At 64.4% G+C, this 57,671-nt stretch carries 45 protein-coding genes (2 of these 45 cut by a window edge); 28 read left to right on the top strand and 17 right to left on the bottom strand.

The window, feature by feature from the left end; genetic code table 11:
• The 3 genes in view from FG91_RS15135 to FG91_RS15125 are tightly spaced (at most 37 nt apart) and all read right to left on the bottom strand, a layout consistent with a single transcriptional unit that may run on beyond the window.
• On the bottom strand, positions 1-465 hold the beginning of the coding sequence (locus tag FG91_RS15135) for a glycosyltransferase family 4 protein (RefSeq protein ID WP_052187682.1). The gene continues 726 nt to the left of window position 1, outside the view; the window shows 465 of its 1,191 coding nt (coding positions 1-465); the start codon lies at positions 463-465; its stop codon lies beyond the left edge, outside the window.
• A gap of 37 nt (positions 466-502) precedes the next feature.
• Positions 503-1,516, bottom strand: a complete 1,014-nt coding sequence (locus FG91_RS15130) for an NAD-dependent epimerase/dehydratase family protein (RefSeq protein ID WP_037516405.1) — start codon at positions 1,514-1,516, stop codon at positions 503-505.
• The gene (locus tag FG91_RS15125) at positions 1,513-2,865 is read right to left on the bottom strand and encodes a UDP-glucose dehydrogenase family protein (RefSeq protein ID WP_037516403.1); all 1,353 of its coding nucleotides are present in this window, start codon (positions 2,863-2,865) and stop codon (positions 1,513-1,515) included. Before FG91_RS15125 ends, FG91_RS15130 begins: the two co-directional genes overlap by 4 nt.
• A 311-nt stretch (positions 2,866-3,176) precedes the next feature.
• On the opposite strand from FG91_RS15125, the gene FG91_RS15120 reads away from it, so the two are divergent.
• The 5 genes from FG91_RS15120 to FG91_RS15100 all read left to right on the top strand — a co-directional run bounded on the left by FG91_RS15120 (position 3,177) and on the right by FG91_RS15100 (position 10,024).
• The gene (locus FG91_RS15120) at positions 3,177-4,448 is read left to right on the top strand and encodes an aldehyde dehydrogenase family protein (RefSeq protein WP_052187680.1); all 1,272 of its coding nucleotides are present in this window, start codon (positions 3,177-3,179) and stop codon (positions 4,446-4,448) included.
• Positions 4,449-4,516: 68 nt separating this feature from the next.
• Complete coding sequence (locus FG91_RS15115) at positions 4,517-5,455, top strand: hypothetical protein (protein ID WP_052187678.1); 939 nt, start codon at positions 4,517-4,519, stop codon at positions 5,453-5,455.
• A 158-nt stretch (positions 5,456-5,613) separates the two neighbouring features.
• Positions 5,614-6,471: a UTP--glucose-1-phosphate uridylyltransferase gene (locus tag FG91_RS15110; RefSeq protein WP_037516401.1), complete on the top strand. Its 858-nt coding sequence runs from the start codon at positions 5,614-5,616 to the stop codon at positions 6,469-6,471.
• A gap of 1 nt (position 6,472) precedes the next feature.
• On the top strand, positions 6,473-8,650 hold the full coding sequence (locus FG91_RS15105; RefSeq protein WP_037516399.1) for a GumC family protein: 2,178 nt from the start codon (positions 6,473-6,475) through the stop codon (positions 8,648-8,650).
• Between the two features lie 12 nt (positions 8,651-8,662).
• Positions 8,663-10,024: a hypothetical protein gene (locus FG91_RS15100; RefSeq protein WP_052187677.1), complete on the top strand. Its 1,362-nt coding sequence runs from the start codon at positions 8,663-8,665 to the stop codon at positions 10,022-10,024.
• A gap of 6 nt (positions 10,025-10,030) precedes the next feature.
• On the opposite strand, the gene FG91_RS15095 is transcribed toward FG91_RS15100, so the two are convergent.
• From FG91_RS15095 to FG91_RS15085, 3 genes are all read right to left on the bottom strand, one after another.
• Entirely contained in the window at positions 10,031-11,275 is a 1,245-nt protein-coding gene (locus FG91_RS15095; RefSeq protein WP_037516397.1) for an acyl-CoA dehydrogenase family protein, read from the bottom strand.
• Between the two features lie 95 nt (positions 11,276-11,370).
• Positions 11,371-12,282 carry a LysR family transcriptional regulator gene (locus FG91_RS15090; protein ID WP_037516503.1) on the bottom strand — a complete coding sequence of 304 codons (912 nt, stop codon included), beginning with the start codon at positions 12,280-12,282 and terminating at the stop codon, positions 11,371-11,373.
• Between the two features lie 92 nt (positions 12,283-12,374).
• Positions 12,375-13,553, bottom strand: coding sequence for a winged helix-turn-helix domain-containing protein (locus FG91_RS15085; protein WP_037516502.1), 1,179 nt, complete (start codon positions 13,551-13,553; stop codon positions 12,375-12,377).
• Between the two features lie 152 nt (positions 13,554-13,705).
• On the opposite strand from FG91_RS15085, the gene FG91_RS15080 reads away from it, so the two are divergent.
• From FG91_RS15080 to FG91_RS15065, 4 genes are all read left to right on the top strand, one after another.
• Positions 13,706-14,704 carry a LacI family DNA-binding transcriptional regulator gene (locus FG91_RS15080; protein WP_037516394.1) on the top strand — a complete coding sequence of 333 codons (999 nt, stop codon included), beginning with the start codon at positions 13,706-13,708 and terminating at the stop codon, positions 14,702-14,704.
• Between the two features lie 135 nt (positions 14,705-14,839).
• Positions 14,840-17,800 carry a beta-phosphoglucomutase gene (gene pgmB / locus FG91_RS15075; protein ID WP_037516392.1) on the top strand — a complete coding sequence of 987 codons (2,961 nt, stop codon included), beginning with the start codon at positions 14,840-14,842 and terminating at the stop codon, positions 17,798-17,800.
• Positions 17,794-20,157 (top strand): TonB-dependent siderophore receptor, encoded by a 2,364-nt coding sequence (locus FG91_RS15070; protein ID WP_037516390.1) that lies wholly within the window; start codon positions 17,794-17,796, stop codon positions 20,155-20,157. The genes pgmB and FG91_RS15070 overlap by 7 nt, the downstream gene beginning before the upstream one ends.
• Before the next feature lie 70 nt (positions 20,158-20,227).
• Positions 20,228-21,457 (top strand): MFS transporter, encoded by a 1,230-nt coding sequence (locus FG91_RS15065; protein WP_037516388.1) that lies wholly within the window; start codon positions 20,228-20,230, stop codon positions 21,455-21,457.
• Between the two features lie 577 nt (positions 21,458-22,034).
• Here the strand turns inward: FG91_RS15065 and FG91_RS15060 are convergent.
• The gene (locus FG91_RS15060) at positions 22,035-24,314 is read right to left on the bottom strand and encodes a TonB-dependent receptor (protein ID WP_037516386.1); all 2,280 of its coding nucleotides are present in this window, start codon (positions 24,312-24,314) and stop codon (positions 22,035-22,037) included.
• 144 nt (positions 24,315-24,458) lie between these two features.
• On the opposite strand from FG91_RS15060, the gene FG91_RS15055 reads away from it, so the two are divergent.
• From FG91_RS15055 to FG91_RS15035, 5 genes are all read left to right on the top strand, one after another.
• Positions 24,459-25,313, top strand: a complete 855-nt coding sequence (locus FG91_RS15055) for an SGNH/GDSL hydrolase family protein (protein ID WP_037516385.1) — start codon at positions 24,459-24,461, stop codon at positions 25,311-25,313.
• 113 nt (positions 25,314-25,426) lie between these two features.
• On the top strand, positions 25,427-26,059 hold the full coding sequence (locus FG91_RS15050) for a TetR/AcrR family transcriptional regulator (protein ID WP_052187675.1): 633 nt from the start codon (positions 25,427-25,429) through the stop codon (positions 26,057-26,059).
• 12 nt (positions 26,060-26,071) lie between these two features.
• Positions 26,072-28,330 (top strand): beta-glucosidase, encoded by a 2,259-nt coding sequence (locus FG91_RS15045; RefSeq protein ID WP_152568126.1) that lies wholly within the window; start codon positions 26,072-26,074, stop codon positions 28,328-28,330.
• Positions 28,331-28,332: 2 nt separating this feature from the next.
• Positions 28,333-29,886, top strand: coding sequence for a carboxylesterase/lipase family protein (locus tag FG91_RS15040; RefSeq protein ID WP_037516383.1), 1,554 nt, complete (start codon positions 28,333-28,335; stop codon positions 29,884-29,886).
• Positions 29,887-29,915: 29 nt separating this feature from the next.
• The gene (locus FG91_RS15035; RefSeq protein WP_161785666.1) at positions 29,916-32,045 is read left to right on the top strand and encodes a beta-N-acetylhexosaminidase; all 2,130 of its coding nucleotides are present in this window, start codon (positions 29,916-29,918) and stop codon (positions 32,043-32,045) included.
• Between the two features lie 46 nt (positions 32,046-32,091).
• On the opposite strand, the gene FG91_RS15030 is transcribed toward FG91_RS15035, so the two are convergent.
• Positions 32,092-33,387: a glycoside hydrolase family 1 protein gene (locus FG91_RS15030; RefSeq protein WP_052187668.1), complete on the bottom strand. Its 1,296-nt coding sequence runs from the start codon at positions 33,385-33,387 to the stop codon at positions 32,092-32,094.
• A gap of 43 nt (positions 33,388-33,430) precedes the next feature.
• Here FG91_RS15030 and FG91_RS21830 point away from each other — a divergent pair, with 43 nt between their 5' ends.
• From FG91_RS21830 to FG91_RS15015, 4 genes are all read left to right on the top strand, one after another.
• Positions 33,431-34,033, top strand: a complete 603-nt coding sequence (locus FG91_RS21830) for a hypothetical protein (protein WP_152568125.1) — start codon at positions 33,431-33,433, stop codon at positions 34,031-34,033.
• Between the two features lie 483 nt (positions 34,034-34,516).
• Entirely contained in the window at positions 34,517-34,705 is a 189-nt protein-coding gene (locus FG91_RS15025) for a hypothetical protein (protein ID WP_037516381.1), read from the top strand.
• Positions 34,702-35,586 (top strand): fatty acid desaturase, encoded by an 885-nt coding sequence (locus FG91_RS15020; RefSeq protein WP_081940621.1) that lies wholly within the window; start codon positions 34,702-34,704, stop codon positions 35,584-35,586. Before FG91_RS15025 ends, FG91_RS15020 begins: the two co-directional genes overlap by 4 nt.
• 118 nt (positions 35,587-35,704) lie before the next feature.
• Positions 35,705-36,532 carry a phytanoyl-CoA dioxygenase family protein gene (locus FG91_RS15015; protein WP_200878471.1) on the top strand — a complete coding sequence of 276 codons (828 nt, stop codon included), beginning with the start codon at positions 35,705-35,707 and terminating at the stop codon, positions 36,530-36,532.
• Positions 36,533-36,578: 46 nt separating this feature from the next.
• On the opposite strand, the gene FG91_RS15010 is transcribed toward FG91_RS15015, so the two are convergent.
• Both FG91_RS15010 and FG91_RS15005 read right to left on the bottom strand, forming a co-directional pair.
• Entirely contained in the window at positions 36,579-37,253 is a 675-nt protein-coding gene (locus FG91_RS15010; RefSeq protein WP_052187665.1) for a TetR/AcrR family transcriptional regulator, read from the bottom strand.
• Between the two features lie 49 nt (positions 37,254-37,302).
• Positions 37,303-38,676 carry an NAD(P)/FAD-dependent oxidoreductase gene (locus FG91_RS15005; protein ID WP_052187664.1) on the bottom strand — a complete coding sequence of 458 codons (1,374 nt, stop codon included), beginning with the start codon at positions 38,674-38,676 and terminating at the stop codon, positions 37,303-37,305.
• Between the two features lie 193 nt (positions 38,677-38,869).
• Between FG91_RS15005 and FG91_RS15000 the strand changes: the two genes are divergently transcribed.
• Together FG91_RS15000 and FG91_RS14995 are read left to right on the top strand one after the other, a co-directional pair.
• A complete protein-coding gene (locus tag FG91_RS15000; protein WP_037516377.1) occupies positions 38,870-39,277 on the top strand; it encodes a RidA family protein in 408 nt (135 codons plus the stop codon).
• 110 nt (positions 39,278-39,387) lie between these two features.
• Positions 39,388-40,164, top strand: coding sequence for an SDR family NAD(P)-dependent oxidoreductase (locus tag FG91_RS14995; RefSeq protein WP_037516375.1), 777 nt, complete (start codon positions 39,388-39,390; stop codon positions 40,162-40,164).
• Between the two features lie 67 nt (positions 40,165-40,231).
• Here FG91_RS14995 and FG91_RS14990 read toward each other — a convergent pair whose 3' ends face one another.
• Together FG91_RS14990 and FG91_RS14985 are read right to left on the bottom strand one after the other, a co-directional pair.
• Complete coding sequence (locus tag FG91_RS14990) at positions 40,232-40,744, bottom strand: thioesterase family protein (RefSeq protein ID WP_037516373.1); 513 nt, start codon at positions 40,742-40,744, stop codon at positions 40,232-40,234.
• Positions 40,745-40,760: 16 nt separating this feature from the next.
• Positions 40,761-41,975 (bottom strand): hypothetical protein, encoded by a 1,215-nt coding sequence (locus FG91_RS14985; RefSeq protein WP_037516371.1) that lies wholly within the window; start codon positions 41,973-41,975, stop codon positions 40,761-40,763.
• A gap of 218 nt (positions 41,976-42,193) precedes the next feature.
• Between FG91_RS14985 and FG91_RS14980 the strand changes: the two genes are divergently transcribed.
• Complete coding sequence (locus FG91_RS14980; protein ID WP_052187660.1) at positions 42,194-43,639, top strand: tetratricopeptide repeat-containing sulfotransferase family protein; 1,446 nt, start codon at positions 42,194-42,196, stop codon at positions 43,637-43,639.
• 65 nt (positions 43,640-43,704) lie between these two features.
• On the opposite strand, the gene FG91_RS14975 is transcribed toward FG91_RS14980, so the two are convergent.
• Positions 43,705-46,188: a TonB-dependent receptor gene (locus tag FG91_RS14975; protein ID WP_037516369.1), complete on the bottom strand. Its 2,484-nt coding sequence runs from the start codon at positions 46,186-46,188 to the stop codon at positions 43,705-43,707.
• Between the two features lie 198 nt (positions 46,189-46,386).
• On the bottom strand, positions 46,387-47,664 hold the full coding sequence (locus FG91_RS14970; protein WP_037516367.1) for an MFS transporter: 1,278 nt from the start codon (positions 47,662-47,664) through the stop codon (positions 46,387-46,389).
• Between the two features lie 523 nt (positions 47,665-48,187).
• Between FG91_RS14970 and FG91_RS14965 the strand changes: the two genes are divergently transcribed.
• The gene (locus FG91_RS14965) at positions 48,188-48,856 is read left to right on the top strand and encodes a TetR/AcrR family transcriptional regulator (protein WP_161785665.1); all 669 of its coding nucleotides are present in this window, start codon (positions 48,188-48,190) and stop codon (positions 48,854-48,856) included.
• Positions 48,857-48,933: 77 nt separating this feature from the next.
• Here FG91_RS14965 and FG91_RS14960 read toward each other — a convergent pair whose 3' ends face one another.
• Complete coding sequence (locus FG91_RS14960) at positions 48,934-49,350, bottom strand: RidA family protein (protein WP_037516364.1); 417 nt, start codon at positions 49,348-49,350, stop codon at positions 48,934-48,936.
• A 326-nt stretch (positions 49,351-49,676) separates the two neighbouring features.
• On the opposite strand from FG91_RS14960, the gene FG91_RS14955 reads away from it, so the two are divergent.
• The gene (locus FG91_RS14955; RefSeq protein WP_161785664.1) at positions 49,677-50,984 is read left to right on the top strand and encodes a protoporphyrinogen/coproporphyrinogen oxidase; all 1,308 of its coding nucleotides are present in this window, start codon (positions 49,677-49,679) and stop codon (positions 50,982-50,984) included.
• Positions 50,985-51,083: 99 nt separating this feature from the next.
• Here FG91_RS14955 and merB read toward each other — a convergent pair whose 3' ends face one another.
• Positions 51,084-51,749, bottom strand: a complete 666-nt coding sequence (merB, locus tag FG91_RS14950) for an organomercurial lyase (RefSeq protein WP_037516360.1) — start codon at positions 51,747-51,749, stop codon at positions 51,084-51,086.
• A complete protein-coding gene (locus FG91_RS14945) occupies positions 51,743-52,270 on the bottom strand; it encodes a MaoC/PaaZ C-terminal domain-containing protein (RefSeq protein WP_052187656.1) in 528 nt (175 codons plus the stop codon). Before FG91_RS14945 ends, merB begins: the two co-directional genes overlap by 7 nt.
• Positions 52,271-52,334: 64 nt before the next feature.
• Here FG91_RS14945 and FG91_RS14940 point away from each other — a divergent pair, with 64 nt between their 5' ends.
• The 5 genes from FG91_RS14940 to FG91_RS14925 all read left to right on the top strand — a co-directional run.
• Entirely contained in the window at positions 52,335-52,823 is a 489-nt protein-coding gene (locus tag FG91_RS14940) for a winged helix-turn-helix transcriptional regulator (protein ID WP_037516358.1), read from the top strand.
• A 324-nt stretch (positions 52,824-53,147) separates the two neighbouring features.
• Positions 53,148-53,498 carry a type IV toxin-antitoxin system AbiEi family antitoxin domain-containing protein gene (locus FG91_RS21515; protein ID WP_037516356.1) on the top strand — a complete coding sequence of 117 codons (351 nt, stop codon included), beginning with the start codon at positions 53,148-53,150 and terminating at the stop codon, positions 53,496-53,498.
• 121 nt (positions 53,499-53,619) lie between these two features.
• The gene (locus tag FG91_RS21825) at positions 53,620-53,913 is read left to right on the top strand and encodes a hypothetical protein (protein ID WP_200878470.1); all 294 of its coding nucleotides are present in this window, start codon (positions 53,620-53,622) and stop codon (positions 53,911-53,913) included.
• A 547-nt stretch (positions 53,914-54,460) separates the two neighbouring features.
• Positions 54,461-56,911: a TonB-dependent receptor gene (locus FG91_RS14930; protein WP_200878469.1), complete on the top strand. Its 2,451-nt coding sequence runs from the start codon at positions 54,461-54,463 to the stop codon at positions 56,909-56,911.
• A 26-nt stretch (positions 56,912-56,937) separates the two neighbouring features.
• Positions 56,938-57,671, top strand: the 5' portion of a protein-coding gene (locus FG91_RS14925; protein WP_235212059.1) for a YdcF family protein. Its footprint extends 505 nt past the window's final position; 734 of the gene's 1,239 nt are visible here — the first part of the coding sequence; it begins with the start codon at positions 56,938-56,940; its stop codon lies off the right edge, out of view.

Genomic DNA, 57,671 nt, shown 5'->3' with positions numbered 1-57,671 from the left:
CAGCCACTCGCCGGCGCGCAGCGCGGTGCGCGCGGCGAGGCCCCATTTGGCGCGGTGATAATCGGTGCCATGGTGCGTCACGACGACCTTCAAACCGAGCAGCCGGGCCAGCGGCGCGAGCAGGCCGGGGCCGATCGCATGGATATGGATCAGCCCGGCGCCGCGCTTGCGGGCGGAAAGGACCGCGAGCAGGGTCGACACCACTGCCTCCAGATTTTGCGAGCGCGGGCAGGGGATGCCGACGATCTCGACGCCGCGATGCTCGCCCACCGGCTCGGGCAGATAGGGCGCGCGGCCGAGCACCACCGAACGGTGATCGGGCCAGATCGCCTTGATCCGCGGGAGAAGCTCCTCGCAGTGACTTTCGATCCCGCCCATCACATGCGGGAAGCCGCGAAGGCCGGTCACGCAGATGACGGGCGCGTCCGCGGGGGCGCCGGAAGACAGACTTGTCCGTTGCAGCATTGTCAAACTCCATTAGCGCCCGGCCGGATTTTCCGGCTCAGGCCACCGCTGCCATCGGCCCTCTTCCACCATTTTCTATTTCGCCCAGATACCAGTCGACGAACCGCTCGATCCCGCGGGCAAGCGGGACCTTCGGGCTGTATCCGGTGAGCGCGTTGATCGCCGAGATGTCGGCGTAGGTCGCGGTCACGTCGCCCGGCTGCATCGGCCGCATCAGCTTGATCGCCGGCCGGCCGAGCGCGCGTTCGAGCACCGCGATCATGTCCATCAGCCCGACGGGATTGCAGTCGCCGATGTTGAGCAGCCGGTTTTCGCCGCCCGCCGGCGGGCGGTCGAGCACACCGACCACGCCGTCGACGATATCGTCGATATAGGTGAAGTCGCGCGCCATCCGGCCTTCGCCGAACACCTCGATCGGCTGGCCGAGGAGGATCTTCTGCGCGAAGCCATAATAGGCCATGTCGGGCCGGCCCCACGGGCCATAGACGGTGAAGAAGCGCAGCCCGCTGAGCGGCAGGTGATAGAGCTTGGCATAGCTTTCGCTCATCAGCTCGCAGCTGCGCTTCGTCGCCGCATAGAGCGAGACCGGCGCGGTGCAGGGCTCGTCCTCGCGAAAGCCGGTGCCGCCGAGCGGGCGGTCGCCATAGACCGAGCTCGACGAGGCATAGACGAGATGCTCGATATTGCCCGCGTGGCGCGCCGCCTCGAGCACCGCGAGATGCCCTTTGAGATTGCTATGCTCATAAGCGAAGGGGTTTTCGAGGCTGTAGCGAACACCCGCCTGCGCGGCGAGATGGACGATCCGGCGGATGCCGTTCGCTTCGACCAGCTCGCTGATCAGCCCGGGGCTCGCGATGTCGCCGTCGATCAGCCGGAAGTTGAAATTATCGACGAGCCGCGCGGTGCGCGCCTTCTTGAGCGAAACGTCGTAATAGTCGGTGAAATTGTCGAGCCCGAGCACGCGTTCGCCGCGCGCGAGGAGCCGTTCGGACACCGCATGGCCGATGAAGCCCGCGGCGCCGGTTACCAGGATGGGGCTGTCGTCGGTCACGCGGCGTGCCTTTCGTTCGCGGCCTCGGCTTCGTCCGCGGGCTGGCCCGGCCGGCCGATGCCGACATAGCGCAGCCCCGCTTCCTCGGCCCGCGCGGGCGGGTAGATGTTGCGGAGGTCAACGAGCACCGGCTCGGCCATCGCGGCCTTGAGGCGCGCCAGGTCGAGCGCGCGGAACGCGTCCCATTCGGTGACGATCACTGTCGCCGCCGCACCTTCGGCGGCGGCATAGGCGGAGGATGCATATTCGACGTCGGACAGCACGGCTTTGGCCGCGTCCATGCCCTCGGGGTCATAGGCGCGGACCTTGGCGCCCGCATCCTGCAGCGTCTGGATGATCGCGATCGACGGCGCGTCGCGCATATCGTCGGTGTTGGGTTTGAAGGTCAGGCCGAGCACCGCGACGGTGCGGCCGCGCACCTGCCCGTTCATCGCGGCGATGACCTTGCGGCCCATCGCGCGCTTGCGCTGTTCGTTCACCGCGACCGTCGCCTCGATCAGCCGCAGCGGCGCGTCGTGGTCCTGCGCGGTCTTCATCAGCGCGAGCGTGTCCTTGGGGAAGCAGGAGCCGCCATAGCCGGGACCGGCATTCAGGAACTTCGCGCCGATCCGGTTGTCGAGCCCGATGCCGCTGGCGACCTCCTGAACGTCGGCACCGACCTGCTCGCACAGGTCGGCCATCTCGTTGATGTAGGTGATCTTCATCGCGAGGAAGGCGTTGGCGGCATATTTGATCAGCTCGCTGGTGCGCCGGCTCGTGAAGACGATCGGCGCCTTGTTGAGCGACAGCGGGCGATAGACTTCTTCCATCGGCGCGCGCGCACGAGCATCCTCGATGCCGATCACGACGCGGTCGGGGCGCTTGAAGTCCTCGATCGCGGCGCCTTCGCGCAGGAATTCGGGGTTGGAGGCGACGGCGAATTCGGCGGCGGGGTTGCACTCGCGGACGATCCGCTCGACCTCGTCGCCGGTGCCGACGGGCACGGTCGATTTGGTGACGATCACGGTGAAGCCGGAGAGCGCGCCGGCGATCTCGCGCGCCGCGTCGTGGACATAGGACAGGTCGGCGTGGCCGTCGCCGCGGCGGCTGGGAGTGCCGACCGCGATGAACACGACGTCGGCGGCGCCGACGGCCTCGGACAACTCGGTGGTAAAGGCGAGATTGCCCGCCGCGACGTTGCGGGCGACCAGATCGTCGAGACCGGGCTCATAGATGGGGATGCCGCCGGCCTGCAGGCGGGCGATCTTGTTCGCGTCCTTGTCGACGCAGGTCACATGATGGCCGAAATCGGCAAAACACGCGCCCGAAACGAGCCCGACATAGCCGGACCCGATCATTACGATACGCATTACGCGTTGCTCCCTTTTTATATGAAGTCGGCTTTTTGCTGCACGTGCGAACAATCGCGTCGCAACGGTTAACGGTCAACTTGCCAGCTTTGAGCGGAGGCAATTGAAAGGCGAAATGATCGTTCCCAAAATCCCGACCCAGAACGGGACAGGGAGAAAAAATGCGATAGTTTAGAAGCGGATAATTCGAGGCTTTGCCTAAACGACGGCCAGCCGAATTGGCTGCAATGCGACGAAACGCTTCGACTTGAACTTGCCACGGGTCAGCGTCGGAGTAGAAGCTGGACGGGATAAAATGCGGGAAGGGTGAGATGCTGGAAGCGCAACGTGGGGCATTTTTCGCCGACTTGCCGGTGTCGTTGGCCCTTCGCCGCGACCGGCTGCGGCGTGCGGTGCTGATGATCGAAAAAAACGCCGACGCGCTGTGCGACGCGCTCGCCGCCGACCAGCCGAATCAGGATTCGGACTCCGCCAGGCTTATCGAAGTGGCGCCGGCGCTGGCGGCGCTGCGGACAGCGATCGACGGAGTGGGCCGCTGGATGCGCCCCAAAGGCGGGCGCAGCCTGCTCGCGCGGCTGCGCGGGGCCGGCGACTATGTGGAATATCTGCCGGTCGGGGTGATCGGCATCGCGGCGCCGGCGTCGCTGCCGCTGCTCCGGACGGCGGGCATCCTCGCGGGGGCGCTCGCCGCAGGCAACCGGGTGACGTTGAAATTCGACGCGGCCTCGGAGCAGTTGGGCCGGCTGATCGGCGAACTCGCGCCCGATTTTTTCGATCCGCTCGAACTGGCGGTCGCGTCCGATGGCGACTTTGCACAGCAGCCGTTCGACCTGCTGGTGACAAGCGAACCGCAGGAAGGCGATGGGGTTATGATTGCGCGCTCGGGCCCGTCGCCGGTCATCCTCGGACGCTCGGCCGATTTTGCCAAGGCGGCCGACAATGTGATCGCACGCAAGCGCCTCAAGGGCGGAAGCGCACCGCTCGCGCCCGACTATCTTCTCGTGCCCGAAGAGCAGGAAGAGGCGATTGCGTCCTGGCTGTGGCGCGCCGCGATGCAGCCCGGGGCGAACGAAGCGGCGCTGCCGGGCGCCGAACAGCAACGGCTGGCGCGGCTATTGGATAACGCGCGCGCGCGCGGAGGCGAGGTGATGACGGCGGAGCCGCGCGGGGCGGGAATGCCGCTCCACATCATTCGCCACGCCAGCGAAGACATGCTGGTGATGCAGGAGGAGTTTCGGGGGCTGATCCTGCCTCTGCGCAATTATGCGCGGATCGAGGATGCGATCGCCACGATCCATCGGCGACCGCCGCCGCTCGCCATCACTTATTTCGGCCGTGATGCCGCCGAACGCCGGCACGTGCTGGAACATACGCTGTCTTCGGCGATCGCGATCGACGGGCGCGTTCCGTCCGCGGCGAAGGCCGATGCGGGCATGACGCTCAACATCGATCACGGCGAAGCCGGTTTCCGGCGATTTAGCCGGACGCGGCACGTTTGTCGCCAGCCTTTGGCCGGTTTCGCGCGGGCATCCGCGCGCGACGGCGGCGACGATCTGGGTGGAGCGGCGCCCGCGCTGCACTGACCCCGGACGCGCCACGCCGCGCCGCATCGCGCTGGCCTTGATCGGTGCGCGCCGATTAGCGCGGCCGCATGGACAATCCATCCTCTCGCTTCGCCGCGAAGGCGGTTCAGATCAATGCAGGAGGCGAACCGGTCTATTTCGTGGAGTCGGGCGCCGTCTATCGCGGCGTGCGCGCCCGCGATGTCGGCAACGGCCTGTTCGTGATCCGCGAGCCGGTTCGCAATGTGCAGATCGCCAATGTCCGGGTGGAGGGCGGCTACCGGGTGATCGAGAACAAGGCGGCACCCGAACTGGCGGGGGCGGGGAGCGTCGGGCTCCGCGTGCGCGGGGCGAAGGCGAGCAATCTCGAACGCAGCTTCGCGCGCATCCGTTATGACAGCCACGACGGGGTGATCGAGGATGTCAGCGCGAGCGGCATGCGGACGACGGGCGCGACCGACCTGCCGGTCGGCATCGCCTTCGACGGCACCGCGCACGACTTCCGGGTCGAGCGCTGCTCGATGCGCGGCTTTCAATGGCAGCGCAAAGCCAGGCAATATTGGAACGGCGACGGTTTCTCGACCGAACGCGGCAATGCGCGGATTCTGTTTCGCCAATGCGCCGCGTGGGACAATAGCGACGGCGGGTTCGACCTGAAGTCGACCGAGACTTTGCTCGACGATTGCGTCAGCGGCCGCAACGCGCGCAATTTCCGCCTCTGGTCGAGCATCCGCGCGACGCGGCTCAGCAGTATCAATCCCGTCAAGATCGGCGGGATCGGCGACACCAACCATTTCACGATCATGGCGGCGAAAGGGGCAAGCGAACCGCTGGTCATCCATATCGAGCATCTGACGGTAAAGAGCGACCGGGGCTGGCCGATCTTCGACGTGCATCACGGACCGGCGAAAATCATCATCGGCTCGCACGATATCCAGGTGCCGCCGGGCACGCCGCTGGTCCGCTCGCGCGGCGGGGGCTCGGTGCCGGGCGGAGTGTCCTTTGCCGGGACACCGCCCAAGCTCTGAATGGCTTGGCGCACTTTGGACACGTTTCGACGCCGGGCTCTTGCTGCAATGCAGCGTAAAGGCGCAGGTCGCTCCTTGGCAGCACGCGGCGATCGTGTCTGCCGATCCGAATGCTGGTTAATTGGGGGGGAACCCAGCGACCAGAAAAGGGTGAAAAGATGCGAAAAATACGCAAGGCCGTGTTCCCCATCGGCGGCCTTGGAACCCGGTTCCTTCCGGCGACCAAGTCGATGCCCAAGGAAATGCTGCCCGTCGTCGACCGGCCGCTCATCCAATATGCGGTCGATGAGGCGCGCGAGGCGGGCATCGAGCAGTTCATCTTCGTCACCAGCCGCGGCAAGAGCCTGATCGAGGACCATTTCGATCATGCTTTCGAGCTTGAGGAAGCGATGGCCCGGCGCGGCAAGTCGCTTTCCGCGCTCGACGGCACCCGGCCGCCGCCGGGCGACATCAACATCGTGCGGCAGCAGGAGCCCCTCGGGCTGGGCCATGCCGTGTGGTGCGCGCGCCGCCTCGTTGGCGACGAGCCCTTTGCGGTGCTGCTGCCCGACGATCTGATGGTCGGCGAGCCCGGCTGCCTCAAGCAGATGGTCGAAGCCTATGCCGATCTCGGCGGCAATCTGATCTGCACCGAGGAAGTCGCGGCGGAGGACACGCAAAAATATGGCATCGTCACGCCCGGCTCGCGCACGGGGGCGATTACCGAAGTCAGGGGACTGGTCGAGAAGCCGGCTCCGGACGTTGCGCCGTCGCGGCTTGCCGTCATCGGCCGCTACATCCTCCAGCCCGAGGTGATGAACGTCCTCGGCAGCCAAGAGGAAGGCGCGGGCGGCGAGATCCAGCTCACCGATGCGCTGGCGCGGATGATCGGCCAGCAGCCGTTCCACGGGGTCACTTTCCAGGGCAAGCGCTATGATTGCGGCGACAAGAGCGGCTTTGTGACCGCGACGCTCGCGCTGGCGCTCGCCCGTCCCGACATCGCGCCCGCGGTGCGCGCTTTCCTGGCTGCCGCATAGTATGGACGCAGTTACACGGCATATCCCGCGCGGCCGGGAAGCGGACCCTGAGGTCGATCGCGGTGCACTGATCGACCTGCGCCGGGTCGGCGGGGTGCTGCGCCGGCGATGGATGATCCTATGTGCGGCGATGGCCGCGGCGATCGTGATCGCCGCGGCCGCCTATCTCGCCGCCGAACCGCGCTACCTTGCCACCGCGCAGGTTGCGCTCGAACGGACGGCCGAGCAGGTCATCAAGGTCGATTCGGTGATCCCGACGACCGATCCCGATTCGGCGGCGGTCGATACCGAGGTGCAGGTCTTGCGCTCGCCCGAACTCATCGGGCGGGTGGTCGATCGGCTGAAGCTCGAACGCGACCCGGCGTTCAACGAGGCCGCCGGACAGGGCCGGCCGACGGCGCAGCCCGACCTGATCGGGCGCCAGCGCGCGATCGGTACGCTGCTGAGCGGGCTGACGGTGAAGCGCGACGGGCTCTCCTATGCGATCAGCGTCTCGTTCGAAGGCGGCACGCCGGTGCAGTCGGCGCAGATCGCCAATGCGCTGGTCGACGATTATGTATCGGGGCAGGTCGGATCGAAGACCGAGGCGACGCATCGGGCGCGCGGATTTCTGGAGCAACGGCTTCAGGATCTTCGCGCGCAGGTGGTCGGCGCCGAGCGCGAAGTCGCGGACTATCGCGCCGCGCACAATCTTTTCGCGGTCTCCGAAGCGAGCAGTGTGACGCAGCAGGAGCTGTCGGGGCTGTCGACCCAGCTTGCCCAAGCCAAGGCCGAGAATGCCGCGGCGCAGGCGCGCCTTTCGGCCGCGCGCGCGCAGCTGAGCGGCGGGCGGACCGGCGAGGAGCTCGGCGATTCGCTCGATTCCCCCGTGGTCAGCCAGTTGCGCGCGCAGCGTGCCGAGGTGGCGCGCGAGGTCGGGGCGCTCGAAAAACGCTATGGCCCGCGGCATCCCGATCTCGTTCGCGCGCAGAGCCAGCTCCGCGTCGCCGATCAGCAGATCGCGGCCGAGGTGCAGCGCATCGTCTCCAACGTCGCGATCCAGGCGAGTATCGCCAACCAGCGCGCGGGTTCGCTCGCGGGGTCGGTGGCGCAGTCCGAGGGTAAGCTCGCGAGCGACAATGCGGCGTCGGTGCGGCTGAACGAGCTGGAGCGCAACGCCGAATCGGCGCGGACGCTCTATCAGGCGTTCCTCGATCGCTATCGCCAGACGGTCGCGCAATCGGGGCTGGAGCGCAGCGATGCCTATATCGTCAGCCGCGCGCGCGTTCCCAGCGCGCCGAGTTCGCCGAACATGCTGATCTATGCGGCGATGGCCGTGGTCGGCGGGCTCGGCATCGGCGTGCTGCTCGTTGTCCTGCTCCAGCTGCTCGAACGCGGCATCGAAACGAGCGATGCGATCGAGGAAACGCTGGGGCTGTCGACGCTTGCTTCGATCCCCGACGCCAACACGCTGCCCGGCTATCGCAAGCTGGGTCCGCCGGCGCCCCCGGCGGAGTTACTGCTCAAGCGGCCCCAATCGACCTATGCCGAGGCGTTCCGCACGCTCCGTACGTCGATCCAGTTTGCCGAGGCGGCGGGCCCGATCCGTGTCGTCGCGATCACCTCGGCGGTTCCGGGTGAGGGCAAGACCACGACCGCGATGGGGCTGGCCCGCGCGGTGGCGGCGGCGGGTGGCAAGGTGCTGCTGATCGACGCCGATGCACGGCGGCGCGCGTCCAGCCGGCAGTTCGCCGACGGCGTGAAGCTGGGGCTGGACGAAGTGCTGGCGGGGCAGGCGACGCTGGAACAGGCGATCGTCAAGGACAGCATGTCGGGCGCCTTTCTGCTGCCGCAGCGGCTCGATTCCAAGGGCGTCGGGTTGACCGAGAGTCCGCGGCTCGCCGAGCTGATCGAGGAAGTGCGTGGGCGGTACGACCTCGTGATCCTCGACACGCCGCCGGTGCTGCCGGTCGACGAGGCGCGCGTGATCGCGAGCATGGCCGACGGGGTGGTGTTCCTCGTGCGCTGGCGCAAGACACCGGCCAAGGCGGCGTCGGTGGCGCTGCGGCGATTGTACGATGTCCATGCCGAGATGCTGGGCGCGGTGCTTACGCTGGTCGACGTGCGCGAGCAGGAGCGGGCTGGCTATGAAGATGGCGGCACCTTCCTGAAGTCGTACCGTCCCTATTATGCCGATTGATCCTGCGGCGCCGTGACCACGCAGGCGCTACCTTACGGCCCGGCGTTCGGGCTCGGCATCCTGCTGCCGGTGACGGCGGTGCTACTCGTTTCGCTCGTCATCGCGGCGCGGCGGGCGGGCAGCGTCGCGGGCGCATTCGTCGTGGTGGCGCTGTGGATGCGCTACACGGCGGGCGCCTATCATCTCTATATGTTCCAGCCGCTCGCGGGCGGGCTTTCGGGCAATGCCCTGCTTTCGATCGGGGTGACCGCGTTCGGGCTGCTCTTTGTGGTGCGGCCGGCCAATCTGGCGCTCAAATGGCTGCTGCCCGTCTACGCGCTGGTCGGGCTCGCGCTGTTCAGCGCCGCGCTCAACGGCGATGCGGCCGGCGGGATCAACGTGGCGGTCAAATATGCCTATATGATCGTCATCATGCTCGCGGTGTTCCAGGCGCTGCGCAGCGATCCCGACGCGCGGTTCCTGAGCTGGGCGATGGTTTCGTTCCTTCCGCTGCTCGTGTTTCAGGCGCTGTCGCTGGCGCTCAACCTGCCCAAGGGATCGGAGGACGGCGACGGGCTGGTCTGGATCGGCGGCTATAATCACGAAGCGGCCTTCTCGGTCGCGATGATGACGGGGTTTCTGGTCGGCTGTTTCGCCAAATCGGCGCCGCGCGCGGTGCGCATCGCCTTCCTGCTCGCGACGTTGATCGGCATCCTGCTCGCGGGTTATCGCACGACGATCCTCGCGTTCGCGCCGCTCGCGCTCGCCGCCTTCCTAAGCGGGCTGACGCTGAGCGTGCGGCGCGACCAGCGCGCGCCGATGGCGGTGACGGCCATGGTCGCGGGCGTGCTACTCGTCTCGGTCGCCGCCTTGTCGTACAGCGCGAGTTTCGCGGACCTTTCCGCCTTCCTCGCGGACCCCGCCGGGCTGATCAAACCGCCGCGCGACTTCGACCTGCTCGAACGGCAGGTGATGTCCGGGCGGCCGCTGATCTGGAGCAGCTATATCTATGCCTGGGCCGAGGGGGCGCCGCTTCAGCATCTGTTCGGCCTCGGGCCGGAGAGCTGGGAGGGCGTGTTCAAAGTCTATCCGCACAACACACTGATCGCGACGCTCTACGAACTCGGCTGGTTCGGCGTGGCGGCGATGATCGCGCTGTGGACGGTCATGTTCGCCGCGGCGGCTTCGGCGCACGGCGAGCGCTTCAAGCTGCTCGCGGCGCATTTCGCCTTCTTCCTGCTCAATATGGCGACGATGCCGTTCTGGCAGGTCGAGGGACTGGCGCTCTATGGGCTGCTCTGCGGCTACACTATCCATGCCGCGCGGGCGGCGCCGCGTCCGCAGAAGCGTTCGCGGCGCCTGATCCCGGGCGCGAAGGTGCGGCCGTCGCTGTAAGCGCCCTCAGTGCCGCCCCAGTTCCTCGCGGCCGACCACCATATAATGGACCTCGTCGGGACCGTCGGCGAAACGCAGGTGGCGCACGTCGGCGTAAAGATCGGCGAGCGGGGTCCATTGCGAGATGCCGGTCGCGCCGTGGATCTGGATCGCCTGGTCGATGATCTGGCACGTCCGTTCGGGCACCATCGCCTTCGCCATGCTGACCCAGACGCGCGCTTCGCGGTTGCCGAGCAGGTCCATCGCCTTCGCGGCCTTGAGCACGATCAGGCGCATCGCCTCGATCTCGATCCGCGCACGCGCGATCACCTCCAGATTCTTGCCGAGCTGCGAGATCTGGCGGCCAAAAGCGGTGCGCGAATTGCCGCGCTTCACCATCAGGTCGAGCGCGCGCTCGGCCTTGCCGATCGTGCGCATGCAGTGATGGATGCGCCCCGGCCCGAGGCGCATCTGCGAAATCTCGAACCCGCGGCCCTCGCCGAGCAGAATATTGTCCTTGGGCACGCGGACATTGTCGAAGCGCATGTGCATATGCCCCTGCGGCGCATGGTCGGCGCCGAAGACGTGCATCGGGCCGAGCACCTGCACGCCGGGCGTGTCCATCGGCACGAGGATCTGCGAATGCTGCGCCTTTCGCGCCGCCTCGGGGTTGGTGTTCACCATGCAGATCAGGATCTTGCAGCGCGGATCGCCGGCGCCGCTGATGAAATATTTCTCGCCGTTGATCACCCACTCATCGCCTTCGAGACGCGCACGCGTTTCGAGGTTGCTGGCATCCGACGAGGCGACGTTGGGTTCGGTCATCACATAGGCCGAACGGATTTCGCCGTTCAGCAGCGGTTTGAGCCACATTTCCTTCTGTTCGGGCGTGCCGACCATTTCGAGCACTTCCATATTGCCCGTGTCGGGCGCCGAGCAGTTCAGCGATTCCGACGCGAGCGGCGACTTGCCGAGCTCGGCGGCGATATAGGCATAGTCGAGGTTGCTGAGCGGGGTCCCGGTGTCACCATGCGGGAGGAAGAAGTTCCACAGGCCCGCGGCCTTCGCCTTGTCCTTCGCACCTTCGAGCAGTTCGAGCTGCCCCGGCGCCCAGCTCCAGCGGTCGGCGCGGCCTTCGCCGAGCCGGAAGAACTCCTCGGTGATCGGATCGACATTCTCGGCGATGTGGCGCTTGACCGCATCGAACAGCGGCTGTGCTTCCTTCGACATTCTGAGGTCGTTGAGTTCGGCTTCGAGTTCGATCTCGGTCATGGCAATCCTCCGCTGGGTTTCGCCCGCAGTCTAGCCGCGCCATGTCATCAAGGAAAATGATAGGTGCGAATATAGTTTATTCGCAAGGCGAATGACTATGCGGTCTGCGCGAGCTCGTCAGCGATGATCGTGCGCAGCCAGCCAAGCCCCGGATCGGCCTGCGCGGCCTGGTGCCAGTAAAGATAGCTTCCGCCTTGTTCGACCGGCAGCGGCAGGTCGACGAGCTGCATTGGTCCCATCGCGGCGAGCACTTCGGCGTGCGAGCGCGGTAGCGAAAACAGCATGTCGGAGGAGGCGACGATCTGCCACGCGGTGATCGCATGCTGGCAGCGCACCGCGACGCGCCGCGCGAGGCCCATGCGGCCGAGCGCCATATCCTCGATCCCCGGGCCATAGGGCCGCGACGTCGCGATGATATGTTCGAGCGCGAGATAGGTGTCGAGATCGATCGCGCCGTCGACGCGCGGATGGCCCTTGCGCGCGACGACGACGATGGGCTCGGTCCCGAGATAATGGCGCTGGAGCCGGTCGTCGGCGGGCAGCGCGACATCGAGCGCGAGGTCGAGGTCGCCGCTCGCGAGCATCATAACGAGGTCGCGGCGGCGGAAGGTCACGCTCGCGAGTGCGACGTGCGGGGCTTCGCGCCGGACGCGCGCGACGAGCGAGGAGAAGCGCGGCATCTCACCCGACAGGCGCACCCCGATACGGAATTCGCGCGTCGCCTCGGCGGGGTCGAATGAGGCGGCGGCGTCGAGCGCGGCGTCGAGTCCGCGCAATGCCTCGCGCACCGGCCCGGCGATCGCGCGCGCCGCCGGGGTCGGCACCAGCCCGTTGCCCTGCCGCACGAAGAGCGGGTCGTCGAACTGCGTTCGCAGGCGTGTCAGGGCGTGGCTGATCGCCGGCTGCGACAGGTTCAGATGGCGCGCCGCCGCCGATACGCCGCCCTTGACGAAGATGGCGTCGAATATCCGCAGCAGGTTGAGATCGAATCTGGCGAGCTGCCGCAAGACGTCCTCCTCTGCCAAACCGGCGTGTGACGGATCATCGGCCTAATCGCTAATGATGCGGAAGTGAACCCGGCGGCGCGGGACCCTGCCGCTCAGGATGACGCGATCGTCACGCCGATCCGGACGCCTCCCAAGCCCAGCCATGCCGCCATCCGATCGAGTTCGATCGCGAGACGCTCCAGCGTTTCGGCGGGCGCGCCCGGTTCGATCGTGATCCGGTGCGCGAGCAGGACGCCGGCCTGGCGGTCGGCCTTGAGATCGACGCGCGCCACCAGCGCGTCGTCCATCAGGAAGGGCAGGACGTAATAGCCATGCGTGCGCTTGCCCTGCGGGACATAGATTTCGATGCGGTAACGGAATCCGAACAGCCGTTCGGTGCGGCTGCGCTCCCAGATCAGGGGGTCGAACGGCGCGAGCAGCGCCGCGCCGGTCATGCGGCGGGGCACGCGGGCGTCGCGGTGTAACCAGACCTTCTGGCTCCAGCCTTCGACGCGTGCGGAGATGAGGGTGCCCTCCTCGGCCTCGGCAGCGATCGCATGATCGGCTTCGTCGGGCTTCAGGCGATAATAGTCGCGCAAATCCGAAGCGGTCGCGACGCCGAGCGCGCGGGCGCTCCGTTCGATCAACGCGCGTTGCGCGCTTGCGGCATCGGGGGTGGGCAGGTCGAGAACGGCCTTGGGCAATACGCGTTCGGGCAGGTCATAGACCCGCGCAAAGCTGCCGCGTCGCGTCGCGGTGGTGATCCGGCCCGACCAGAACAGAAATTCGAGGGCGTGCTTGGTGTGGCTCCATTCCCACCAGCCGCTTTTGCTCGATCCATTCTCGAAATCGGCGGCCGCCAGCGGCCCTTCGGCGATGATCCGGTCGAGCACGGCCTGTGCTTCGGCGCGGTGCTCGGTCGCAAAGCGCTTCAGCGCCTGATAGCCGATCTCGCCGCGCTCGGCGCGCGCCATTCGCCAGCGGAGCAGCGGATGAAGGTCGAGCGGAAGCAGCGAGGCTTCGTGCGCCCAATATTCGAACAGGCGTCGCTGGCGGGTGGGACCCCAAGCATCGCGCTCGAGCAAAGTGCGGTCATAGCCGCCGAGCCGCGAGAAGGCGGGAAGATAATGCGCGCGCGCCAGGACATTGACGCTATCGATCTGGAAAAGTCCCAGACGGCCCAGCGATTTGCGCAAATGGAGGGCCGTCGGCTGGTCGGGGCGGCGGGCGCCGAATCCCTGCGCGGCAAGCGCGATGCGGCGCGCTTCCTTGAGAGAGAGGGTGATCGTCACGCGCGCAGGCTTGGCGCCGGCATGGGGGAGCGTCAACCGTCATGGATGCCGCTGGCTGCGAAGCGGCTTGTGAAAGCCGGCCGTCGGGCGTTAGGGGTGCGGCATGGCTCAGCGCATCGATTCTCGCCATCCGACACCGTGCGACGTTGCGGGTGAGTAAAGGAAAGGCCAACGACGGCGCGCGGCCGACGATGGCGGATGTCGCTCGCGAACTGGGCGTCGCGAAAATCACCGTTTCGCGCGCGCTGTCGAACCATTCGACGGTTAAAGAAAGTACGCGCACGCTGATCCGCGAGACCGCCGAGCGCATGGGTTACCGGCTCAACGTGTCGGCGCGCAACCTGCGGCAACAGCGCACGCGAACGATCGCGGTCGTGATCGAAATGACGCCGTCGCACGAGCGCCTGATGAGCGAGCCCTATCCGTTGCTGCTGCTCGGCGGCATCCTGCAGGAATTGACTGCGGCGGGACAGAATATGGTGCTCACCACCATCGACCTGTTTTCGGAAGCGCCACCCTCGGCCGACGGCGTGATCCTGCTGGGGCAGGGGGTGCATGACGACGCCGCTGCCGTGATCGAGGCGACCGGGCTGCCCTATGTGGTCTGGGGCGCCGAACATGGCCCGCCCGAACGGATCGTCGTCGGCAGCGACAATAGCGAGGGCGGGCGCCTGGCGGCCGAATATCTGCTTGGCCGCGGACGGCGCCGGCTCCTGTTCCTCGGCGACGCGGAGCATGGCGAGGCCGAGGATCGCCTCAATGGTTTCCATGCCGGGCTCGCGGGTTCGGACGCGGTGCTGGTCGCCAATATTCCCTGCGCCTTCACCCTCGCCGCGGGCCGCGACGCGGTCGCGCCGCTGCTCGAAGGCGGCAACCCCGGCTTCGACGGCATTTTTGCGAGCAGCGATGCGATTGCGATGGGCGCGATCGAGGCGCTGCAGGCGCGCGGACATGATGTGCCGGGTGCCGTGTCGGTGGTCGGCTTCGACGATTCGCCCGGCGCGGCGTTGTTTTCGCCCCGCCTGACGAGCATCCGGCAGGATTGGGGCGTCGGCGGCGAGTTGCTCGCGCAAAAGGTGCTCGCCATGGTGGCCGGAAAAGCGGTCGACTCGCGTGCGATGCCGGTCGCGCTAATCGTCCGCGACAGCTAGCTGACAGGGTCGCTTATCGTTGCTTTCCAGGGGTTTCCCGCAAAATGGTATCGATACCTTGACATCGATACCATTTTGCGGGAAACCGAACCCCAGAGCGGAGGGCCAAGCAGCCTTCGCCGTGGGTGAGGGTGCGTGGCGACAATCGAAAATCCTTCAGAAGCGATGCGGCTTGTCCGCCATGGCGATGCCGCGACCGGCGCGCAGGCGGCGGCGCTCTTTGCGCTCGCCAACGGGCTGGTCGGCGTCGAAGGCCTGATCGACGAGCGCGCGGACCGGCCCTGCGCCTATCTGCCCGACGCTTATGTCAGCCGGCCGATCGCCTATCATGAAAGCTTTCCCGGCTATGCGAGCGCGACCGATACGCGCGTTCCGTGTCCCAGCCCGGTGCTGCTGCGCCTGCATATCGACGGCGAGCCGGTCGATTTCGGCGGCGCCGACCTTGTCGAAACCGAAAGCGCGCTCGATTTCGCGACCGGCCAGCTTCGCCGCCTCTCGCGCTGGCGGCTTGCCGGGGGGCGCACGCTCGAAATTGCAGTCGATCGCATCGTCCCGCTCGCTGGCGGCGCTTGTGTCGCGTCGCGCATCCGCCTCCGGCCGATCGATTTCGGCGGCGCGGTCGAGGTGCGGCTGACCTACGGGGTCGAAGGCATGGGCGCTGGCGGCGCCGAGGTCGACGATCCGCGCATCTCGGCGCGGTTGCGGCCGGTCTGGACCACCATATCCCCCCTGCCGGGCGACCCGTCCACGGTCACCCGGTTCGCGCAGGATGCCGTCGAGCTCGCCTATCGCCAGCATGTCGCCGCCCCCGCCGCCGAAGTGGCGGACGAGGGCGCGGGGCATGTCGTGCGCGGCACGCTGGTCGCCGGCGGCACCCTGACGATCGACCGGGTGGTCGCGCTGGCATCCGCGCGCGGCCGCCCGGTCGGCCCCGCGGTGTTCGACGATGCGGCAACCGATTTCGACGCGATCGCCGAAGGCCAGAATGCCGCAGTCGAGGCGCTCTGGGACAGCGCGGCTTTCGCGATCGACGGCGACGACGCGCTGACCCAGGCGCTGCGCTTCGACCTGTTCCAGCTCCACCAGTCGGCGAGCCGCGATCCGGACCACAGTATCGGCGCCAAGGGGCTGACCGGCGAAGGCTATGAAGGCCATTATTTCTGGGACGCCGAAACCTTCATGCTGCCGGTGCTTGCGTTGCAGGCGCCCGCCAAGGCGCGCACCTTGCTGGCCTATCGCATCGGCAAGCTCGACCGGGCGCGGGCACACGCAAGGGCGCTTGGCCATGCGCGGGGCGCGCTCTATCCGTGGCGGACGATCGCGGGCGACGAATGCTCGTCGCACTATCCGACGGGGTCGGCGCAATATCACATCAATGGCGACATCGCCTATGCGCTCGCGCTTTACGTTGCGGCGACGGGCGATGAGGCGTTTCGTCTGCGCGCGGCCGAAATGCTGTTCGAAACCGCGCGCATGTGGATCGAGATCGGGGCGTTTGATGCGCGGCGCGGCGGCGCTTTCTGCATCCATGGCGTGACCGGGCCCGACGAATATTCGGCGCTCGTCGACAATGATTTCTACACCAACGCGATCGCGCGCCGGCACCTTGGCTATGCGGCCGAAACGGCGGACTGGCTGCGCGCGCGGGGTGATCTCGGGGCGCTGGCGGACGCGATCGGTCTCGATGAGAACGAGATCGCGACGTGGCGCAAGGCGGCGGACGCGATGTGGCTGCCCGTTGACGCGGTGCTCGGCATCAATCCGCAGGACGACGCCTTTCTGGGGCGCCCCGAACTGCCCGGTCTGAAATCGCCCGTTCACGACGGACCGCTGTTGATGATTTATCACCCGATGATCCTGTTCCGGCACCAGGTGGCGAAGCAGGGTAATGTCGTCCAGGCGATGGCGATGGACCTGGTGTCGATGCCGGTGTCGCAGCAACGGCGCAACCTCGACTATTATGGCCGCGTCACGACGCATGATTCGACGCTCTCGTCGGTGTCTTTCGCGATCGCTGCGGCACGGCTCGGCGACGAGACGGCGGCGCTCGATTTCATGCGCGAATGCGCGTTCGTCGATCTGGAAGATCGCCACGGCAATACGTCGCACGGCTTGCATATGGCCGCGCTGGCGGGAAGCTGGCTGGTCTTGGCGCAGGGGTGGGGCGGATTGCGGCTCGACGGGCGGGTGCCGGCGTTCGCGCCGACGCTTCCGTCGGCTTGGCAAGGCTACCGCTTCCGCCTGCAATGGCGCGGCAGCGTGATCGAGCTTGCGGTCCACGCGGCGGGCTGCACCTATCGCCTGTTGTCGGGCGCGCCGCTCGACATTCTCGATCATGGGCGTTCGCTGCGCGTCGGCGCGGCGCCCTCGACGCTGGCGCGGCCGACGGTGAAGGGGGCGATCTTCGACCTCGACGGCGTGCTGACCGACACCGCGGAGGATCATTATCAGGCGTGGCAGGCGCTCGCCGATACATATGGCTTTGCTTTCGACCGCGCGGTGAACGAGCGGTTGAAGGGGGTCGACCGCGCGGGGTCGCTGCGGTTGATCCTCGATCAGGCCGGCGCCGCGATCGATGCCGAGGCGTTCGATGCGATGCTCGCGGAAAAAAATGCGCTCTACCGGGCGCGGCTGGCCGATTATTCGCCCGCCAATCTCTTCGCGGGCGTCACCGGCCTGTTTGCCGAGCTGCGCGCCGCCGGGTTGAAAATCGGCCTTGCATCGGCGAGCCGCAACGCCGGTGACGTCGTGCGACTGCTTGGTATTGCCGACCAGTTCGACTTCGTCGCCGACGCTGGCGCGGTCGCGCAAGGAAAGCCGGCGCCCGACATCTTTCTGGCCTGTGCCGATGGCATGGGCCTCGCCCCGAACCAGTGCGTCGGCATCGAAGATGCACAAGCGGGAATTTCGGCCATCCATGCGGCGGGCATGGTGGCGATTGGCATCGGGTCGGAAGAGGCGCTGCCCGATGCCGACCTGCACGTCCCCGCCATCGGCGAACTCACGCTCGGCCAGATCCTGTCGACAGAACAGGAAGCGGCGGCGCGCGGACGCCTTTCAATCAGAACAGGTAAAGTGGAGGATATGCCATGTTGAATCGGACCTATCTGCTGTCGTCGATTGCGCTGCTCGCGCTGCCGGCCACGGCTTTCGCCCAGGAAGCGCCTCAGCCCGACGACGCGGCGGCGGCCAATGAAGAAATCATCGTCACCGGCACCGCCGGCGGCGGCGTCAACCGCCAGGACGCGGCGTTCGCGATCACCAGCATCAACTCGGACGCGATCGATCGCGCCGCGCCGAACAGCACCGCCGACCTGTTCAAGGTCATCCCGGGCGTGTCGGCCGAAAGCTCGGGCGGCCAGAATGGCGCCAACATCTTCGTGCGCGGCTATCCGTCGGGTGGCGACGCCGAATTCGTCACGCTGATGGTGCAGGGCGTTCCCTTCTTCTCGCCGCCGACCTTGTCGTTCCTCGAAAACACCCAGCTGATCCGCATCGACGAGACGATCGAGCGCGTCGAGGCGGTTCGCGGCGGCACCGGCGCGCTGTTCGGCAGCGGCCAGCCCGGCCTCACCGTCAACTTCGTCCAGAAGGAAGGCGGGCGCGATTTCGAGGGTCTCGTGAAGGCCAGCATCACCGATTATGGCGACCTGCGCGGTGACATGCTGCTCTCGGGCCCGCTCGGCGAGAACACCAGCTTCATGGTCGGCGGCTATTATTCGAGCGGCGAGGGCATCCGCAGCCCCGGCTTCACCGCCGAAAAGGGCGGCCAGATCACCGCCAACGTCCGCCACGATCTCGATAAGGGCTCGATCCTCGTCTTCGCGCGCTACCTCAACGATCGCGGCCAGTGGCTGCTGCCGATCCCGGTGATCCGCGACGGCAACAAGGTGCGCCAGTTCGGCAATATCGACCCCGGCACCGGTGTGCTCGCGGGCCCCGAAACGCGGCTCAGCACGCTTCCCGACGGGACGCGCGCCGACCTCGCCGACGGTCGCGGCGCCAAGCTCATCAACCTCGGCACCAATTTCGATTACGAGATCGGCGAGGGTTTCCAGCTGCGTTATCGCGCGAGCTATCTCAAGGGCGATGCCGACACGACCGGTCTCGTCCCCGCCAGCACCGCGACCACCGCGAACGCCTATGCCGCCTCGCTCGGCAGCACGGTGGGCAGCCTGACCTATGTCAATGGCGGGCAGGCGGTCGCCGGCACCCAGCAGGTGATCCGCGCGGGCACATGGATCGTGCGCAAGCAGATCGAGGATTTCACCAACGACCTCGCGGTCGAATGGGAAAGCGGGAGCAACAAGTTCACCGTCGGCGCCTATTATTCGGACTTTTCGTCGAACGATCAATGGAACCTCGGCAACGTCCACCTGCTGACCGCCGAAAACCACGGACGCCTGCTCAACCTGACGCTCGCCGACGGCCGGGTCGCGTCGAGCAACGGCTTTACCCAAGGGTCGTTCTTCAACGTCAACGCTGCCTATGACGGCCGCGAATATGCCTTCTATGCGGTCGACGAGTTCCAGATCACGCCCGAGCTGCGTTTCGATGCCGGCATCCGCTACCAGAATTACAAGGCGACGGGCACGATCGAGAACAACAGCTCGGTCGACACCGACAACAACCCCAACACGCTGTACAATAACGGCACCGCGGTGCTCAACGGCACCTTCCGCAATATCGCGTACAAGAAGGGCGCCTGGTCGTGGACCGCGGGGCTGAACTACGACATCTCGTCGTCGGTTGGCGTCTATGCCCGCTACAACCGCGGCAACACCAACCCCTTCTTCGACAATCTGCGCGACGGGATTTTCGTGTCGCCGCGCGTCGACAATTTCGAGGGCGGGGTGAAAGTCCGCACCGATCTCGTGTCGCTCTATGCCACGCTGTTCCATACCAAGTTCAAGGGGCTGGTGACCACGGTGATCCAGAATGGCGCGCCGGTTGCCGACATCGGCGGCGCGCGCAGCACGGGGATCGAGCTCGAAGGGCAGATCCGGCCGATCGACAATTTCGCCATCGCTTTTTCGGGCACCTGGCTCGATGCGAAGTACCGCGATTTCTTCGCTGGCGGCGGGACGATCGACCTCAGCGGCAACCGCGTGCAACGCCAGCCGAAATGGCAATGGCGCGTGACGCCGTCGTATGACATCGAGTTCGGCGACAATAGCAAGGTCTCGCTCTATTCGACCTTCAGCTATGTCGGCGACCGCTTCTCCGACACCGCGAACACCCAGTCGCTGCCGCATTATTTCAAGATCGATGCGGGGGTGACGGTCGACGTCAACGACGCGCTGACCTTTGCGGTGACCGCCGACAATCTGACCGACAAGGTCGGCCTGACCGAAGGCGATCCGCGCACATTGGGGCAGACGGGGGGCGAAGTCGTCAACGCACGCCCGATCCTCGGCCGGTCGTTCCGTTTCAGCGCCGCGTATAAATTCTAAAGGATCATCCCTCCCTGGGTGGCCGCGGCCTCTTCGCGGCCACCCCTTCTTTTTCTGCTAAGGACAGCCGATGGCCCGCACCCGACTGATCGCCGCGCTGATCCTGACCTATGTCGCTTTTGCGATGTTGCTCAACAGCGTCGGGACGGTGATCCTTCAGTCGATTTCCAGTTTCGATGTCACCAAGCCGCAGGCGAGCACGCTCGAAGGCTTCAAGGACATCACGATCGCGGTCGTGTCGTTTGTGACCGCGAGCTACTTGCCGCGTTTTGGCCTTCGCAACGCGTTGATCGGCGCGCTCATCCTCGCGATCGCCGGCTGTATCGTGATGCCGCTGGTCGGTAGCTTCGGCGCCGCGCAGCTCCATTTCGCGATGGTCGGCGCGGCCTTTGCGGTTGCCAAGGTCGTCGTCTATTCGATGATCGGCCTCGTCACCGACAGCCCGCGAAAGCATGCCAGCCTGACCAGCCTGATCGAAGGCATGTTCATGGTCGGCGTCCTCTCCTCCTATTGGGTGTTCAGCGCCTTCATCGATCCCACGGGGCTGCGCTGGCTGAATGCCTATTGGGTCCTCGGCGGTATAACCGCGATGGCGCTGGCGCTTTTGCTCTCGGCGCCCGTCGACGCGCAGCGCGCGCACGAGGGGGGCGATGCGGTCGAGGCCGAAAGCGCGCCGATCCTTGCCATGCTGAAACTCGCCGCGCTGCCGCTCGTCCTCATCTTCATCCTGTGCGCCTTCATCTTCGTCCTGATCGAGCAGGGGATCGGAACCTGGCTGCCGACCTTCAACAACGAAGTGCTGCATCTTCCCGCGCAGATGAGCGTGCAGGCGGCCAGCCTGTTCGCGGCGTGCATCGCGCTCGGGCGCTTCGGTGCGGGTGCGGTGATGGCGCGTTTCGACTGGTATCCGGTGCTCAACATCTGCCTTGCCTTGCTCGCGGCGCTGATCATCCTCGTTCTGCCGCTCGCTGACGGGCTGCGGCCTGGCCCGATCGCCAGCTGGGGCGATGCCCCGCTCGCCGCTTTCCTGTTCCCGCTGATCGGCTTCGCGCTCGCGCCCATCTATCCGACGATCGTCTCGGTGATGCTGAGCGCGATGCCGGGGCGCAGCCATCCACCGCTGATGGGGCTTGTCGTTGTTTTTTCGGCGCTTGGCGGCACGACGGGGTCGCTGGTCACCGGCCAGCTCTTCGCGCATCTCGACGGGCGCACCGCGTTCACGTTGATGCTTGTCCCGACGGCGATGCTCGCGGGCGGTCTCTTCCTGCTCCGCCGCAGAATCCAGGCGATAGAAGCCTGATTCCGAACAAGCGTGCGCGGCTGATTTTTTCCAATTCTGCTGAAAGCCGGCGGGCCGCAATCGGCACATTGCCGTAAAATAGGCGCTATGCCTCTTTCATCGCCGTTCCATGGTAACAACGATATGTCGGCGCTTGTTGCGCAAAGCCAGGCTGCTTTGGCGCGGTCTTTCGCATGTCTGGAAAGAAATGGCCCGGTGTTTCTCCATCGTTCGCGGCGATAGGCTGAGGAAACGTGCAGCCTCGGGTGTACGCAAATAGCGAAATGGTGGGGCTTTCAAAGTCATCATGAGCATCCTTCAGACAAACGCCGGATTGGCGCGCCTGACTCAACTCACTTGCTCTCGCGACATATTTCGATGGCTACTTTGCGCCTCAATGTCGGCCATCCGCACATCTCATACGGACGACCAGAAGCCGCCGTTGCATTTGATCCGACGGGGATATGGAACGCGCCCCATTTGAGGATGGAGCAAAAGAGATAGGACAGGGGAATGCCTCGGTTGGTACGTTACAATCGGCGCCGCCGCCGCGGCCTCCTCGCTTTGTCGTGAGGAGGCCGCCTTATGTCTAAGTCGATCAGAACCGGAAGCTCAAAGTCCCGCCGATCGTCCGGAACGCCTCCGGCATCACGATCTTTGCATAGCCGCCGGGGTTGATGACGCCGGCCGCGTAGGGGGCATAGAAACGCTTGTCGAGCAGGTTGCGGGCATAGATGCCAAAACGCCAGCTGCCGTCCTCGGCACCGATGCCCAATGTGCCGTTGAGCAGGCCATAGGACGTGATCTCGGCTTTGGGATCGCCAATCACCGCCTGGGTCTTCGAACGCCAGGCCCAATTGGCCGCGGCATCGATCGCCGTGTCGCCGCCCACCGCCTGCTTGTAATCGGCGCGCAGGATATAGGACCATTTGGGCGCATTGGGCAGGGGATAGCCGCGATAATTGGCGACCGTCGTGGTCGTCCCCGGCGCGACATAGCATCCCTCGCCGACGACCGGCGAGATCGGCTGGCCCGGATAGCATTGGCCGTCATAATCGCGGAAGGTCGAGTCATTATAGGCTCCGCTGGCCGAAAGACGGAGCGCCGGGGTGACACGGAAGCTGGTTTCGACCTCGACCCCGCGCGCGCGGAGCATGCCGGCGTTCGACAGATAGAAGGCCGGCGGGGTGATCGTGGTGTCGAAGGTCTGCGCCTGGAAGTTGCGGAAATTCGACCAATAGAGCGCTAGGTTGAAGGTGGCCTTGCCATCGAGGAAGCTCGTCTTGGCGCCGATTTCCCAACTTTTGACGGTTTCGGGACGAACTTCGCGGATGACACCGCCGGTACCGTCGATCGCCGGGCCCTTGAACCCGGTCGAATAGGTGGCGTACATCATGACGTCGCGGCTCGGTTCGAACTGGACGCCGACCTTGCCCGAGAGATTATCGGCGCGCACCGTGCCGTCGTAATTGGGGAGCCGGCCGAGCGGCACGGCGGGGAAGGGCAGCGGCGTCACGACCAGCGTGCCATGGTTGCGGTCGTTGGTGTAGCGGAGGCCGCCGATCAGCTTGACGGCGTCGGTGATTTCGAAGGTGATATTGCCGAATGCGGCGAGGCTGCGCACCTTGTTCGTCCCGTCGCGGCGCCCGCCGCCGATGACGACGGGGGCCCCGAACAGCCCGTAATAATTGCCATATTGCGCCGCATAACCGGAATTTTCGGTGCGATAATAATAGAGGCCGAGCACATATTCGAGCCGCTGCCCGCCCGGCGAGGTCAGGCGCAGTTCCTGCGTGAACTGGTTGCTGTCGACGCCGCCGTCGCTGTTGTTGAACACATTGGCGGGCGAAGCGTCGATGTCGGACAGCTGCAGCGTCTTGAGGTGGCGATAGGAAGTGATCGAGGTCAGCGTGTGATCGCCAAGCCCGACATTGATCTCGGCCGACCCCGCATAGAGCGAGGTGTCGGCGGTCCAGTCGCCGTCCATATAGCTGGCATAGACGTTCGAACCCGGCTTCACCGCAAATCGGGCGAACTGCGAATTATAGAGCGCGCTGGTTCCCAGCGATTCGATGATCGCGCCGTCGCGCGCGAACGCCGTCTGATATTCGCCCGACAGCAGGACCGAGACATTCTCGCCGGCTTCCCACAGCAATTTTGCGCGAAGACCGTTGTTCCGGCGGTCGCCCACGGCGCGCGATTTGTCGAGCACATAGGGGATCGCGCCGTCCTGCGCATTGCTATAGCCCGAAAGGCGAAGGGCAAGCGTGTCGCCCAGCGGGACATTGGCGCTCGCCTGCACCGCGCGGTCGTTGCGTTCGCCATATTTGAGGTCGAGCGACATCGAGGATTCGCCGAGACGCGGTTTCTTGGTGATGACCTGGATCACGCCGGCGCTGGAATTTTTGCCGAACAGCGTACCCTGCGGGCCGCGAAGCACCTCAAGCCGCTCGATGTCCGAAAATCCGGTCGAACCGGGATCGCGCGACAGGCCGATGACGACGCCGTCGATGACGAGGCCGACGGTCTGTTCGACGCCGCTGTCATAGGTTTGCGTGCCGACGCCGCGGATCTGGTAGCCGCCGCCGTTCGACACCGGGTTGGTCGCCGAAAAGGTGATGTTCGGCGCCAGATACTGAATGTCGCTGACTTCCTTCAACCCCGAACGGGCGAGGTCCTGAGCCGACACGGCGGTCACCGAAACCGGAACATCCTGTAACCGTTCCTCGCGGCGGGTGGCGGTGACGATGATTTCGTCGCCGTCGTTCGCGGACGCCGCGCTGCCGCCGGCGTCCTGCGCCGTCGCGGGCGCCGCGAACAGCGTCATCGCCGCCGCCGATCCGAGCAACAGATGTCGCGCCGCTGTTTTGTGAACCATGCTAACCTCCCCAATTTGACGTTCTGGACGCCGATGTCGTTAATGGCGCCAGATAGGCCTGCAACATACAAGCAGTCAAGATCGCTTGTATGTTGCGGATATCGGAACTACCGTCGCGTCAATGTCGGGAAAGAAGGGCTGGTTATGAAAAGGTCGATTTATCTGCTTCTTGCCTTGGCGGCGGCGCCGCTCGCCGCGGCCGAACCCGCGCCGCAAGCCGGTGTCGTTGCCGATCCTTGCGGCGCCTTGCCCGCCATGCCGGCGGTGATTGCGGACTATATGGCTCGTGCAAAGGCCGCGCTGACAGCGGGCGAATCGCCGCCGCCGCGATCCGCCGAGGGGATGGCGCTCTATGCGAAATGGCAGCAGGATCTGCTGCTCGCCGACTATCCCGGCCGTTGCCGCTATCGCAAGGACAATGCCGCGCTGCCGCCGGCGACGCCCAACCGGATCGTCTTCATCGGCGATTCGATCACCGAAGGCTGGCTGAACGAACAGCCCGGCTTTTTCACCGGCGACCGTATCGATCGCGGCATCAGCGGCCAGACGACCACTCAGATGGTCGCGCGCTTTCGCGCCGACGTCGTCGACCTGAAACCGCGCATCGTACACATCATGGCGGGCACCAACGACATCGCCGGCAATGGCGGCCCGACCTCGCTCGATGCCGTCGAGGATAATATCCGCAGCATGATCGATCTCGCCGCTGCGAACAATATCGCGGTCGTGCTGGGGTCGGTCCTGCCCGCCAACCGCTTCGACTGGCGGCCCGGCATCGACCCGGCGGAATCGATCGTGGCGCTCAACGCGCGCCTCCGCGCGCTCGCGGCCGAAAAGGGTCTCGTCTATGCCGATTATCATCGAGCGCTCGATGATGGTCGCCGCGGGCTGTCAAAGGCGCATGCGGCGGACGGCGTCCACCCCACCGCTGCGGGCTATGCTGTCATGCAGCCGATCGCCGAAAGCGCGCTCACTGAGGCGGCGCGCAAAGGGTCATAGTCCCGGCAGGCCGCGATAGGCGGGCCGATGGCGGCTTCTCCTTTATGCTTGCCATGCTTTTATGGCTGCCATATGTTACGGTCAATACTGCTTGTAAATGCGGAGAGAAATTCATGGCCGAGAAAGCGCGGAGACGGACGCAGGCGGAAAGAAGCGCCGGAACACGGGAGGTCTTACTGGCGGCCGCGATCGACGCGCTTCACGAGCATGGCTATGCCGCGACCTCGACGATGCTCGTCGCCGAAAAGGCGGGCGTCAGCCGCGGTGCGATGCTGCACCAGTTTCGTACCGCAGCCGACCTGATGACCTTTGTCGTCGAAGCGGTGTTCGATGAAGAATTGGAGCGTTACAGCGAATATCTGACGAGCATCAAGGATCCCGAACAGCGCCTGCTCGCCTATCCCGAAATGGCGTGGGATGTGTTGAGCCGGCCATCGGGCGTCGCGGTGCTCGAAATTTTTCTGGGATCGCGCAGTGACCCCCAACTTTGCGAGAAGCTGGCGCCGGTCCAGGCGCGGATCGAGGAGCAGGCGCTGGCGTTCACGCGTCTCGCCGCACCCGGCGACGTTCGCGGCGCGATGGCGCTCATGCGCCTGGTCGTTTGGGCGGTGCGCGGTCTCTCGGTCGCGCAGGTGCTTGCCCCGGCGCCGGGCAGCGTGCGCGATTCGGTAAAGCTGCTTCGCCGCCTGATGGCCGCGGGGCTCGAAACCGGCGTTCTGTCGGTGGGCGCCAAACAAGACAAATAATTGGAGAAACTGATGGGACGCACCATGACCGCCACCATGCTGGCGGCTGCGACGATACTCGCCGGGCCGGCGGGCCCCGCGATGGCCAAACAGGCGGACAAGATGAACGATAAGGAACAAAAGGCCGTCGATGCGCGCGCCGCGGCGATCGTCGATGCGATGACGTTCGACGAACAGGTTTCGCTCACCCGGTCGCAGGCGGGCGGCAGCCTGCTCGACCTGGGGATTCCGCTGCCGTCCTTCATTCCCGAAGCGATGCGCCAGCCGAAGCCCGCCGGCGCGCTCGGGACCGCGGGCTATGTCGCCGCGATCGGCCGCGTGAATTTTCCGGCGCTGCATCTCGCCGACGCCAGCCTGGGAGTCGCCGACATCGGCTATCTGCGCCCTGGTCAGCAATCGACCGCGCTGCCCGCGACGCTCTCGCTCGCCGCGACCTTCGACCCCGCGATGGCGCGCGAGGCGGGCCGGATCGTCGGCGCCGAAGCCTTTGCCAAGGGCATCAATGTGATGCTCGCAGGCGGGGTCAATCTGGCGCGCGAGCTGCGCAACGGGCGCAATTTCGAATATCTGGGCGAAGATCCGCTGCTCGCGGGTGCGCTCGTCGCCGAACAGATCCGCGGGATTCAGGATCATCATGTCGCCTCGACGATCAAGCATTATACGCTGAACCCGCAGGAAAGCGGCCGGTTCGTCTATGACGCGCGCATTGGCGAGGCGGCCCTTCGCGAATCCGACCTCCTCGCCTTCGAAATCGGCATCAAGCGCGGCCAGCCCGCGTCGATCATGTGCGCCTATAACAAGGTCAACGGCACCTATGCGTGCGAGAATGAATTTCTTATGCGCGACGTGCTGAAGGGCGACTGGAAATATCGCGGCTGGGTGATGTCCGACTGGGGCGCAGTCCACAGCCTGAAACCGTCGGTCGACGCCGGGCTCGACCAGCAATCGCCGCAGGACCAGGATTATTTCGCAGGGCTTCCCGCCGCAGTGAAGGCGGGCGAGATCAGTTCGGCACGGGTGCGCGACATGGCGTTTCGCGTCGTTCGCTCGATGGAGGCCGTCGGTGCGCTCGATAACCGCGCGGCCCCCGGCGGTGCGATCGACAAGGAAGCGCATAGCGCGCGCGCGCAGGCGCTCGCCGAAGCGGGGATGGTGCTGCTCAAGAATGACGGCGTCCTGCCGCTCGCGGCCACTGCGAAATCGATCGCGGTGATCGGCCGCCACGCCGACAAGGGCGTGCCGCTCGGCGGCGGATCGTCGCAAGTCATTCCGTGGGGCGGGGTCTATCGCGATGCGCCGGGCGCCAACCCGCTGTCGGCGCTCCTCGCGCCGAGCTATGGCCTGTCGTCGCCGCTGAAAGCGCTGCAAGCCGCGCTGCCCGCCGCGACGATTGTGTTCGACGGCGGCAGCGACGCGGCGCGCGCCGCCGACGTCGCGAAAGCGGCCGATCTGGTCATCGTCTACGCCGTGAAGCCCGAAATGGAAGGCATCGACCACGCCGATTTCGCGCTGCCCTATGGTCAGGACGCGATGATCGACGCGGTCGCCACCGCCAATGCGAAGACCGTCGTCGTTCTCCAGACGGGCAATCCGGTCGCGATGCCGTGGCTTGGCAAGGTCGGCGCGGTGCTTGAAGCCTGGTTCTCGGGCCAGCGCGGCGGTGAGGCGATGGCGGCGATCCTGACCGGAAAAAGCGCGCCGCAGGGCCGTCTGCCGATCAGCTTTCCCGCCTCCGCCGACCATCTGCCGCACAAGATGGTTGTCGGCTATGATCCCGCGAAACAGCGTCCGCTGGGCATCGGGGTGCAATATGATCCGTTCCCGATCGACTATGTCGAGGGCAGCGACATCGGTTATCGCTGGTTCGAACGGACCGGCGCCGAGCCGCTGTTTCCGTTCGGTTTCGGCCTGACCTACACCAGCTTCGGCTATGACGCGCTGGAATTTCGCGGCGGCAAGGCGCTCAGTGTCAAGGCGCGGGTCACCAACACCGGCGCGCGCGAAGGCACCGAGGTCGCACAGCTTTATGTCGCGGCCCCCGGGCGGACGCACCGGCTCGCGGGTTGGGCAAAGATCAGCCTGAAGCCTGGCGAAAGCCGGGAGGTGACGATCGACGCCGATCCCTGGCTGCTGCTCTCGTATGACGAGGCGGCGGGTCAATGGGCCCGGCCGCGCGGTGAATATCACTTCTTCGTCGGCAAGTCGGCGGGCGAGCCGATGCTGGACGGCGCGGCGGTGCTGACCGCGGCGACCGAAAAGCGGGAGCGCTGAGCATGAGCCGGGCGCTGTGGCTCGCCAGCCTGTCCCTTGTCGCGGCGGTGCCCGCTGCGGCGCAGGATGTCACAACGCGCGACGGCAAGGTGCGGGGCGCGACCGAGGCGGGCATCGAGGTCTTCAAGGGCCTGCCTTTTGCCGCGCCGCCGGTCGGCGAATTGCGCTGGCGCGCGCCGCAGCCGGTGGCGCCGTGGGCGGACGTGCGCGATGCGACCCGGCCCGGCCATGATTGCATGCGCCCCGCCGCGGACCCCGCGTTCGAGCCGTCGGAGGATTGCCTGACCCTCAACGTCTGGCGTCCCGCGGGCGCACAAAAGGGCAAGCTGCCGGTGCTCGTGTGGATTCACGGCGGCGCTTTCGTGTCGGGATCGAATGTCCCGCCCGAGGCTTCGGGCGCGCCCTTCGCGCGCGACGGGGTGATCTTTGTTGCGCCCAATTACCGCCTTGGTCGCTTCGGCTTCTTCGCGCACCCCGCGCTGTCGGCCGAACATGCGTACGAGCCCAAGGGCAATTACGGCTATCTCGATCAGATCGCCGCGCTCCAATGGGTGCAGCGCAACATCGCGGCGTTCGGCGGCGATCCGGCCAATGTCACGATCACGGGTGCCTCGGCGGGCGGGGAATCGGTGCTCGCGCTTGCGGCCTCACCCTTGGCGCGCGGGCTGTTCGGGCGGGTGGTCGCCCAGTCGGGCGGCGGCCGGACGCAGTTGCTCGGCGCGCAGAAGCTCGCCGAGGATAGCAAGGCGCACCCGTCGGCCGAGAAGATCGGCGTCGCCTTCGCAGCTAGTGTTGGGGTTGAAGGCTCCGACGCCGCGGCGCTCGCGCAGCTGCGAGCGCTTCCCGCCGAAAAGGTCGCGGGCAATCTGACCGCGCTCGGCATGTTGTTCCTCGGCGAGCGGAAGCGCTTTTCGGGGCCGATCGTCGATGGCCGCATCGTCACCGCGCAGCCCGCCGAAGCGCTGAAGGCCGCGCCGCCGCTGCCGACCATCGTCGGCGCCGACGAGGCCGACCTCGGCCTCAACCGCGCCCCCGACAAGGACGCCGCCTTCGCCGCGTTCGGCCCGCACGCGGCACAGGCCCGAAGCGCCTACGACCCCGACGGAACCGCGACGCTCGCCGACATCAACGACATGATCGGCCGCGACCGCACGATGATCGAGCCCGCGCGGCTGGTCGCGCGGACGATCGCCGCCAAGGGCAAGCCGGCATGGCTGTTCCGCTTTTCCTATGTCGCGGCATCGCTGCGCGGAAAGCCGATCAAGGGTGCCGAACATTCGAGCGAGGTCGTCTATGCGTTCGACACTTTGTCGGCGCTGCTTGGCGACAAACTGACCGCGCAAGACAGCGCGGTGGCGAGCGCGATGCACGGCTATTGGGTCCAATTCGCCAAGACGGGGAACCCCAACGGTGGCGGTCTGCCCGACTGGCCGGCGGTGACGCCGAAGGATGATCCCCTGCTCGATTTCCAGTCCGACGGAACGCCGCGGGCCAAGCGCGATCCATGGCAGGCGCGGCTCGACGCGACCGAAGCCAATGCCGCGGGCGGTGAATGAATTTCCGAATTGAACGAAAGGGACAGGGCGTGACCAAGAGCCTGGGACTATGGGCGGGTTTGCTGCTCGCGGCGCCGGCGCACGCCGCGCCCGCATTGATGCCGCTGCCGCAGTCGGTGACACTGAACGGCGATAAGATGCTCGCGATCGCGGGTCCGCTCCGCGCCGACATGCGCGGGTGCGGTGATGCCACGCCGCTCGACCGCGCCGCCGCGCGGCTCAACCGCGATGTGTTCAAGCATACCGGCCTGATCCTCGATGCCAAAACCCCGGTCGCGGTGAGCGTGACGTGCCGCGATGCCACGGGCGGGGTCGATGCGGGCGAGGCTTATCGCCTGACAGTCGGGGCGAGCGGCATCGCGATCGACGCCGACGGTCCGACCGGGGTGCTGCGCGCTTTTGCGACCGTGCGGCAACTCGTCGGCCTGTCGCCGCTCGGCATTGAAATTCCGCATCAGACGATCGGCGACGCACCGCGCTTTGGCTGGCGCGGCGTGATGCTCGACACGGCACGGCAGTTTATTTCTGTCGCGACGATTAAGCGCCAGATCGACGCGATGGAACGGCTGAAGCTCAACACGCTGCACCTTCATCTGTCCGACGATCAGGGTTTCCGCGTCGAGAGCCTGCGCTATCCGAAACTCAACGCCGGGGGCGAATATTATCGCCAGGCCGAGATCCGCGATCTCGTCGCCTATGCCGCCGACCGCGGCATTCGCATCATTCCCGAATTCGACGTTCCGGGTCACAGTCGTGCGATCGTCGAGGCCTATCCCGAGGTAGGCTCGGTGTCGAAGACGCTGTTCCTCGGCCAGCCCGAAATGGCGCTCAATCCGGCATCCGATGCGACTTATCGCTTCCTTGAGCGCCTGTTTGGCGAGATGGCGCCGCTGTTTCCCGACCCGCATTTCCATATCGGTGGCGACGAGGTCAGCAAGACCGTCTGGGCCGACGATGCCGGCATGAAGGCCTTGATGGCGCGTGAGAAGCTCGCCGATTACAAGGCGGTCGAGGCCCATTTCCTCCGCCGTGCCGCCGCGATCGTGCGCCGGCTCGGCAAGACGATGATCGGGTGGGAGGAGGTCACCGGCGCCGGGCTGCCCAAGGACACCATCGTTCAGGCTTGGCAGACGTCGAACGCGATGGCCGACGCGACCGCCACGGGGCATCGCACGATCATGTCGGCGGGCTATTATCTCAACCTGCTGATGCCCGCCGACTATGGTTATGGCATTGATCCCGCTGCGACTTCCGCCGCCGGATTGACGCCGGAGCATGCGAAGATGTTGCGCGGGCTCAGCCCGCTGCTCGCCAATTTCGTCACCGATGCGCTGGTCGATTTTCCGCACGCGGCGCTGTCACCCGAGCAGGAGAAACTGCTGATCGGGGCCGAGGCACCGCTGTGGGGCGAAATCGCGCCCGACCAGTTGATCGACCATCATCTCTGGCCGCGCGCCGCCGCGCTCGCCGAGCGTTTCTGGTCGCCCGCCACGGTGACCGACAAGGCCGACATGTACCGCCGCCTCGCGGTTGTCGCCGAACAGCTAACGGTCAGCGGCCTCGACGACCGCGCCAACCAGCAGCGGATCGCGGCGCGCATCGCGCCGAACGACAGCGGTGCCGTCGCCAATCTGCTCGCGGTCACCGGTCCGGTGCGCAACATGGCGCACGACCATCGCATCAAGGCGATGCTTGCGGGAAAGCGCTTCGTTCAGCCGCTCAACGCGCTCGCCGATGCCGCGCCGGTCGACAGCCTTGTCGCGCGGCGTTTCGCCGACGATGCGGCGCGCTATGCCGGGGGTGAGCGCGCGCTGGCCGGGGCGCTGAAGGCGCAGCTTGCCGATTGGCGCGACAATGACGCGCGCTTTCAGGAGGTTGCGGCGGGCAATCGGATGCTCGAGGCGGCGCGTCCGACGTCCGAACTGATTGCGGCATTGGCGTGCGCTGGTCTCGATGCAGTCGACGCGGTGGAGGCAGGGCGCAAATTGTCGCCAGCTGAGGTCGACGCGGCAAACAAGCTGCTCGCGCGGCTGGAGCAGGAAGAGGCGGCGTCGTGGCGTCCGTTCGATGCCTTCATCCGGCCGCAGCCCGCCGCCGACCTGATCGTCAAGATCGGCCCGGGCGTTCGCACGCTGGTCGACGCCGCGGCGGCAAAATAGGGCAGGGAATAGCGGCGGAGCGCGAGGTCGCGCTCCGCCCGATCGTTCAGCCGAGGCCGCCGCGCTTGGCAATCTTGCCCAGGTGATGCGCCGATGGCTTGGGCAGGCGGCGGAAGGTTTTCGGCTCGATCGCGACGAGCCCGAATTTGGGGCGATAACCCGCGACCCATTCCCAATTGTCGAGCAGCGACCAGTGGATATAACCGCGGAGATCAATGCCGTCGGCGAGGCAGCGTTCGACTCCGGCGACCGCGCCGTCGATATAGGCGATGCGGCGGCTGTCATCCTCGGTCGCGACGCCATTTTCGGTGACATAAAGCGGGCGGTCGGTTCGTGTCGCGACGAGCCGGATCGCGCCTTCGATCGCTGCGGGAGTGAAGGCATAGCCCATTTGCGTGACTTCGGTTCCGGGGGCGGGCGGCATGTCGGCATCGGGGCCAACCTCGCCGCCGGTATAGGTCTGGATGCCGACGAAATCGCCGGGCGCGGCGAGCCAGCGATCGAGCATGTCCGCCTGCTTGCGCTTCAGCCCGCGATCGTCGCCGCCCGCCGCGGTGTCGGCTGGGATGGCGAGCGACAGGCCGATCGGGAAGCGCGCCTTTGCCGTGCGCATTGCTTCCAACGCCTTGCTATGCGCGGCGACGATGCCGTCATATTGGCGTTCGCCCGCCAGCATCGGGCTCGACCAGGCGGGGGCGTTTTGCGCGACCCCCGCCGCTTTCTGCGCCGCCTCGATATAGGGGCGATATTTTTCGGAAAGCCCGCTCCAGCGCACGACGGTCGCCAGATTGGGTTCGTTGAAGGTGATCGCGAGATGGATCAGATCGCCCAGCGCGTCGACGATCCGCGCGCAATGGGCGGCAAAGGCCCTGACATTGGCGGGGTCGGTGAAGCCGCCGGTCGCCGCGACCCAGCGCGGGACGGTGAAATGGCTCAGCGTCACGACCGCCTTCATCCCGTGCCGACGGCAGGTTTCGAGGACGCTGCGGTAATAGGAGAGGCCCGCGTCCGAAATCTGCCCGCGCTCGGGCTCGATCCGCGCCCATTCGATGCCAAAGCGATGGGTGTTGAAGCCTAGCGACGCGGCGAGGGCGATGTCTCCCTCATAGCGATGATAGACGTCGCAGGCATCGCCGGATTTGTCGGCGAACAGAGGCGGCGTCACATGTTCCATCACCCAGAGGTCGCTGGCGATATTCCCACCCTCGACCTGATACGCCGCACCGGCGGTTCCCCAAAGGAAATCTGGACGCTTCTTCTTGGTCGCCGCCATCGCCGGCGCTACCATCAGCGCGGCACCCGCTGCGGTACTTGCTATGCTCAGGAAATCGCGCCGTTCCATACTCTCTCCACTTACAATCAGAATTGCTTGTAAGTAACTTGGCTTGATCCTTCAGGCAAGCGGGAATCAGCGACGGATACGCGGAGTTCTTTTTGGGCATGATCGGCGGCGATCTCGCGGGAATGGCGCCGCCTGTTCACGTGCTCACCCGCACGCAGCGCTCATCGCGGGGAGCTACGCCGAGAACAACGCCTGGTCCGCAGGATATGTTCTGCTCGCCGCGCTGGCGGAGCGAGTGCGCTCGACCGGCTCGTTGGGCTACCTGGACGAAGACCAACTTCTTCAGGTCCAATTGCACTTCTCAAATCATGCTCTGTCTTCTGACGAGTGGAAAGATGTCAAAGATGCGGTCTGGGCTGCAACGCTGTCCGACGCGCACATATTTGAGCGCTTTGCCCGCCTCCTTTTCGAGCCTTCGCTTGCTCGCGAAAAGGAACATGTTGCAGGTTCCCACGAACTATTGACCGATGGCGCCGAAAGGCACCCTAAAATCGTCAGTCTCCTTGCCGCGGAATGGCTTGAGCGCTTTCCTGACATGCATTCTCGGCCGGAAGCCGAACTCATGGACGTTCTATTGTCACGCGGACACTGCACCTGCTTCTCACCTGATCGTCGTCATGCGGGGATGTCTGCCACTATGCGGTAGATCGTTGAGCGAGAAGGTGAGGTCAGCTCGGTTGCCTGCTTCATCGAGATAAGGGGGGAGGTAATCATCCGGATGACCCCCGCTGCAGCCACTCGTACACGTCGGGTTTGGCGTTATATTCGCCGATCAGTAAGCCGATCGCTGGGGCAATGCGCGCGTTCAGGCGTGATCGCGATAAGAGGGCGGGCGCATCGCAAAGCTGGGCAGGGATGTATGAGGGCGCCGCAGCCATATTAGGCCACGGCGCTGACGCTGCGGCTCATGTCCGCTTTTTACGATCAGCGCGCAAAAGCGGCTGGACCGCAAACGGCCATAACCGGCCAATCTGCAGCAGTCGGGGCCGAGCGGCGATTAGCCCGCCAACATCGTTGCACCAATTTAACAGAACAATCGTTGTCTTAAAAGTGGGAATCGGATAAAGGAAGCTTCATCGACACCCACGATCGGCGGCAATCCAACGCTGGCGAATTTGGAGAAGGGAAGATGGAAGCCACTCTCAAATATCTGACCCGGATTCTGCCGCTGGTCTTCGGCATCGGATTTCTCGCGCCGCTTTTTGCCCAAGCTATGGCGGTGGCGGGACTTCTGGATCCGGAGCAGCGTCTCGCTGTCGGCCTTGCGGTTGGCGGGGGATGGGGGCTTCTGGCTTCGATTACGGGGCGCTGGATATGAGCGCGTCGCAGCAGATGACGGCTGTCGATCTTACGGGCCTTTCGAACGCCGAACTCGTCCGGCTCGAGCGCCAGATCGCGCAGAAGCACAGCGGCATGGTTCCTTGGGGAATCGTCGCCTGGGCCTTTGCCAATCTTCTCTGCTGGCTTGCGCTCTGGCCGCTCGTTTTCCTGGAGGTCATTCCGCTGTGGCTCGGCTTTGTCATCGCGAGCCTCAACATATCGCTCGTCTATCTGCCGACGCACGAGGCGCAGCATCACATCATCGGGCGGCCGGGGACGAGATGGCACTGGCTGAACGAGCTCGTCGGCCATGCCACCTCATGGATGTTTCTGTATCCCTTCGAAGTGCTGCGCGTCACGCACCTCGACCACCACCGCTTTTCGAACAATCCCGACCTCGATCCCGATATCACCAATCATGCGGATGGTCCGCTGTCGGCGATATGGGTCTCGATCCAGCAGCGCCAGCCCGGCGCGAAGCGGGTCGGCGACTATCTGGGCTGTCTGGCCCGATCGAAGCGCGAAGACCTGATCCGGCTGACGCTCGTCTATCGGCTCGCCTATTTCGGGATTCTGATCGCCCTCGCCTGGACGGGGCACGCGCTGGAGGCGTTCTTCCTATGGTGGCTGCCCTATCAGATCGCCGCCACCTATACGAACTTCTTCCTCTCCTACGCGCCGCACAGCCCCGGCATGCAGGAGGGGCGCTACCGTGACACCAAGAACTGGCGGTCCAAGGTCGGCAATATCGGCTCGATGGGAATGCAGTTCCACATCGTCCATCACCTTCACCCCTACATCCCGCTGACGCGGACGCCGGCCGCGTACTGGGAAATGCGGCCGATCCTCGTCGCGCGCGGATGCAAGCTCGAGATGTGACGGAGATGCGGGCATTTCCGGCATTGTTAATTAACACAACAATTGTTTGCAAAATAGCTAGGTTTCGGCTATCGAGAGTCGCGACAGTTATCGGGAGTAGCGGAACATGGAAGAATCGGTGCGGAAGGCCTATTTCGAGGACGGCGCAGTTCTGATGAAGAATGTGCTCAATGCCGAGCAGCTCGCGGCATGCCGCGAGGTCTATGACTGGATCGTCGCCAACCCCGGCCCGAACGGCCACGGGCTGTATCGCGGCGACCAGAAGCAGCATGTGAAGTCGCACGTCGACAACGCCAATCCGCATGCCAAGGAACGCCTCGACGAGCTGGTGGCGACGCTTCCGTTCGGCAAATTGTTCGCCGAGCTCTGGGGGTCGAAGAATGTCTGGTACTTCGCTGAGGAAGTGTTCCTGAAGGCAGGCGGCGAGGGCACGCGCACCTACTGGCATCAGGATACGTCCTATCTGCCGTGGGCCGGTCACCATTGGGGCAATGCCTGGATCAGCTTCGGCTCGGTTCCCAAGAAAAATGGTCTCGAGATTATTCGCGGCTCGCACCGCGGGCAGCTCTACGACGGCACGACCTTCAGCCCGGCCGATCCGACCGACCCGCTGCACGGCGGCGACGCGCTGCCGCGCCTTCCCGACATCGAGGCCGAGCGCAAGGCCGATCCGGGCAAATATGACATTCTCTCCTGGGCGACCGAGCCGGGCGACGTGCTCTTCCTGCATCCCGGCTCGCTCCACGGCGGCGCCAACATCGATGCCGATTGCCCCGAGCGCCACACGCTCGTCTTCCGTTTCTTTGGGGACGATGCGACCTTCAGCCCGCTGCCCGGCATCAGCAGGTCGGGCTACGAGCGTAACGGCAATCTGTTCAAGAAAGAGATCGCCCAGATGGAGCCCGGCGCGCCGTTCCGCGCACCGGTCTTCGCGCAGATGGTCTGAAGCATACTGGTCGCCGCTCGTCGGCGGCGCGAGCAAGGCTCGTTCCTCAGCCTTTCCGCGCCGCCACGGGCGGTTGCAGCAGTTTGATGATGGCGTCGATGAGTGCGTCGACGCGTTCGGGCGCGAAGCGTTCGATTTCGATCGGCAGCATGATCGTCCAGCCGTCGGCAATCGACCCGATCAGATCGGCGAGGATGTCGGGCGATATGTCGTTGCGCACATCGCCCGCGGCCTGTTGCTTCGCGAGAATGCCGGCGAGGCGTTCGCGGTAACGCGAATAGCGGTCGGCATAGATGGCCGCGAACTTGGGCTCGTGCCGCGCCCGGGCGAGGAGCTGAAAGCCTGCGATCCAGCCATCGGAGTTCGAGTTGAGCTCGACCCAGCGCTTGAGCCGTTTGCGATGGTCGGCGACCTCGTCGCCCGAATCGAGCATCGAGTCGAACCCGTCGAACATGAATTCGATGATCGCGCCGACCATCTCTTCCTTGTCGGCGAAATAATAGGTGATCGCGCCGGTCGTATGGCCCGCCTGCTTGGCAACCTTGCGGAGAGAGGCACCGGCATAGCCCTCGTCGGCGATGACCTTGATCCCGGCGCGCAGCAATTTCGTGCGCTGCGCCTCGCGGTCGCCGACAGGTCTCCCGCGTCGGCCGCGTGTCGCGGCCTTGGTTGCAGGACGTTCGGTGACGGCGGTGCGCGTTGCGGTTCCGGTTTCGCTCATCGCCTCAGCGTAACGATATTTCCCGGAGACTCAATTATCATGACACTTGCTATCTAGCCTGCGCGCGGCTGCGCGCCTTGCGATCGACGCGGGCGTCCATCAGGTCAGCGGCACGAAGTGCAGACTTGAGACCGATCCAGCGCGCAGGCTCCGGCGGAACGCGCGGTGTCGCGTGGCGGATGGCTGCCAGCAGAGGAGGTTTGCTTCCGCCGATATGCTCGGCAAGCAAGCGCCCGATCAGCGACTGGGTGCCGACACCGTGCCCGCTACAACCTGCCGTGTGGAGAATATTGGCGTTCCCGCCCGTTTCGCCGACGACCGGAAGTCCATCTTGCGCGAGGCTGATATAGCCGCTCCAGCATGCATTGATCGCAACATCGCCGATCATCGGGAAGCGCGTGTACAGCGCTTCGGCGAGCGCCCGATAGGCCGTCTCGTCCGGTTCGTTCGGTGTTCGCGATCCATAGAGATAATCGATCCGCTTCGTTGTGAGCACGAGCCGGTTGTCGACGGTGAGGCGATGGCTCTCCATGGTGATGTGCGGGGTCACAATCCCCTCGCGTCCGGCCCATCCGAGCGCCGCCAGCTGTTCCGCTGAAAGCGGTTCGGTTTCGAGGCCGGACACCCGGATCGGGCTGATCCTGTTTCCAAGGGCGCCAAGTCCGGGTGTGTAGGCATTGGTCGCGAGGACCAGAAACGGTGCTCGCGCCGTTCCGCCAGCCGTTCGGCAGGTGATCCGCCTTCCTTCGTCCCACGACAGAAGGGCGCTGTCCTCGAAGATCCTTACCCCGGCTTCGATCGCCGCGCGCCGGAGCCCCATGACATATTTGCCGGGATGGAGCGTGCCGCCATTGGGGGTGTGCACGGCGCAAAGGAAAGCGGGCGGAATGCCGCGGCGGCGCAGTTCGTCGGATTCGAGGAAGGTCGCGGGCGCGCCATAGCGGACGCCGGCTTCCATCTTCTCGCGAAGCGGCGCTCGCTGCGAGGGGTGGATGGCGGCGCGAAGCAGGCCGGTCTGCAAATAGTCGCAGTCGATCCCGTATTTTCGAAGGCGCTCCTCCACATAGGTGACGCCCTCTTGGTAAAAGCGGGTGATCTCGCGGGTTTTCTCGTCGCCGAGACGCTTGGCGAAGAGTCCGAACTTCAGGCCTTGGCCGCCCGACAGATAGCCCGCGTTCCGGCCGCTGGCACCGAAGCCGCAGAAGTCGCGTTCGAGAAGCACCACCTTCGCACCCGCCGCGGTCAGTTCGAGTGCGGCCGAGAGACCGGCGAAACCGCCGCCAGCGATAACGACGTCGGCCTCGACATTCCCGGTCAGGCGCGGCTGACGGTCGGCGGGCTGTTCGACCCAGCCCCCGATCGGGCGATATCTGGCGATCGCGGACTTCGCCCGCTCGCGTGTTGAAGCATGTTCGGCCGTCATGATGACCCTCCCGTTTTACAGCATTTCCTCAATTCGACCGGCACTATCGCACAGTGCACCTAATTTACAAAACAAATGTTGTATTAATTCGTCGAGAGGCGCTACGGGGTGATCTATCGGCCGAATCGAGGGCGCAGCGTGGCGAGGAAATTTACCGCCTCCGACGCTCGCGCGGCATTGAGAGGAGACGAATATGAGCGACAAGCGGCAACAGATTGTCCCGGCGGGCGCGCAGCCCCTCTACGACAATTATCACTTCGCTCCGGCGACCCGCGTCGGGGACCGGATCTGGCTTTCGGGCCAGGTCGGCATCGATGCCAATTTTGTCGCCGGCAAGGATATGGAAGAGCAGGCACGCTTCGCTTTCGAGGCGATCAAGGCGACGCTCGAGGCCGCGGGCGCAAGCCTTGCCGATGTCGTCGAGCTGATGAGCTTCCACACCGATTTGCGCGGGGAAATCGCCGACTTCGTCAAGGTGAAGGACGTCTATTTTCCGAAAGATTATCCGTGCTGGACCGCCATCGGCGTCACCCAGCTCGCGGCGCCCGAGTATAAGGTCGAAATCCGCGTTGTCGCCGTGGCGGACTCCGGCGCGGCCTGAACTTGCCAATCTCGATCCGGGGCACTCTCCCACCCGGCGCGTGCGAGGCGGCAGGGGCACGCCGCCTCGCACGCGGCTTTTCCCTCGTTCCCCGACATGAAGGACTGGCCATGAAAATGTTCGATCTCTCCGGCAAGACCGCGGTCATAACCGGCTCGAGCCGGGGTATCGGCCGCGCGATCGCGGAGGCCTTTGCCGAGGCCGGGGCGCGCGTGGTGATATCGAGCCGCAAGCAAGATGCCTGCGACGCTGTGGCCGCCGAGATCGAAGCGAAGTTCGGTGCGGGCCGCGCTCTCGCGGTGGCGGCCAGCATTTCCGACAAAGAGGCGCTGCAGCATCTGGTCGATCGCACCCGCGAGCAATTCGGGCCGATCGACATTCTGGTCTGCAACGCGGCGACCAATCCCTATTACGGGCCGATGGCGGGGATCAGCGACGAGCAGTTCCGCAAGATTTTCGACAATAATGTCCTGTCCAACCACTGGCTCATCACGATGGTCGCGCCCGAAATGGCGGCGCGACATTCGGGCGCCATCATAATCGTGTCCTCGGTCGGCGGTTTGATCGCCTCGGATACGATCGGCGCCTACAACATATCGAAGGCGGCCGACTTCCAGCTGGTTCGCAATCTCGCGCTCGAACTCGGGCGGCAGAATATTCGCGTCAATGCGATCGCGCCCGGCGTCATCCGCACCGATTTTGCGCGAGCCCTTTGGGAAGATCCGGAAGCCGAAGCGGCGCTTCGGCACGCCGTTCCGCTCGGACGCATCGGCGAGCCCGAAGAGATCGCCGGGACCGCCCTGTTCCTGGCGTCGGACGCTGGCCGCTACGTCAACGGGCAGGGCATTGTCGTCGACGGCGGCATGACGATCCGCGCCCGCGTCTGATACTATTGGCTTTCGTTCGAGGGGCGGCTTGCGAGCCGCCGCCTCGCTGCGTTCGGGCCAACGTGTCTCAGGATTTGCGTATTGCGATGAGGTTGCCCATCTGGCTTGGCCGCGGCAGCGCGGAATGCGCGGCCGCCATCGCCTCGATGCGCTGCATCGCCCAGTCGGGCCAAGGCGCCGAACGACGCGAGGCATAGTCGATATTCATCAGCATCAGCTCATTGGTGGCAACGAGCCGTCCGTCGTCCTCCGCGAACATCGTGTGAAATAGATGGACGCGCTTGTGGTCGTGGTCGAGAATCTGGCTCCGGACGCTGAAGCCGTCGCCCTCCTTCATTTCGCTCACATAATTCACATGCGCCTCAAGCACGAAATACATGCCGATCTTGTTGCTCGTATATTCGTAGGGAAGGCCGAGATTGTTGAATATCTGGCCGGTCGCGTGATCGAACGCGACGACATAGTAACCGACGTTCATATGCCCGTTCCAGTCGGTCCAGGCGTTCAGGACCGTTCCGCGAAAGACGTCGAACGGCGCGTCGAGATTGGGCGTTTCGAGGCCATAGGGCGGCTCCTTCATATAGTGTCACTCCGTTTCAAATTGGTTCGAGGGCGGCTGGGCTGCCCGATGCCGCGATCCGGCTCGCGGCGACTGCAGCGAACCAGCAGATGACCATCAAGACGGCGGAGATCAGGAACAGCGCCGTCGGCGTCGAGCGCGAAAGCAGGGCGCCGGCAAGTTCCGCACTCGCTGCAAAGGCGGCGGCGTCCATCGCGGGGTAGGCAACATAAATGCGGTCGGTGAAGTCGAGTGACCGCACGACACCGAGGAAATAGACATAGCCGATGGTCGCGAATATCGCGTGCGCGACATAGCCGGCGCCAAATATCAACGGCGAAGCGCTGGTCATGCCGGCATAGCTGGCAATGATCCCGGCGGTCGCCACGCCGATCATTGCTATCGGCGACATGCGATTGCCGACGATGGAGGGAGTGAGTGCCCCCACGAGAGATGCCATCAAGGCAAAGGCGACGAACAGGCCGACCGATTTGGCTCCGATACCGTTCGCTGCCGCGATAGATGCGACGAAGGCGCCGGCGCCTCCCATGAAGACGCCCGTGAAGACCGCTCCGGCGATGGCCGCGATCACCGGTGCGGCGTATCGGCCCGATCCAGTGGAGGGCGCGTCCTTCCCCGATAGTGCGGACGGCGCATTTCTCTTGCCGACGAATTGCGTGTCGCGCAGCGCCCATGCGCAAGGGAGCGCGACGAGAAACAGCGCCGCAATCACGATCAGTACACCCTTCTCGCCATAGTGAGGGACGATAAGGGTGGGGAGGAGATAGGCGACGATTGCCGCAATGAGCGATGATCCGAAGAGCGCGATGCTATAGGATCGCAGCGGATCGCGCGCATTGCCGAGCGCGGTATAGGCGGGAGGCGCGACGCAGCCGCTCGTCAGCCCGACGATGAACCAGCCCAGTCCGAGCCGGTTGGTGCCGATGAGGAAAACAACGGCCATAAGCGCAGCCACGGTCGCGATGATCGCGCCGGCGGTGATCTGCCGCGGATTTGTTCGGTAAACCCAGAACGGGGCCGTGCCGATGACAATGCCGCGGCCGAGGACAAAGGCCGCGCCAAGCGTGCCGAGGTCGCCCGCGCCGATACCGCGGCTCTGCTGCGTCGCCTGGAAGATGATCGACAGGATGTTGGGAAGGAGGATTCCGACCGACCAAAGCGCTCCGGCCGAGAATCCGGAATAGCGCGCGGGTGCGGTCGCCAACTCGGGCGCTGCCACGGCGTCCGTCATGATCCGCGCAGTCCAGACTGCAAGGTGGGGGAGGCTGGTGCTGCTATATCTCCGACCGTCATTGTGGCAGACCCTTTGCGCTTGTCGGCGGGGATCGCCAGACGGTTCGCAAGCAGCTTGCTGCCCATGCGACATTAATTTAGATAACAATCGTCTCGAAAAAGGGAAGCGACGATTTGGGCTTGGCGACATTTGAATTGCGAAGGGAGCGATAGACTGTGTCGCCCGGTACGCATCCCCGGCAGGCCGAGCTTGAAGCGGCGCTCGCGGTTCATCTTGCAAGTGGGGCGCAGAGGCATTGTGCGTCGCGCGATCACGCGGTCGCGGTGCAGATATTGCGCGCGCTTGGCCGCCATCCCGGGGCGGCGACGCTGATCGAAGAGCTTGCCGCAATGGCGCAAGGGACGGCCGAAGACAGCGAGGCGCTCGGCTTCGCCGCGTTCGAGGCCGGAGCGCACCAGCGATCGCGCGACTGGTATGCAAAAGTGGTCGAGGCCCGACCGGGCGACGCGCTCGCATGGTATAATCTGGCGACCGGCGAACGGAACATCGGACGATTGGAGGCAGCCGAAGAAGCCAGCAACCAGGCGCTTCGTCTGTCGCCGGACATGGTTGAGGCCGCGATGTTTCGCTCGCAGCTTCGCAATCAGGCCGCGGACCGCAATCATATCGATGAGCTGCGGGCGATGCTTGCACGAGCATCAAACGAGCCGGGTGCGGCCGTCTATTTGCACTATGCGCTCGGCAAGGAGCATGACGATCTCGGCGACTATGACGCCGCCTTCGATCATTTCTCGGCCGGCGCGAAGACGCGGCGGGAGATGTTGCGGTACGATGTCGCGGACGATGTGTGGAAGTTTGGGCGCATCGTGGAGAGTTTCGATGCGGTGCGCATCGCGCAAGCGCCCGAACTGACACCGCCGCGCTATGGCTTCATCGTCGGACTGCCGCGATCGGGCACGACCATGATCGAGCGGATCCTCACCGGAGCCCCGCAGGCGCGAAGCAACGGCGAGACCGAGAATCTTTTCGGCGCGCTTGCCGAAGGAGCAGCGGCGGACGGAGGCGATATCTTCGAGCGCGTCGCCAACGCCGATCCTGCGCGCGTTCTGTCAGCCTATGCCCGGCGCGCGGGAACGCCGGCGGCGGGCGACGTGATTCTGGAGAAGCTGCCGTTCAACTATCTCTACGTAGGCGCGATCCGGCTGACGATGCCCGGCGCCCGGACGTTGCTGGTAAACCGCGCCCCGCTCGACAATCTGTTTGCCATGTACTCGACGCTCTTCGGGAGTGCCTATCCGTTCAGCTATTCGCTTGGCGACCTGGCGGCCTATTATCGCGCTTACAGCGGCCTCCTCGATCATTGGCGCGCTGTGGCGGGGACGCAGCTCCTCGAGGTCGCCTATGAAGATGTCGTATGCGACCCGCGTGAGACTGGCCAGCGGATCGCAGGCCACATGGGCGTTGGATGGGACGATGCCATGGTCCGGATCGAGCGGAACCGGACGGCGTCGGCCACCGCCAGCGCGGTTCAGATCCGCCGTCCGATCTATCGGACCGCCGCAGGCCGCTGGCGCAATTATGAGCGGCATCTCCGGCCGCTCGCCGATGCGTTGGAGGCGGCCGGCATAGATCCACGAAGGACACGGAGCGCGGGGAGCTGATACGGAAACGGCGCGCGTAGGCCGCGCGCCGTTCCTGATGCCGGTGGCATTCGGCCGACCTTCGATTACCAGCTCTTGCTGAGGCGGATGCCGACTTCGCGCGGGCGCGAGACCGAATAGGCATTGCCCCAGTTGCCGAGCGTCGCGATCGAGTTCAGCGTCCGGAGGTTGGCGGTGTATACCGCCCGCTTGTCGAGCAGGTTGGTGCCGTAAAGCTCGATGTTCCAGTCGTCGATCGCATAGCCGATGCTGCCGTTGAACATGATATAGCCTGACTGCTTGCTGGCCGGGGTGTTCGTGCTCTGGCTGCGAAGCTGGTTCCATGTCCCGCTTCGGAAATCGAAGCCGAGATTATAGGTCATCTCGCCTTTCCCGGCCGCGTGCCGGTAGGTCAGCGAGCCCGCGCCGCTCCAGTCCGGCGCCCCCGGCAACTGGTCGCCCTTGGCGCCCCTGATCGCGTTCGGGACCTCACTCCCGCCGCCGTCGCCCGCCGGCAGGCCGAAGTCTTCGCTGAGGCGTGCGCGCGCATAGGCAAGACCAAGATTGAAGCTCAACCCGTCGACCGCGATCGGTCCCGACAGCTCAAGCTCGAACCCCTTCGATTCCGCCTTCGATCCATTCACCACGACCGGGAAGAGATTGAATGGGGTCTGCAGGTCGATCTGCGGATTCTTCCAGTCGACGTAGAAGGCGCTGAGCGAATAGTAGATGCGTGACATCGAGCCCTTGATGCCAACCTCGAAATTGTTGGTCCGGTCCGGTTTGTAGGTCAGCAGCTGGGCCGGTTCGAAGATGATCGGGTTGTCCGCGGGCGTCGAGAAGGCGTTCGCGCCGCCGCGGCGGAAGCCCTGCGAGAAGGTCGCATAAACCTGCCCGCCGCCGCTGAGCTTGTACGACGTGTTCACCTTGAAGATCTGATCGGTTCCCTTGGTGGCGTTTGACGAACTGCGTGACTGCACGCCGACCCCGTCGACCTCCGGCGACCCCGGAGGGGCGAAAAGGGTGCTGAACGAGTTCAGATTGGACGAGAATTTCTGCTTGAAGACGCGTGCGCCACCGGTGACAGACCAGTTGTCGCTGAGATTGAGCGTGACGTCCCCGAAGAAGGAAACTTCCCGGAACTTCTGGTGGGTGATCTGGCTGTAGGCCGTTCCATCGGCAAGCGTCGGGATATAGGTCGCGTCCGGAAGCCCGAAATAGCCCTGGTAGATCGGGGTCCGGCTGCCACCCGCCGCGAAGCTCTGCTCGCCGGCACCGGGCGCATAGACAACGAGGTCGATCCGTCGCTTCTGCTGCTGCAGGAAGACGCCGGCGGTGTAGTCAATGAAGCCGCCTTCCTTCGACACGATCCGCAGTTCCTCGGTCCACGACTGGTCGCGGTCGTTGTTGGCGACCGGGATCACCGCGCGCGGGTTCGCCGGCGCGCCCGTGTAGAAGAAGCCGTAGGGTGAGCCGAGGAGGCTGACCGTGGAGTCGTTCGACGATCGGCCCCTGGTCTTGCCATAGGCGACCGTCGCCGAGACCGTCGCGAACCCGAGATCGTAGCTTGCATCAAGCGACGCCAGTTCGGTCCGCCGGTTCCAGGGTTCGAGCATCGGGACCGAGCGCTCATATTCGCCGGTCGGCTCGAGCTGGATGCGCGGATCGAGCGGCGAGGGGCCGCCGCCGAAGCTGTCATTGTCGATATTGCCGCCGACACCCTTGGACTTGGCGAAATTATAGGCGAGGCCGACCGAGAAATCGTCGCTCGGTTCCCAGCGGATCGCCGCGCGCGCGAACGTCGTGTCGGCGTAATTATAATCCTTCTCGGTGAAGTAGACGGCGGGGCTGTTGGCGACGTCCGCCGTATTGGCGAGAACCGGCACGCCGGTGATATAGCTGTCGCCCTGACGTTTCAGCACGTCGCGGGTGTCGATGAAGCCGCCCTGATGTTCCTGCCTCGCGACCAATCGGATCGCGATCGTGTCGCCGACCGGCAGGTTGACGATGCCGCCGAAGGCGTAGGACGGGTCCTTCGAATGCGAGAGCTTGCCGACCGAGCCGGTAACCGATCCGCTCACTTCGCCAAGCTTGGGATCGGTTGGCACGACGCGGACCGCGCCTGACAGCGACCCGGCGCCATAGAGGGTGCCCTGCGGGCCGCGCAGAACCTCGACGCGCGAGATGTCATAGAGCGGCAAAGAGCCTGTTACCGGCGCATTGCCGGAATAGAAGCCGACGGGCGACTGGAAATAGCGCGCGGCGTTTGTGCTGGTCTGCGACGCGTTGAGGCCGCGGATGATCGGAATCTGCGCCGCTGCCGTGCGCGCGCCGGCATCGACGATATTGAAGTTGGGAACTTGTCTTGTGAGTGACGCGACGCTGCTGATGTTGGCGCGCTCGATCTGCTCGCCGCCATAGGCGGAGATGTTGAATGGGAGGTCTGTGACCCGTTGCTCGCGGCGGCTCGCGGTCACGATGATGTCGCCATCGCCGGAAGGTTCCGATGCCTGCGCCGAGTCCTGCGCCATCGCCGGGGTGGTCGACAACACGGCCGTCAGGGCCATCATGCAACCCGTGGTCCCGAGGACTGCCTTGCGACGGCGCGCCGCGAATGCTTGCTGTTTAATCACCGCTAGTCTCCCTTATCGATGCTTCATCACGTCCCGCCTGAGGAGCGGTCACGGACCCGTGAACGGATTTCCATGACGGTTGTTATGTTTTCAATGCGCACCTGTGTTACAGTTAAAATAACAATTGTCATGATATTATTTGAGAGCGGCGACCCGTGGTTCGGCGGGTGGCGCCGGACGCCCGGTGCCCCAGTCGGACAGCCGTATCGATCGCCAGGTCGAGAACAGCGGCGTCGCGCTGAACGCAAGCGCTGCCACGAGGATGAACCCGGCGGCACCGAGATGGGCCAGCGCCCACCCGCCGACAAAGCCGCCGACGGCGTAACCGACCTGGATCGCGAAATACCAGGCGCCGTAGACCACAGGGAAGCGCAGGCCGCTCGCCTCGCGCTTGAGGAGGCCCATCCAGAGAACTTCCGCCGCGCCGCCGCCGAGACCGGCAAGCATCGCCGCGATTACCGCCACCGACGTCAACGGCGCGGCGGTGAGGAAAAGGTAGGTCGTCATGCCGGCGAGGTACACGCCCCCGACTGCGACGCCCGGCCAGGCGAGACCGAAGCGGTCGGTCAGCCAGCCGATTGCGAGGGCCCCGGTCATTGACGCGGCGGCATTGAACCCCACGATCAGCGCCGTCGTATGGGAGTCGAATCCGAAGCTTCCGAAAAGCTGCGGCTTCAGTGCGAGGAAAGCCACATTGGCGCAGCCCAGCGCGGTCGTCGCTACCACGATGCAGGCGATAATCGCCCGGCTCGCGTCGGCAGGACGGACTGCGCCATCTCCGCGTTCCGTGCCATGCCCGGCCTTGGAAGCCGGGGCCGCCGTGGCACGCGGCGTCGGCTTCGCACGTGCGGTCAGGGCCGCGAGCATGGCGACGGCGGCGATCCCGCTGGCAAGAGCCAGGGTGGTGAACTGGAAGCCCGCGGTGCGGTCGAGATATTCGACGAGCGGCGCCACGGCGATTCCGCCTGCGCTGCCTCCTGCCCATACGATCGAGATAGCGGTCCCGAAACGAAGGTCGAACCAGCGCGTCACGACGACGGGGACCGACGTCATGATCGCGACCTTGCCGAACCCCATCAGGACTCGGAGCGCGTAGACTTGCCAGAACTCCGTGGCGATCGCGAGGCCGGCAAAGGCAAGGGCAAGGATCAATAGACCCGCGACGATCAGTCGCCACGGGCCATAGCGCTCGATCGCGGGCGCGCTGAACAGGGCAAGCGGCGCGATGAGCCACATGGCGGATACGAGGCCGCCTGCGGCCATATCGGACCAGCCGTGCGTTCGCGCCATGCTGTCGGCGATCATGATGAAGCCGTAGATCGACGTGCCCATCAGCGACGCGGTGCAGAGGAAGAGAACCGCAACGACGTTCCAGCCGAAATCATATGTCGGGATGCGCATCCGTCCGGTCATGATCGCAGGCTCCGACCGCTAGCGGTGCGGATATGACGTCCGAGCCCATGGCTTGGGGACATCGCCCAGGTCCGTCTCAGATTCACGCGCATGCACCGGGGGCATAGCGGGAGCCGCGACGCGGCTCTTGCCATCGATTTCCCATAGAGACGACCGGCACGATGCATTGTCCGCTCTCCCGCCGCTCACTACGGCGATAATTATAATAACAACAGTTGTCATTGTTATGAGGTGCGGCTCGTTCTTGTCAAGGCGCGGGATCGCGGTCGCATGAGTCGAGCGCGCCGCGTTAGTGGAATGTCAGATAAATTGTGGTATAACCGTGTTATAGGATCGATGATCTCTCGGGTTTCTCAATCGTCTTCGCCCTCCGCAGAGCAAATATGGCCGCGATTGCCAACCACTCGGCGCATCAATATGACAACAGTTGTAATGCTGTCGGCGAATCGCCTTTCATGCCGGCGAGCCAGCGACCGTGCTCAGCCGCTATCGCTTATTCGGCATGACCGACGGGGAGATTTTTATGGCCGGGAAAGTCAGTGACAAGTTGCAGCGCCGCGAAACGGATGCGGCTCCGCCGGAGCGGAGGCTCGAGGTGCTGCGCGCGACCCGGCGGGTCATCGCGCGCGAAGGTTTCGACAAGGCATCGATGCGTGCGATTGCCCGTGAACTCGGCACGACGACGGGCGTGCTGACGCACCATTTTCGCAATAAGGAGGAGATACTCGACCTTGTCCTCCATGCGACCCGGTACGGGAAATATGACGGACGTTTTCCGGCCGACACGCAAATTGGTGATCTCGTCGACGCACTGACATCAACGCTGCCGCATGACGAGGAAAGCCGCGACGGGTGGAAGGTCTTCTTCGCCTTTCTGGTCTATATCTTTCCGAACCCCGAAAAAGCTGCGCACTACGCATCCGATTTCGATCGGTGGCGCAAGGCGTGGGCGATGATGATCCGGTCGCTGATCGGGCGGGGGATCATAAGGGCGGACACCGACCCGATCCTCGCGGCCGACACGCTGCTCTGCCTGTTCGAAGGGGTCGGGGTGCATGGCACCGTCAGCCCCGAGACTTTTGGCGCCAGCCGTCAGAGAGCCGTCATGCTGCATTATTTCGAGACATTGCTCGCGGCCGGGGTCGCTATCGGAGCGGAAGGACAAGGTGCGAACAGCGCGCGCGCGAACTGAGCGGCGGTCAGGCGCCGGCCCCATGTACCGAAACGAGCGGACACCGCATCTCCGACGCGAGCCCCCCGATCGGCAGCCTATTTGTTGGCTGCGGATCCCGCGACGGCGACCGCGCGAACTTCCAGCAACAGGCCGGGCAGGGCGAGGCTCGATACGCCGAAGCCGGTGATCGCCGGATAGGGTGGTCGGATATACTCGTCCTTCACCCGGTAAAAGGGTGCCATATCGATTGTGTTGTCGGTCAGGAGCAGCGTGAGCTCGACGATATCGTCGAGCGTTGCGCCGGCCGATTCCAATACTCTCTTCAGATTTTCAAAGGTCAGGCGCGTCTGCGCTTCGATGCCGTCGGGTACCGTCCGCTCGGCGGTGACGCCGACCTGCCCTGAAACCCAGATCATGTCGCCGACGCGCATCGCTTGCGACAGCCGGTATTTGTCCGCCGACGCCTGCGTTCCGGGCGGATTGAACGATTGCTTCTTGCCGGGTGCACTCATCTGTCAGTCCTTCTGGCAAGAGAGCCGCGAGTGGCTCTCGGGATTATCGAACGCGATGCCTTGCCGTCGTCAGCTATCGGTATCGGATAAATATAGCAACATATGTTGTGTAAAAAATATGCGCATCGTTCCAGCCGACTGGGACGGGCGAAAACGCACTCTCCGCTTCCCGTTTGACAAATAGACAACGATTGTTATGTTTAAGATGTGGCGGTGGCGCCGAGGGGGGCGATCTGCTCGCCGTTAATCGCCTCGATAAACGCCCCGCTTCTCGAAGATCAGGAGGGTAGAGGATGCCGATCGTTTCCGAAGTCAGCAAAGTCGATGTGATCGTCGTCGGCGCGGGCATTACCGGCCTTTCCACCGCCTATGCCGTCCAGAAAGCGGGGGGCAATGTCCTGGTCCTCGAAGCGTCGGATCACGTCGGCGGCCGGATCATGACGCGCGAGCGGAACGGCGACAAGGTCGAGGTCGGGCAGCAATATCTCCTCTCGACCTACGATAATGCGTTGGCGCTGATCGAAGAACTGGGAATGAGCGGCGAGCTGATCGAGGAAAGCCGGGAAGCCTATCAATATATCGACAAGAAGGGCCGATCGCATGTCCTCGACGGCGAAACCGATCTGCTGCGCCTTCTCGGCGTGCGCGGCGCTGCTGACCTTGCTCGCGCGACCTTGCAGCTCGGAACCCTCGGCAAACCCTATCCGACCTACGATCTCGAAACCTGCGTTGAGGAATATGACAATGTGACCGCGAATGAGGGGCTGGCGTGGGCGGGCGAAAAGTTCCGCGACTTCGTCCTGCGCCCGATGTGCTACGGCAATGCGGGGACGTCGCTCGATCATTTGAGCCTGTTCGACGCGACACGCATGTTCCGCAGCCACCTGAAGAAGCCGAAACATTTTGCTTTCAGGCAAGGCAATCTGTCCTTCCCCAAGAAGCTCGCCGAGCAAGTGCCGGTTGTTCTCAATGTCAAGGTCAGCGGGCTCCTTACCCGCGACGATACGGTAGTCGGCGTACAGCTGGCCGATGGACGCAGCGTGGAGGCAAGGCACGTCATACTCTGTACGACGCCCGATGCGGCGGCGCGCATCACGCCGGAAGCGTTCACGCGCCCTAGGGCGCTTCTCGACGACTTTCATCACAGCCCTTTGGCCCTGGCCTTTTTCCACCTCGACCGGCCGGTCAGAAGTGCAGGGGTGAGCTTCGGCATTGCCTATCCCGAGAAGCGCTTCTTCAACCTGTCGATCAACCACACGGTGACGCGTCCGTTTCTTGTACCGAGCGGCAAGGCCATCATCTCGGCCTGGTCAGCCTATCCTGACTCCCCTGAAATGCTCGCGAAGTCCGACGAGGAAATCGCCGGGCGGGCCTTCGAGGAACTGAAGCTCTTTTATCCGGGTCTTTCGCATGAATGGATCGAGCACAACGAGGTGGTCCGTCACGCATGGGGCTATTCGCGGCACGCACCCGGAGACTGCCGGCGCCTTCTGGAGTTCCGTGACGACGCCGCTCGATACGCCGGGCTGTCCTATGCGAATGCGGACTATAATCTCGTCTCGCTAGAGTCGGGAATTATCATGGGAAAACGCGCCGCTGCGCGAGCTATGCTGGGCCTTAAGGAGTTGGCTTAGGCCTGCCTCCGGGCAAAGACTTGCCCGGCGTCTGCTTCGCTAAGTTTGGAACCCAAATACAGCGGGTCTCAACCGGCCATTACACCCACTCATTTGGGCCTAGACGGACCAGAATGGCGACGTGAATCCATGTCGCTCGAATACCGTCCGAACCTCATCTGCGGACCTTTTTCGCCACGGCTTGCGTATCGCGTCCCCATACCAGTCGCGCGCGAAGGCCCACATCGTGGGCATCGGAACGACCGCGCCTTTGGGAAGGGCGTGGCGAGCGCACCAGTCTTCGACGTCGGCTTCCGTCCTGAACGGCTGGAAACTCGCGCACGCATGGATCACATTATCCCACCAGGCCCGCGGCGGCGTTGAGAGGTGGAACAGCAGGTCCCGCTCGACGAGTTCGCCATTGCGGACATGGATTTCTACAGGCTCACGTTCGCCACCGATGCGCGTATAGATCGTGGCATCCTCGTCTAGGGCGGCCGCGATCCCGAAGCCGCAATATACGCAGTTCGCCCAGTAACCCTTGTCTCCAGTCTCGACCCAGCAGGAGCCGGGCGACAGGGCGAACGGGTGGACGGCCCAAGGTTCGGTCTTTCCCGGATGAAGAAGCAGCGCATGGGCTTCGTGCAGTGCGTGAAGCGCCGCTTCAACGACCGGAACGGGGAGGCCGGCACGCTCCGCCAAGTCGGCGTTACTAGGCGCATGGCCCAGCTCGGCGACAGCGCGCGTCAGTTCGGTCCTCACCTGCAATTGTTCAGGGGTCAGCATGATTGTCCTTCCTGGTTTGAAACGAGCGGTTTCGTCGGTCCGTTCGGCTTGGGCCGGCGTGGTACAACGAGAGTCCAGAGCTGTGTGATGAGCGCCGTGCCCGCAGTCGTGCTCGTCACGACCTCGATATCGAGAAATCCGCGATCGTCGCGTGATGTCATCGGACGAATACTCAGAATCTTGGCGTCGGCCTTGATCCGGTCGCCGGCGCGCACGGGGCCGTGAAAGCGAGTCCGTCCGAACTCGGCTGCGATTATCGGAGTATCTCCAAGCAGCCTTGCATCGACCACGAGACGCATCGTCATTGCTAAGGTTTGCCAACCGCTCGCGACGACCTGTCCTAATATCGTTCGCCCGGCGGCGGTTGCGTCCAAGTGCTGTGGCTGAGGGTCATATTCGGCGGCAAACGCATGAAGCGCTTCCGCTGAGATAACCGCTTCCCCGGTTTCCACGGAGTATCCGGGCGCAAGGTCATCCCAGAAAGGTGCTCGCCCGCTGATCCCGCCAGCATGGTCCGTCATAAATACTCCTTGAGCCTACCGTCGGCGTCGCATATGGTAGCTTCAATAATTGAAGGGAGTCAATATGGCCTGGTCGAATGTCGGCGACACGCTTTGCCCAATCGCAGGCGCGCTTGCGGTTGTCGGCGAAAGATGGACGATCCTCGTGCTGCGAGAGCTTTTCCTCGGCGGGCGAAGATTTGACGACCTGCAGATCCAGACGGGCATGTCGCCGCATCTGCTTTCGGTGAGACTGAAATCGCTGGAGCAAGAGGGCGTCATTGCTCGTAAACTCTACAGTGAACGGCCGGCGCGCTATGAGTATCGTCTGACCGAAAAAGGTCTCGGCCTCTACCCCGTGCTCTTGGGCCTCAAAACTTGGGGCGAGCGCTGGGTCCACAATATTGATGACGAACCCGCGTTAATAATAAGACACAAGGCCTGCGGCCATGAAGTGTCGCTCTCTGTGTCTTGCGATGGTTGCAGCCAGCCCATTGGCGCTCGGGATGCTGCGGTCACAATGGGATCGGGCTATGCTGCTGAGCGGGAGGGGAGGCGATCACCGACAGATTAACGGCTGCTTTTGCTGGACAGTCCGCAACCGGCCAAAAGCAGAACGTCGTTCATCGGCTTGTTGGCCTGGGACGCTACGCCAGTGTAACCGGAGAAGCCCCACAGGGCGACGCTGCTGTGTCCACGGGCGCGCTAGGCGGCTCTATGGCTTGTATTTCTTCGCTAGCCTACGCGAAGTCGATTTCCCCGTTGCAGTGTCGGGGCGACCTACGATATTCTGCTCTGCGATAAGAGTTGAGGCTCTTCTCATCGCTGCCCCGGAATACGGGGGAGTGCCGTCGGCAAACGTCGCGCAAAGCCAGAGTGCTTTGGCGTAGTCTTTCGTATGTCTGGAAAGAAATGGCTCCCCGGCGACTATAGTCACGAGGACCTGTGGTCGGAAGACATTGAAAAGCCTCAAAAACATGGGAGTACTCCAGCGAAGGTAGCTTTCAAGGCCGCCGAGACCTCGAAACCGGAGCCTCGTTTGTCATTGCGCGAGCGTGCGATTGAGTTGGCGAAACAGCGCGGAACGGTCCGGACAAAGGATTTGGAAGCGATCGGCATTCCCCGGCAATATCCTCTCATGATGTGCAACGAAGGGCTCCTCGTTCGCGTGCGCTACGGTGTCTATCGGGCTGCGACCGATCTCGCTTCCAACGTGACCAAGCCGGAAGAGGTTCGCGTTTCGCGGTGATGGAATTTTGCAAACCGTCCGATTTTTACTCCGAATGGCGGCTATTCGTTACCCAACGCGTTACTGCTCTACGCCTGCAAGCTTCCTGTTTCGCTCCCGTGTCCGAAGCCTGCCATCGACAATGCTGACGCGTTTTCTATTCTGCGGCGATGGAGTGGAAGTATCAGATCATCGACGGTCACGCCGTGCGCAGCGACATTGCCGTGACGAATATGACCTGCTCGATTATTATGGCCCGGCGCACAGGCGGCGGGGTGCCGAGGAATGGACCGTTGTTGCCGATCTCCCGGAAGTCGTAACGATCAGTCCTCAGATGCTCGATGTTCTCGAATTATGGTTCGGTGACATATTGGACGAACTGCTGATCGACGAATGCGCAAGCCGTGAGCATGGTGACCATGCTCACGGGGATTAAGAGTTACGCGCCGGATCTGTGATCGGATGAGCAGATACGGATATTCTGATCTGCCCAATCCTGCAGATCCGGAATGGAGTAGACGACGCGGCCGCCAAGTTTTCGATACCGCGGGCCGGTCCCATAGAGCCGGTGCTTCTCCATCGTCCGCGGTGACAGGGTGAGGAACCGAGCAGCCTCGGGTGTACGCAAATAGCGAAATGGTGGGGCTTTCGAAGTCATCATAAGCATCCTTCAGACAAGCGCCGGATTGGCGCGCCTGACTCAACTCACGTGCTCTCGGGATAAGCGCTGGTGACCGTTTTGCGCCTGAATTATGCCGCTCAGCCCCGCTTTGCACTTTCCTGAAACCCGCTATCCGTCGAGGCATGCGCTGACAGGAAAATTTCCGCTCATGTCAGGATCTGAATAGACAGCGTGTAACCACATTGACGCGAAGCGCCCCTAACCGGCCGAGTTCCACAAGGGGACTCGGACAATGCAACTCGCACATAAAAAGACTTACACTCTGACGCTGCTATCCTCTTTGACCGCGCTCGCATGGTCAATGCCCAGCATCGCTGCGGAACAGGATGCAACGCAAACGGCTGCTCCGGAAACGGAAGCAGAAGAGACGGCGCAATCTGACATCGTCGTGACGGGAAGCGCCCGCGCCCAGCGCCGGTTCGATGTATCCTATGCAGTGAACTCCCTTGGACAAGACGAAGTCCAGCGGATCGCGCCCAAGAATTTTGCCGATCTGCTCGGCACCGTTCCGGGTATCCAGGTCGAAGCGACCGGCGGCGAAGTGCAGAACATCACGCGCGTCCGCGGTATTCCTACCGATCGCGGATACCTGATCTTCCAGCAGGACGGACTGCCGCTCTATCATGAGATTGACGGCGTGTTTTTCAACTCCGGCGAAGGCATGAACCGCTTTGACCTGATGACCGAGCGCGTTGAAATCGTGCGCGGCGGTCCGGCGCCGATCTATGCCAGCAGCGCCGCAGCGATCGCCAATAACATCACCGTGTCGGGTGGACCCGATGCGCGTGGCAAAGCCCAGTTAACCTTGGGTGATACCGGCCTCTACCGGCTCGACGCGATGCAGTCGGGACCGATCGGCGAGCGCACCTATTTCGCCATTGGCGGCTTCCTGCGCCAGCATGACGGCTATCGCGACGGCGGCTTTCCCAGCGACAAGGGTGGTCAGATCCGCGCCAACCTGAAGCACGACCTCGACAATGGCTTCGTCAAGGTATCGATGCAATATACCAACGACCACAACATCTTCTACCTTCCGATTCCGGTCGCCGATCCGCGCAATCCCTCTCTCTCGCTCGATCCCTATATCGATTATCATAAGGGTACGCTGAACTCGCCGGCGCTGCGCAACGTCAACGTCAAATATCGCGATGGTGCTGGCGTTCTGCAGGGTTTGAACCGGGATCTTGCCGATGGCCGGCACATGCGCTTCTTCAACGTCGGCCTGCAATATGAAGGCGATTTCGATGATTGGCTGGTTTCGGTCAAGGGCGGATTCACCAAAGGCAAGAGCAGCTTCGACGCTTTCTATTCGACCACCAACCCGGTCAGCGCGAACACGTTTGCGGCAAGCTATCTGACTGCCGCTCGCACCGCTTTCGGGGCTGATGTGACGCGGCTCGGCTATGCCGTTGCCGGCACCAACGGCGCGACCGTTTATGATCCGGGCGCGGCTTCGGGCCTCATCATGTCCGGCCAGTATCGCGTTTCCGAATCGGACTTTTATTCGGGGCAGGCCGATCTCAGTGTTACCCGCAAGTTCGAGACCGGCTTGGGCACCCATGACGTGCGCGTAGGCGTTTATGGGGCGGCTTATGGCAATACGCTCTTGCAGGCCTATCAGGACATGCTGATCGAAGTGCAGAGCCAGCCTCGCACGATCGATCTTGTCGCCTATTCTGCGACGGGCGCCGTGCTCGGCTCGGTCACCCAGAACGGCGTGTTGCGATACACCACCACGCTGAACCAGGGCGAGGCCGATGCGAAGATGGTCGCCGTCTACGCCAATGATACTTGGGAAATTACCGACGGACTTCGGGTCGACGGCGGCATCCGCAAGGAATGGTATGACTATGAAGGCTTTGCGCTGTTGTCGACCGCCGCTGATCTGGGCGATACGACGACGCTGGCCGACAATGCCACCCGTGCTTTCAGCGGGGCCATCGTTTCGAACAAGCTCAAACCCTCGGCGACCAACTGGACGGTCGGCGTCAATTATGACTTCACGGACAATTTCGGCACTTACGGTCGCGTTTCGAACCTGGAAGTGCCGCCCCAGATGGGCGTGGTATCCAGCACCGCCCCTACAATCATCAAAACCAAGGCGCGGCAGTATGAACTGGGCGTCAAGGCCAGCTTCGGCCCGCACTACCTCTACGTCACCGGCTTTTACACCAAGTTCGATCCTTTCAACGCGACGTTCATCGCGTTCAACCCGGTGACCGGCCGCAACGACCAGCCCGTGCCGTTCATCGGCGAGGCTGTCGCAAAAGGTGTCGAGGTTGACGGCCGGATCAAGCCGGTGAGCTGGTTTGAACTGGCCGGTTCGGTCACTTGGGCCGACCCCCAATATCGCAATCTCGCGAACACGTCGGGCGCCGATCCGACCGCAGTGAACGGCAACCAGATCATCCGCGAGGCCAAGTTCTTCGGCAATGTGCGTCCGTCTGTCCGTTTCCCGGTCGGCGGAGGCGAAGTCGAGATCGCAGGACGTTACGAATGGGTGGGCCGCCGCTATGTCGACCTTTTCAACCTGACGGCGTTGCCCGCTTATCAAACGTTCGGCGCAAGCGCGTCGGCGAGCTTTGGCAACTGGCGCTTCCAGGTGGTTGGTGACAATCTAACCAACGCCAAGGGATTGACCGAGGGGAACCCGCGGACCGACCAGCTCGCCGGTCAGGGCGCGAGCGATGCGATCTATGGACGGCCTTTGTTCGGCCGCAGCTTCCGCTTTATCCTCAGCCGCAGCTGGTAAGGGTGCGCGCAATTCGCACCACAGCCTTGAGCATCTGCCTCGCCGTCGCCTCGTCCCTTCATCCGGGAATGGCGGCGGCGCAGGATCCCGCCGGCTACGCATCACCCTTTGCCGACACGCTGGCGACCCGTATTTTTCCGCTGTTCGCAATGATGCGAACGGCGCCAGGTTGGGCGCAGGCGCTGCGTGACGATCCCGTTCTGGTTGAACTTGCAGCCGCGCGCGCCGCGCGGGTGCCGGACAACACCTGTGTACCGTCTCCGCAATGTCTGGCCGATGCGTGGATATGGACCGAGGCGGACATCGCTCTGGTGCAGGCGCGGTTGCGGCTCATGATGAGCGATGAAAAGCGCGCCAAGGCGCTTGTGACGCGGCAAATGCGAGCTTCCGGGCGCTTCGCCGGCCATGCGGCACTGTCCGATGCGGATCTTGTCGCCACGGCCTGGGCCGAAACGGCGGCAGCGGTGAACCAGGTCATTGCCGTCTATGCCAAAGGGGTACCGCCGCGTTATCCCGTTATCGACTCCATCATCTTCAATATTGCCGACCCCAAGATGGCCGATGTGCTGAGTACGCACGGCGTCGCCACAGCCGCGCAGGCCAAGGCCGATGACCTTTTCTTCGACCCGTCGTTGCGTTACGCGGTTGGCCTGCTCCAGATGAACGAGCGTATCGAGGCGGGCAGCTACCGGCCGCTACTGGGCGGCGACAATGCCGACACGGCCCGGGCGGTCGCCAGGATGAACTGGCGCGCAAAGCC

The sequence above is a fragment of the Sphingopyxis sp. LC81 genome (assembly GCF_000756375.1).
Taxonomy (GTDB): domain Bacteria; phylum Pseudomonadota; class Alphaproteobacteria; order Sphingomonadales; family Sphingomonadaceae; genus Sphingopyxis.
This window is presented reverse-complemented; position numbering and strand designations above follow the sequence as displayed.

What these genes read in the sequence shown, in the direction of transcription:
- FG91_RS15125 (WP_037516403.1), bottom strand. Translation starts at nt 2,865, where the DNA reads ATGCGTATCGTAATGATCGGGTCCGGCTATGTCGGGCTCGTTTCGGGC.
- FG91_RS15120 (WP_052187680.1), top strand. Translation starts at nt 3,177, where the DNA reads ATGCTGGAAGCGCAACGTGGGGCATTTTTCGCCGACTTGCCGGTGTCG.
- FG91_RS15115 (WP_052187678.1), top strand. Translation starts at nt 4,517, where the DNA reads ATGGACAATCCATCCTCTCGCTTCGCCGCGAAGGCGGTTCAGATCAAT.
- FG91_RS15110 (WP_037516401.1), top strand. Translation starts at nt 5,614, where the DNA reads ATGCGAAAAATACGCAAGGCCGTGTTCCCCATCGGCGGCCTTGGAACC.
- FG91_RS15105 (WP_037516399.1), top strand. Translation starts at nt 6,473, where the DNA reads ATGGACGCAGTTACACGGCATATCCCGCGCGGCCGGGAAGCGGACCCT.
- FG91_RS15095 (WP_037516397.1), bottom strand. Translation starts at nt 11,275, where the DNA reads ATGACCGAGATCGAACTCGAAGCCGAACTCAACGACCTCAGAATGTCG.
- FG91_RS15070 (WP_037516390.1), top strand. Translation starts at nt 17,794, where the DNA reads ATGTTGAATCGGACCTATCTGCTGTCGTCGATTGCGCTGCTCGCGCTG.
- FG91_RS15065 (WP_037516388.1), top strand. Translation starts at nt 20,228, where the DNA reads ATGGCCCGCACCCGACTGATCGCCGCGCTGATCCTGACCTATGTCGCT.
- FG91_RS15060 (WP_037516386.1), bottom strand. Translation starts at nt 24,314, where the DNA reads ATGGTTCACAAAACAGCGGCGCGACATCTGTTGCTCGGATCGGCGGCG.
- FG91_RS15055 (WP_037516385.1), top strand. Translation starts at nt 24,459, where the DNA reads ATGAAAAGGTCGATTTATCTGCTTCTTGCCTTGGCGGCGGCGCCGCTC.
- FG91_RS15050 (WP_052187675.1), top strand. Translation starts at nt 25,427, where the DNA reads ATGGCCGAGAAAGCGCGGAGACGGACGCAGGCGGAAAGAAGCGCCGGA.
- FG91_RS15045 (WP_152568126.1), top strand. Translation starts at nt 26,072, where the DNA reads ATGGGACGCACCATGACCGCCACCATGCTGGCGGCTGCGACGATACTC.
- FG91_RS15040 (WP_037516383.1), top strand. Translation starts at nt 28,333, where the DNA reads ATGAGCCGGGCGCTGTGGCTCGCCAGCCTGTCCCTTGTCGCGGCGGTG.
- FG91_RS15030 (WP_052187668.1), bottom strand. Translation starts at nt 33,387, where the DNA reads ATGGAACGGCGCGATTTCCTGAGCATAGCAAGTACCGCAGCGGGTGCC.
- FG91_RS15025 (WP_037516381.1), top strand. Translation starts at nt 34,517, where the DNA reads ATGGAAGCCACTCTCAAATATCTGACCCGGATTCTGCCGCTGGTCTTC.
- FG91_RS15020 (WP_081940621.1), top strand. Translation starts at nt 34,702, where the DNA reads ATGAGCGCGTCGCAGCAGATGACGGCTGTCGATCTTACGGGCCTTTCG.
- FG91_RS15010 (WP_052187665.1), bottom strand. Translation starts at nt 37,253, where the DNA reads ATGAGCGAAACCGGAACCGCAACGCGCACCGCCGTCACCGAACGTCCT.
- FG91_RS15005 (WP_052187664.1), bottom strand. Translation starts at nt 38,676, where the DNA reads ATGACGGCCGAACATGCTTCAACACGCGAGCGGGCGAAGTCCGCGATC.
- FG91_RS15000 (WP_037516377.1), top strand. Translation starts at nt 38,870, where the DNA reads ATGAGCGACAAGCGGCAACAGATTGTCCCGGCGGGCGCGCAGCCCCTC.
- FG91_RS14995 (WP_037516375.1), top strand. Translation starts at nt 39,388, where the DNA reads ATGAAAATGTTCGATCTCTCCGGCAAGACCGCGGTCATAACCGGCTCG.
- FG91_RS14990 (WP_037516373.1), bottom strand. Translation starts at nt 40,744, where the DNA reads ATGAAGGAGCCGCCCTATGGCCTCGAAACGCCCAATCTCGACGCGCCG.
- FG91_RS14985 (WP_037516371.1), bottom strand. Translation starts at nt 41,975, where the DNA reads ATGACGGACGCCGTGGCAGCGCCCGAGTTGGCGACCGCACCCGCGCGC.
- FG91_RS14975 (WP_037516369.1), bottom strand. Translation starts at nt 46,188, where the DNA reads ATGATGGCCCTGACGGCCGTGTTGTCGACCACCCCGGCGATGGCGCAG.
- FG91_RS14970 (WP_037516367.1), bottom strand. Translation starts at nt 47,664, where the DNA reads ATGACCGGACGGATGCGCATCCCGACATATGATTTCGGCTGGAACGTC.
- FG91_RS14965 (WP_161785665.1), top strand. Translation starts at nt 48,188, where the DNA reads ATGGCCGGGAAAGTCAGTGACAAGTTGCAGCGCCGCGAAACGGATGCG.
- FG91_RS14960 (WP_037516364.1), bottom strand. Translation starts at nt 49,350, where the DNA reads ATGAGTGCACCCGGCAAGAAGCAATCGTTCAATCCGCCCGGAACGCAG.
- merB (WP_037516360.1), bottom strand. Translation starts at nt 51,749, where the DNA reads ATGCTGACCCCTGAACAATTGCAGGTGAGGACCGAACTGACGCGCGCT.
- FG91_RS14945 (WP_052187656.1), bottom strand. Translation starts at nt 52,270, where the DNA reads ATGACGGACCATGCTGGCGGGATCAGCGGGCGAGCACCTTTCTGGGAT.
- FG91_RS14940 (WP_037516358.1), top strand. Translation starts at nt 52,335, where the DNA reads ATGGCCTGGTCGAATGTCGGCGACACGCTTTGCCCAATCGCAGGCGCG.
- FG91_RS21515 (WP_037516356.1), top strand. Translation starts at nt 53,148, where the DNA reads ATGTCTGGAAAGAAATGGCTCCCCGGCGACTATAGTCACGAGGACCTG.
- FG91_RS21825 (WP_200878470.1), top strand. Translation starts at nt 53,620, where the DNA reads ATGCTGACGCGTTTTCTATTCTGCGGCGATGGAGTGGAAGTATCAGAT.
- FG91_RS14930 (WP_200878469.1), top strand. Translation starts at nt 54,461, where the DNA reads ATGCCCAGCATCGCTGCGGAACAGGATGCAACGCAAACGGCTGCTCCG.